Raw genomic sequence first — 56,476 nt, 5'->3', positions numbered from 1 at the left:
CTTCTGCATCTCCAGCCGCGCCTGGGTGGCCACAGCCTTGAGTGCCTCGCCGCGCTTACCGATGATGATGCCCTTCTGTCCCGGCCGCTCGACCCAGATGAGCGCATTGATCAGATACCGGCCCTCGGCCATCTCAAAGCGCTCGATCTCGACTGTGGTGCAATAAGGCAGCTCCTTGCCATAGCGCTGCATCAATTGTTCGCGCACCAGCTCAGCGGCGAAAAAACGCTCCGAGCGGTCGGTGATCTGGTCCTCGGGAAAGGCCGGTTCGCCCTCGGGCAGCGACTCGACGATCAGGCACTCCAGGGTCTCGATCTGATCGCCCTTGGCTGCCGAGACCGGGATGACATGCCGGAAGGCATGACGCTCGCCGAGTTGCTGGAGATAGGGCAGCAGGGCCGACTTGTCTGCGATCCAGTCGACCTTGTTGACAACCGCAATGGCAGGCACGCCAGCGGCGGCGATGGCTTCCAGCGCCTTGGCATCTTCTTCGCTCCAGCGTCCGGCCTCGACGACCAGCAGGGCCAGATCCGTGTCAGCGATAGCCGAGCGCGCCGCGCGGTTGAGATAGCGATTGAGCGCGCTGCCGCCGCGCTCATGGATGCCGGGCGTGTCGACGAACAGAATTTGCCCCTCGGCGCGAGTCTTGATGCCCAGGATCGCGTGCCGGGTGGTCTGTGCCTTGTGCGAGGTGATGGCGAGCTTCTGTCCCAGGATGCGGTTCAACAGGGTCGATTTGCCGACATTGGGGCGGCCGATGATAGCCACAGTGCCGCAACGGCTCGCGACGGATTCGCCGGGATTCGACTCAGCCATGCTGGATTTGCTCCAGCATCAATTCGGCCGCCGCCTGCTCGGCCCGGCGGCGGCTGGTTCCTGTGGCGCGTGTCGTCACATCGGCATCCTGGAGCTGACAGCTCACAATGAAAGTCTGGTCGTGCTGGTCGCCGTCAATCGACAGCACCAGATATTCGGGCAAGGGGCGCTTGTAGGACTGGAGCCACTCCTGCAAGCGCGTCTTGGGATCCTTGCCGGCGCGCTCAGCATCGGTCTGTTCGAGCCGGGCGGCGAAGAGTTCGAGCACTACAATGCGCGCGCGCTCGAATCCGGCATCCAGATAAACCGCCCCGAGTACGGCCTCCAGCGCATCTGCCAGAATCGAGTCACGCGCATATCCGCCGGTGCGCAGTTCTCCGGCACCGAGCCGCAGTGCCTCACCGAGCTTGAGATCACGCGCCAGGCGGGCCAGCGATTCGCGCTTGACCAGCGAGGCGCGCATGCGACTCAGCGTCCCTTCGTCCGCCTTGGGAAAACGCTCCCACAGCGCCTCGGCAATGATGAATCCGATCAGGGCATCGCCGAGAAATTCAAGCCGCTCGTTGTTGGATGAACCGACACTACGATGCGTGAGCGCCTGCGTCAGCAGTTCTTCACGATTGAAACGATGCCCAAGTGCTTGGGCAAGTCGACGTGGATCAGCGTTCACTCGGAGCCGACTTCGATCTGATGATTAAAGGAGACGATCGCATCGACATTGAAGAACAGATGCACGCGCTCCTCATACTCCAGGCCCACCTGGAAGCGTCGATCGTCGACGCGCTCGACACTGAAGTCGCTGCCCTTGATGTTATCGATCGAGTTGACATAGAGACGCTTCTCGATGGCCATCACGATACCGCGCGCGCCGCCATCCTGAGTCGGATTGAGCTGCTGCGCGGATTCCTCCATGATGGAGCGCACGGTCCAGAAATTCAGGTAAAGCGGTCCGACCTTGAGCGCGATCGTGCCAAAAAAGGACGCCAGGCCGATGAGTACGATCAGAAGCAGAAAGCCCGCGCCACGTTGACGCGCACCGCATCCGGTTGTCATGGACATCTGTATGAACCTCACGGGTTATTCGATTCCATCCCACAGCCGCGACCAGGCGATCGGGAAGCCATCGCGTGCGCCATCCCAATGCATCCAGATCGCGAACGCCTTGCCGACCAGGTTCTGCTCCGGCACGAAGCCCCAGCAGCGGCTGTCGTTGCTGTTGTCACGGTTGTCTCCCATGACGAAATACTGCCCCTCGGGCACCTTGACTGGGCCACGCGCCAGCGCCTGGCACCCAAACGGCAGATCGGGTGCCGCCGGGCGCGTGAGGATATGGTGTTCCACATCACCGAGACTTTCCAGCGCCTCGCGTGCATTAGTCATTTCACGCCCAGATCCAACGCCGGTATAGGTGCCAATTGGTAACTGACCCACAGGCTCGCCGTTGATGAAGATCGTCTTGTTGCGATAGCCGATCAGATCGCCCGGCACGCCGACGACGCGCTTGATGTAGTCGGTGCGGGTGTCGAGCGGAAACCTGAAGACCACCACATCGCCGTGCTGCGGTTCGCCAATGTCGAGAACCTTGACGTTGAGGACCGGCAGCCGCAGGCCATAGGCGAATTTATTGACCAGAATGAAGTCGCCCGTCAAAAGGGTCGGCATCATCGAATTCGACGGGATGCGAAACGGCTCGACCAGAAAGGAGCGCAATACCAGCACCGCAAAGATGACCGGAAAGAAGGAGCGCGCATACTCGACCAGCACCGGCTCCTTGGCGATCGGCTGGCCGTCTTCGGTCAGGGCCGCGCGGCGGCGCGGCGCGAACACCAGCGCGTCGAGTAGCCAGATACCGCCGGTTAGAAAGGAGGCCAGGACGAGAAAAGCCGGGAAGTCGAATGTCATGTCGCTGCGTGTCTCTGTGGATCGATGCCTAGTGCGCGGGTCGGATCTCAGTCCTTGCCGCTCTGGAGCACGGCGAGGAAGGCTTCCTGCGGAATGTCGACCTTGCCAACCTGCTTCATGCGCTTTTTGCCTTCCTTCTGCTTCTCAAGCAACTTGCGCTTACGCGTGGCGTCGCCGCCATAGCACTTGGCGGTGACGTTCTTGCGCAGTGCCTTGACCGTGGAGCGGGCGATGATCTTGGAGCCGATCGCGGCCTGAATCGCCACTTCGAACATCTGGCGCGGGATCAGATCCTTCATGCGCTCAGTGATATCGCGCCCGCGATTCTGCGACAAGGAGCGATGCACGATCGAGGACAGCGAGTCGACCTTGTCGCCATTGATGAGCACATCGAGTTTGACCAGATCCGAGGCCTGAAAGCGCTTGAACTCGTACTCAAAGGAGGCAAAGCCACGGCTGCACGACTTGAGCCGGTCGAAGAAGTCGAGCACCACCTCGCTCATCGGCAGTTCATAGGTTATCTGCACCTGCCCGCCCAGATATTGCAGGTTCTTCTGGATGCCGCGTTTCTCGATACAGAGATTGATGACCGCGCCCAGATAGTCCTGGGGCGTGAGGATATGGGCCTCGATGATCGGCTCGCGCACCTCACGAATCTGGGATGGATCAGGCAGATCCGCCGGGTTGTCGATGCGTACTGTCTCGCCGTCACCGCGTAGCACCTCGTAGACCACGGTCGGGGCGGTGGTGATGAGGTCGAGATTGTACTCGCGCTCCAGCCGCTCCTGGATGATCTCCATGTGCAGCATGCCCAGGAAGCCGCAGCGGAAACCGAACCCGAGCGCCTGTGAGACTTCAGGCTCATAGTTCAGGGCCGCGTCGTTGAGCCGCAGCTTGCCGAGTGCCTCGCGCAGATCCTCGTAGTCATCGGAGATCACGGTATAGAGTCCGGCGAAGACACGCGGGCGCATCTCCTTAAAACCGGGCAGCTTCTTGCCCGGACGCTCTGGCCGGGTGATGGTGTCGCCAACCGGCGCGCCGTCGATCTCCTTGATGCCGGCGATCATGTAGCCGACCTCGCCCGCGCGCAGACACTCGCGCTCGGTCTTCTTGGGCGTGAAGACGCCGACGTTGTCGATCTGCTGGGTGCGTCCGGTCGACATGATCAGCACCTTGTCGCGGCGGCGCATCTCACCGTTCATCACCCGCACCAAGGACACCACGCCGACATAGGGGTCGAACCAGGAATCGATGATGAGCGCCTGAAGCGGCGCCGCGACATCGCCCGTGGGCGGCGGGATGCGCTCGACCAGCGCTTCGAGCAGATCCGGGATGCCGACGCCAGTCTTGGCGCTGACACGCAGCGCGTCATGGGCCTCCAGACCGATGATTTCCTCGATTTCCTTGATGACGCGGTCAGGTTCGGCCGAGGGCAGGTCGATCTTGTTCAGGACCGGCAGCACCTCCAGACCCTGCTCGATGGCGGTGTAGCAGTTGGCCACACTCTGGGCCTCGACGCCTTGGGCCGCGTCGACCACCAGCAGCGCCCCCTCGCAAGCCGCGAGCGAGCGCGAGACCTCGTAGGAAAAGTCAACGTGCCCTGGGGTATCGATGAAGTTGAGCTGATAGGTCTGGCCGTCGCGCGCTTGATAGTTGAGCGTGACGCTCTGGGCCTTGATCGTGATACCGCGCTCGCGTTCGATATCCATCGAGTCCAGCACCTGACTGGACATTTCGCGCTCGGTCAGGGCGCCGCTGATCTGGATGAAACGATCGGCGATCGTCGACTTTCCGTGGTCGATGTGCGCGATGATCGAGAAATTGCGGATATGACTGAGTTCGGTCATCAAAAACCTAACGGGATGATCCAGAGGGAAATACGGGTGAGACCACGCGGGCGCGTGGGACATCGAGTCCGGCACGGCATGGAAAACAGCGCGCCATGATACCAGAGTGCAGCGTACTGGCGTATCCGATCACGCGCCGCCGCCCACACTGGCCGGCGGCACGTCTCTGACATCAGGATTTGGGCAGCTTGAGCGCGTAGAACATCCGGGTGTCGCCACGCTGCACCAGCACGGCCGTTGCGTGCCCCGGATCAATGGCGGTGAGGATTCGCTCGAAATCAGCGAGATTACCAATTGGCTGATTGTCGAGCATCAGGATCACGTCGCCGGCACTCAGCCCGGCGGACGCGGCTGGACCTGGATCGATCGACTCGATCAGCACCCCACCCTGCTCGACCTCCAGTTGCTGGCGCAGCTCGGGTGTGAGATCGCGCACGACCAGACCCAGACGATTGGCCGCAGGCTTGTCAGTCTGTCCTGGATCGCCGGCGATTTGATCCTCCTCGGGCAGTTCCTGGATCTGAATCCTCAGCTCGACCCGCTCGCCACGGCGCAACACGACCAGGCCGGCGCTCTCGCCCACGGGCGTTGCGCCGACCAGCGGCGGCAGACTGCTGGACGTCGGCACATCGCGTCCGTTGAAGGACAGGATCACGTCACCCGGTTGCAGACCCGCTGCCGCCGCCGGACTGTCGGGCAGTACCTGCGCCACCAGCGCCCCACGCGGCTGCGGCATCCCGAAGGATTCAGCCAGCTCGCGCGTCACATCCTGGATGAGCACGCCCAGCCAACCCCGGCTGACGCGCCCCTTGGTCTTGAGCTGCTCGACCACGTCCATGGCGACCTCGATCGGAATGGCGAACGACAGCCCCATGAAGCCGCCGGTGCGGCTGTAGATCTGACTGTTGACCCCGACGACCCGACCGTCGAGATCGAACAGCGGACCGCCCGAGTTGCCGGGATTGATGGCGACATCGGTCTGGATGAAGGGCACATAATTCTCGCTCGGCAGACTGCGTCCCTTGGCACTGACGATGCCGGCGGTAGCCGAGGACTCGAAACCGAAGGGTGAGCCGATGGCCAGCACCCATTCCCCGACCTCGAGATCCTTACCCGAACCGATGCGGGCGGCCGGCAGCCCTTCGGCCTCGACCTTGAGCAAGGCAATGTCGCTGCGCTTGTCGGTGCCGACCAGCGTGGCGACGAACTCGCGCCGGTCGCTGGTGCGCACGACGATCTCCTCGGCACTCTCGACCACATGCGAGTTGGTCAATACATAGCCATCAGCCGAGACGAAAAAGCCCGAGCCGAGCGAGCGCGATTGAAAGCTATCGTCCGGGACCGCGCCTTCTTCGCCGAAGAAGTGCCGGAACAAATCCTCCAGTGGACTGCCTTCGGGCAGATTCGGGATTGAATATTGCTGAAGGCGTTGGGTAATGGAGGACGACTGCTTGGTGCTAATGTTGACCACGGCTGGTCCGTTTTCGGCAACCAATCGGGTGAAATCAGGTAGATCCCGCCCGAGTGCCGGGCCGACGACCAGCCCGCAGACCAGGAGGACGGCTAGGGTAAGCGACAGTCTGGATGTAGGGCGCATGGAAACTCCGATCGAATAAAGGTCAATCCTTAGGGCATGTCGGACAGGGTCACGGAGACTCGGGTATTCAGACGCCTCAGGATCACGGGTTGACGTTCGGGCCGTTGGGCCAACGTCACACTGTAGCCGCGCAGCCACCAGAACGCCAGTGCCAACCCGGCCAGTGCGCCTAATACGCTGGCGGCCTGGGGGTGCGCGCCACCGAATCGCTCACCGAGCGAAGCCCCGATGATCAACCCCAGGATTGGCATCAAATAGGCGGCGGCCGCTGTGCGCAGAAACCCCTCCTCGCTGAGTCCGACGACGACCTCATCGCCGACCTGCGCACCGATTGGGTTACGCGCCAGCAACTCAACGGGATGGCGCCCGAAGACCCGCTCCAGGAGCGAGGTTCCGCAAGCATTGTTGACGCTGCACTGGCCGCAGGCACTGCGCCGCTCGGCCGTGATGCGCACCTGATCGCCAACGATGGCGATGACCTGTCCACGTTCTTCGATCATGTTATCAAGAGCCTCACTGAGTCGACGAGGGTGCGCGATGGACGCTGGCGATCGCGGACTCGACCGTGATCAAGGGCACCTCGCCGACAGCGATGATCTGATAATCCGCGACGCGACGTCCAGCTGCGTGGACTGAACCGATGTTGGCGCCGCCTTCGAGTCCGTTTTCGCTAGCCGGCTCGATATAGATCGAGTAAGACGAGAGGCGATCAGTGAAGAGAAAGTGCTCGACGAGACTGTCATCGGCCTGTTCGATCCGGTGCTGCATGACCAACTCGAATCCGGCCGGCATCGGCTCGAAACGCCAGTGACTGCTGGGGGTGGTTGCTGGTGCCGCGCGCACCGAGCGAACGGACTGGACCGCCCGTTTGGTTTCAGGCGCGGCAGGTGCATTGAGCGTGATCGACGTGAACATGAGCTGTTCGAGCGGCTCCAGATGGCGGTCGATCAAATCGGACTTAAGCGGCAGCGCGGTATCGCGGTCGATATGGAAGCGGTAGCCATAGCGCAGATCGTCCTTGGGGATGATGCCGACGACATCCGTCTCGCGACCGGCAATGCGCGCGTGCCCCAGATACTCAACGCTGTAGTGGGCTTGCAGCGCCTCGGGGTCGATACCCTCAGTGTCGAGAAAACGCCCACCACCCTGATGCTCGACCGAGATCGGCTGACCGTCAGTCAGGACGCAGTTGACACGGTCCTTGCCGCGCGCGACCGCCCGGATCGGTCCGCTGAGCGCGATCAGCCGTTCCTCGACTTCGCCGTCCTTGACGCGATGATCGAGACTCAGGGTTTCGAGCTGATTTTGATGGAGATAGACCAGGGTTCCCTCATAGCTCAGCCAGCGCACCGCTTCGGACATACGCTCGAGCCGCTCGGCCGGCGAGACCTGATTCTCGACGGTCGGCTCATGGTGCTCCGCCGTATCAGCACCCTGAACCTGGAGCGGAAGCAGGCAGGCGCATAGACAGAGGGTCAGCCAACACGACGCCGAGCGTCGGTCAACGACCCGATTCATAACCAACGAGCATCGCATAGGGCAATAGTCCCTTGGCCCCGTTTGCCGGAGCCGTTGCTTGATGGGTAACGAGATAACGGTCGAGTTTGCTGGCGAGTTCAGGACGGTCCTGATGCCAGCGTTGCAGCGGAATGCTTGGCGGCTCGACCAAGCGGGCGGCGACCGAGCCGACCGCCGCCGGACCGATGGGGTCGCTCAAAAAGACCGGTGTCGCCAGAACGGCGACCAGCAGCACCGAGGCGGCGAGCGCCAGGCCGGTATAGCGGCGCGTCCAGCGACGCGGAACGCGCCCCAAACGCCGCGGACAGAGGATGGTCGGCTCAGTGGCCAGTGCGCGGCTCACCTGATCGGCCAGGGCGCGCGCGGCTGGATCGATCGCCTCGCCACGCATCGCCTGGCCAATGAGTGTGTAGCGTTCCCAGTGCTCGCGCAGCTCGGGATCAGCCGCCATGGCGTCCAGCAGGGCCGGCACCTGCGCCGGCGCCAGCTCGCCATCCTGTAATTCGGAGAGTCGTTGTCTATGCTCGTCGGTCATCATCGTCACGCCTGAGCTGAGGGTTCTGATTACGCGGCTCGCCAGCGAGCCGACAGGGCCGGGATCACGCCCAGGGACTCCGCCCTGGAGTGTTCAGCCATCGAGGAGCGGCCTGAGTCGCTTGTCGATGGCCTCGCGCGCCCGGAAGATCCGTGATCGGACGGTGCCGATGGGGCAGTTCATAGCCGTCGCGATCTCCTCGTAGCTCAGGCCCTCCAGCTCGCGGAGCACGATGGCTGTGCGTAGATCGTCCGGCAGGTCGTCGAGTGCGTGCTGCACGGTCGTCGCGATCTCGTCGGTCAGCAGATGACGTTCCGGGGTCGCGTGCTCGCGCAGTCGGCCACCCATATCCATCTGCTCGGCCACCTCGGCCTCGATGTCGTCGCCCGGCGGTCGCCGGCCCTGGGCGACCAGGTGGTTCTTGACCGTGTTGACCGCAATCCGGTAGAGCCAGGTGTAGAACGCACTCTCGCCCCGGAAGCCGGGCAGCGCGCGATACGCCTTGATGAAGGCCTCCTGGGTCACGTCCATGACCTCGGCCGAGTCACGCACATAGCGCGAGATCAGGTTAGAGACCTTTTGCTGGTACTTGAGCACCAGCAGGTCGAAGGCACGCTTGTCGCCCGACTGGGCGCGCTCGACCAGCTCATGGTCAGCCTGTCGTTCGCTCATCGCAGCACACCGCCCGACACGCCAGCCATGGACTCCGTTGGCATGGACAATTCACCGAATAGGAAGTTCGTGGCCCCGCACGCGGATGGCCGATATTTTTCAGGATAAAACACGGATACTTGATCCAGATCACCAAATCGACGAGCTTACAGCGAATCACTAATCATCACGAGTCCGCCCCATGTCAGATACCTGTCACCGCCATGATGTCCTGATCCTCGGCAGCGGCGCTGCCGGACTGAGCCTCGCGTTGCGGCTTGGCACGGATCTTTCCGTTGGGGTCGTTTCCAAGCGAGAGCTGAACGAGGGCAGTACGCTCTACGCCCAGGGCGGCATCTCGGCGGTCCTCGATGCCGGCGATTCCATCGAGTCGCACGTCCAGGATACGCTCAAAGCGGGCGCCGGGCTGTGCGATCGCGAGGTGGTACGCCACGTCGTCGAGCGCGGCCCGGACAACATCCGCTGGCTGCTCGACCAAGGGGTCGAGTTCACCCGCGATACCGAGCCTGGCGCCAGCAGTGGCTATCATCTCACACGCGAAGGCGGACACACACATCGGCGCGTGATCCATGCCGCCGATGCCACCGGACGCGCGATCGCCACGACGCTCGAAGGTCAGGTGCGTGAGCGTGCCAATGTGACGCTCTACGAACAGCACATCGCGGTCGATCTCATCACGACCCGGCATCTGCCGGGCGATGACGATCATCGCTGTCTGGGCGCCTATATCCTCGATCTCGGCAACGGGCAAGTCGAGACCTTCCTCGCGCGCTTCGTGGTACTGGCCACGGGCGGGGCCAACAAGGTCTATCTCTACACCAGCAATCCGGACGTCTCGACCGGCGACGGCATCGCCATGGCCTGGCGCGCCGGCTGTCGGGTGGCCAACATGGAGTTCATGCAGTTCCATCCGACCTGTCTCTACCACCCGCAGGCCCGCTCCTTCCTCGTCACCGAGGCGCTGCGTGGCGAGGGCGCACGTCTGTTGCTCCCGGACGGCGAACGCTTCATGCCGCGCTTCGACCCGCGCGCTGAGCTGGCCCCGCGCGACATCGTGGCACGCGCCATCGATCATGAGATGAAGCGTCTCGGCAGCGAATGCGTCTATCTCGACATCTCGCATCGCCCGGCGGATTTCGTCGTCGAGCACTTCCCGACCATTCACGCGCGCTGTCTGGATCTCGGGATCGACATCACCCGCGAGCCGATTCCAGTGGTGCCGGCCGCGCACTATACCTGCGGCGGGGTCATGGTCGATCGCTGGGCGCGCACCGATCTGCCCGGACTCTATGCCAGCGGCGAGACCGCCTACACGGGTCTGCATGGCGCCAACCGCATGGCCAGCAATTCGCTGCTGGAATGTCTGGTCTATTCCGAAGCGGCAGCCGCCGATATCACCCGGCTGATGCCGGAGGTGCCGCCTCCACCCGACGTGCCGAACTGGGACGAGAGCCGCGTCACTGAGCCTGACGAGGAAGTGGTCGTCACCCATAACTGGGAGGAACTGCGCCGCTTCATGTGGGATTATGTCGGCATCGTGCGCACCAACAAGCGACTCAGGCGCGCCAAGCGCCGCGCTGATCTGCTGGCGCAGGAGGTGATCGAGTATTACAGCAACTTTCGAGTCAGTAACGACCTGATCGAGCTGCGCAATCTGCTGGAGGTCGCGGATCTCATCATCCAGTCGGCGCTGCGTCGGCGTGAAAGCCGTGGTTTGCATTACACGCTCGATCATCCGTTCAAGGATGCCAGCCAACGCACGCCGACGATTTTGATTCCTGACACCTATCAGGTAAGGAAACAGGCTTGATACCCAACCAACCCCAGACACCTGCGCTTTTCCGGGACACCCTGACCGGTGTGGTGCTGGCCGGCGGGCGCGCGCGACGCTTGGGCGGTGTGGACAAGGGGCTGATGCAGGTCGGCGGGCAGCCGTTGATCGCCTGGACGCTCGCGGCACTTGCCCCCCAGGTCGGCACATTGTTGGTCAACGCCAACCGTCATCTGGAACAGTATGCCGCGTTCGGCTATCCGGTCGTGGCCGACTCGATGCCGGATTATCAGGGGCCGCTGGCTGGATTCCTGGCCGGGATGCGCGCGGCGCGGACTGACTGGATACTTACCCTGCCCTGCGATGGCCCAAGGCCGCCGTCGGATCTCGCCGCGCGACTCATCAGCGCATTGATCGAGCAGGACGCCGAACTGGCCGTGGCCACGGATGGCCGGCGCCAGCAGTCGATCCATGCGCTGATGCCGGTCGCGCTCGCTGATGATCTCGAACGCTTTCTGGTCCAGGGCGGACGCCGGGTCGAGGACTGGCAGCGGAGCCACCGGCTTGCTCTGGCTGATTTCAGCGACCAACCCGAAGCCTTTGGCAATCTCAACACGCCGGATGCGTTTCAGCGTTTTGCCGAGCAATTTCCCTGATACATCGCCATGGATCGCGCCCGCCCCATGGAACCACTACGCCATTAGCCTCCCGTGCCGCGCAACGCGGCCAGGCGCTCAGCGGTCAGCGCCGACCACTTGTCGAAGGCGTTCTTGGCATAGGCCCAGCTCTGGAAGGAATTGACATAGCCGCTGGCCCAGGTCTGGGCGGCGCCTGTCGCACCGGCGTCCATTTCAGCGGCATATTTGCGCCCGATCTGCGTGTCGCGGCACTCAGCGAGAATGGTGCCCTTGACGCTGTCGACGAGCTGCATCTCGATGCTGGTCTCGCCCAGATAGGGCGTTGAGCCGGCGGGTCGGCCCGTGGCCAGGCCGGAACCGGCCTCAAGCACGAAACCATAGGGAATGAGCGTTCCCGTCACACTTCGCGTCACGCTGGTCGGCACCAGATTGGTCAGAGCGATGCGCAATCCAAGCACGCCTGGCCCGGGTTTCTCGACCACCTTCATCTGAGGCTTGAGTGCCTTGACCATTGAGGCATGGAAATAGTCGGTCAGCGTCTTGAGGTCTGTCGGGTCAATCGTCGTCTGCTGGGCGGGCTTGAGCGAGACGCTCATGCGCGCGATCAGCACCTTGTTATAGCGCTTGATATCGAGATCCGGACGCCGCCAGCACTGGACGCCCTTATCCCAGGGAACCGGCGCCAAGCGTCCATAGTCGGACAAAAAGCCGCTTTGTGTCAGGTGACTCGGGTCGCTGGCCGTTACGTCGATACCACTGCCCAGTGGATTGGAGTTGGTGGCGCAGCCGGCCGCCAAGACGGCGGCGATGAGGGTCAACCCCTTCCAGGAGGCGTTTTGGAGTCGAATCCGTTGCATGCGAGAACCTCGGGTGAACGACAGATCCTCAGCCCCTCTCCCGTGAGGGAAGAGGGGCCAAGATGGACCCGTTACGATTGAACGGTGATTAGAACGTCACCTCGCCGCTGATCACGCGTATGTAGGAGGCGCTTACACCATCACCCACGGCCACCGAATCGAGCACGGACGGATCCTCGACCTGGAGCGTGATCTGCTCCTGTGGACCCTGAATGGTGACACTGGAATCGGCCTTGTCCATCGCCGTGATGACGCCCTTGATGGTCAATGACTCGGTCATCATCCCAGATGGCTTGGTGCCCGGATCGCGCTCGATATTCGAATCAGTCGAAACACCCAGTCCAGTGACATCGGTCCCCTTTTGCAGATCGACCAGCAAGAGCTCGGTCTCGGTGATGGTCAGGGTGTTTCCGATCTTGATCTGATCAAGACGTTGGACCTCCTTGGGGACGTGCAGCACCTCGAAATGTCCGTCCGGGGTCTCAATGGTGAGCATGCGCTTCTCGACATTGACCACTGTCACCGTGCCAGTGAGCGAGGACGAGATCATACCGCCGGCGACCGGCATGGTCTCGGAATGAGCGACAGACGCCAGGCCCATCAGGGACAGGGTCATGACGCAGGCGAGGCGGGTCGAACGTGTCAGTGTTTTCATGCACAGATTCTCCGATGCTGGGTAAGTGGAACGCCGAATGATACCTCACTGGACAGCGCCACGCGCCTCGGACTCCAGGCTGGATTAAGTCCGGGGCTTTTCGTGGTGGCCGCCGAACTGAAAGCGCATGGCCGAGAGGATTTTGTTCTGGAACTCGGCCTCGCCGCGCGAGCTGAAACGGGCGTACAGCGCGGCGGTCAACACCTCGGCCGGAACACCCTGGTCGATCGCCGCCTGGACCGTCCAGCGCCCCTCGCCCGAATCCGAGACGCGGCCCGAGAAATCGCTCAGCTCTGGCGACTCCGACAGCGCCGTTGCCGTGAGATCCAGCAGCCAGGACGCCACCACACTGCCGCGTCGCCAGACTTCGGCGATGTCGGCCAGATCGAAGTCATACTGAAAATGCTCGGGATGGCGCAATGGCGTGGTTTCAGCATCCACGGCGTGCTCAGCTTTGCCGATATTGGCCTGCTTGAGGATGTTGAACCCTTCGGCATACGCGGCCATCAGGCCATATTCGATGCCGTTGTGGACCATTTTGACGAAGTGGCCGGCGCCGTTGGGGCCGCAGTGCAGATAGCCGTCCTCAGCGGTACGGCCACGGCGGTCCTCGCGCCCCGGCGTCGGCGGGATGTCACCACGCCCAGGGGCCAGGGTCTTGAAGATCGGATCCAGGCGAGCGACGATCTCGCGCTCGCCGCCGATCATCATGCAGTAGCCGCGCTCCAGTCCCCGGATACCGCCGCTGGTGCCGACATCCAGATAGTGAATCCCCTTGGCGCTGAGCGCGTTGGCCCGTCGCAGGTCATCGACGTAATAGGAGTTGCCGCCGTCGATCAGGATGTCACCTGGGTCGAGCAATGGCGCCAGATCGGCAATGGACTGATCTACGGCTGCTGCCGGCACCATCAGCCAGAGTGTCCGTGGCGTTTCCAGCTTGGCCACCAGATCGGCAAGCGAATCGGCGCCGATGGCCCCTTCCGCGCTCAGGGTCGTGACGGCCTCTGGTGAGCGGTTATACACCACACAAGTATGGCCGCCGCCCATCAAGCGGCGCACCATGTTGGCGCCCATCCGCCCCAGCCCGATCATTCCGAGTTGCATCAGTGACACTCCTGCCATTTCGTTGATTCAAACGTGGTTCAGACCTGACGCGCCTTCAACCGCGCCAGACGCTCACTGGCCGACTGCGGAGCCGGCCCCTTGCCGCTGGCGGCGGCCAGCGCGGCGGCGATATTGGGATCGTCCTGTTCAGGGCGCGTCGGCGCGAGCAGTTTGGCTTTCAGGCTCGCGGCCTCGGCCTGAGCCAGATCGCGCGCGGCAGCTTCGTTCATCGCCTTGAGCGCCACGTTCAGACTGTTGGTGGTGCCGCTGAGACCGGCGGCGCGACGTGCGACCTCGGCCTGACGCTCGGCCTGCTCGCGCTGCTGCTCGGCACGCTTCATGTCGCGCTCGGCGCGTTCGAGCTGACGGCGCGCGTCCTTGAGCTTGGTGCCGGCATCGGCATAGGTCTGTTCCAGCATCGCCAGGAACTCCTGCGCATCGCGCGCCTCGCTAGCCTCGCGTTCGACATCGGGCGCCATCTGTTCGAGCATGTCGAGCAGGGTATGCAGACTCTTTTCGAGTGTCGCCTGACGGGTCGGCTCGATTTCAGTCGTGAGCTGACCTTGCAGCATCTCGGCGGCGACCATGCGCTGATCGAGCAATGTCTGAATGGCGTCGGCCTCCTGCTTCTCTCGCTCGTAAGCCGCGCGTGCCTGAGCGACCTCCAGGCCCAGATCGTCGAGATGCTCCTCCATGGATCGCAGCTCGGCTTCGGTCGCGCCCTTGGGGTCCCAGCGCACCAGCGCCTCGATACCGCTCTGGACAGCCTGATCGGTTTTGACCCCGGCGAAGTGACGGATGAAATTGAACATGGAAGGTCGCTCCTGATGGATGTTCGAGTATAGAAAGCTCTGTGGTCAGGTCTGGCTCAACCGGCCATGGCGCCCGCATTCAGCAGCGCAACCGCCACCTGCACCCCGACCAGCAGCGCGGCGATCGCTACGTTGCCCGATTCGATGGCTGCACGCAGATCGCGAAACAGCAGCACGAAGACCCCGAAGGTCAGCAACTGGATCAGCACCGCCACGCTGCCCCACAGCAGGATATCGAGCCAGACGCCGCTGGTGGCGAGCGTGGCGGCCAGTGGGATGGCCAGCGCCACCCAGGCGCCGCCGAGCGTCAGCCCGGCCGCCGCGTTGCCCTGCCGGATTAGCGCGCGCTCGTGAAAGGGTGTGATGAGGGCATAGCCGCCCACACCCAACACCAGCAACGCCAGCGTGGTGAGAAAATGCAGCAACAGGATCGGCAGTCCGCTGTTGAGCGTCTGCCACAGGATATCGAGCGTATCGGTCACGGTATGGACTCCAGGAATGTTGCGGGCCAGCGGTTCGTCGCGGTCGCGGCTGTCAGCTCAGGTTCAGGCTGGCGACGGGGATGTCGATCCCGACATGCAGTGACACCCAGGCGCCCTCGCCCTGTTCGTTGGCGGCCACCAGCAGATATTCAGTGATCGGCAGCGGCGGCTGGGCACCGGTCGCACGCGCATAGAGCATGGTCTGTTGTCGGCACGGCTCGAGGCCCATCCCCTCGGCGGCCTCCAGGGTCTCACGGAGCGAGTAGGGTTCGAGGCGCGTCTGACCCGGCGACCAGAGACGTGCATAGCGTTGGCCATCCTGGGTCTGGAATTCCGGCCAGCCGATCAGTCCCTCGTCGCGGTCGAGCCAGACGCCCCACTCGTCCGCGTCAGCCGGCTCGACCGTGTCGAGATGCGAAAAATAGCGACACTCGTCGGGTTGGCCGCGCGCATCCAGATGCACCTGGAAGAAAGCGTCTCCGCCCGAGACATAGAGCCGATACCAGGTCTGGCCCGCCCCCTTGACCTCGCCCAGCGGCTCGACCGAGAGCAGACCGCTGCCGGTTGCGGCCTGCGGGGCCTGGAGCTTGGTCAGCGATTCGGCCAGGATGAACAGCGATGGATCGACCGGCAGGGTCATGCCGACGCGAAACCAGTCGGGACGATACGCCGACCGCGCGCCCGCGCGTCCAGCACCCTTCGCGGCAGGTCGTCGCTTGTCGACCTCACCGAAGAAGCGCCGCCAGAGCACGATGATGAACACGGCGCCGATCAGCAGCAGGAACAGCGCTGTCAGCAAGGCGCCGAATGGAAAGCCCGATGACGCGGTGCTCGTGCTCGCGGATGCGCGCACGGTGGACACGGGCGACCCGGACAAGCGGGGTGTATCCAGATGGCGCCCAAGTGCCGCACCAAGTCCAGCCGCCCCCGCATTCAGAAGTGTATCGCGCGTCGAGGATCGGCGCGGAGCACTCGGGGCTGTGGCGGTCGAGGGCCGATTCCAGACCGTTTCAATGGCTGGTGCATCCGGTTCACGCTGGCGGCGGTAGTCGTCGAGCGCGCGCTTGGAGCCTTGGCGTGAGAGTGCCTGATCGGCGGCACTGGCGCGCGGTGTCGGGCTGGCGGTGGTCGACGAAGATGAGGCGCGCGGACGGCTGTAGCCGCCGCTGACCGATGGGGTGCGTGTGGATGTGCTTGAGCGCGTCGAGGGCGTGCGCTGACTCAGACTCGACGACGGGCGCGAATAGCCGCCGCTGGATGTACCGCGCTTCTTGGCCCAGCCATCGAGCGGCATCAGCAACCCGAGGATCAGCGTCAAAAGAAGCGTCAGACCGAGCGTCGGAGTCAGGCGTGGCATCGTCATCAGGCTCTTGAGCGATCATCGGTTGGTGATCCGGTTGCAGACATTATGAGCGCATCCCGTTAAGCTGACCACAACGACGAATCCCGCCCCATCCATCATCCCTGCTTGATGCCAAGTCCCATGAACGACCCCGACCGACTCATCACCGCCGAGGCTGGCACCGACGATCGCGCCATCGATCGCGCCATCCGTCCGCGCCAGCTCGCTGACTATGTCGGCCAGCCGGCGGTGCGGGAGCAAATGGAGATCTTCATCGACGCGGCGCGCGCGCGGAAGGAGGCGCTCGACCATGTACTGATCTTCGGTCCGCCGGGATTGGGCAAGACCACGCTCTCGCACATCATCGCCCACGAGATGCAGGTCAATCTGCGTCAGACCTCTGGACCAGTGCTGGAGAAACCCGGTGATCTGGCCGCGCTGCTGACCAACCTCGATCCGGGCGACGTGCTGTTCGTCGACGAGATCCATCGCCTGAGTCCGGTGGTCGAGGAGGTGCTCTATCCGGCGATGGAGGACTATCAGCTCGACATCATGATCGGCGAGGGACCGGCGGCGCGTTCGATCAAGCTCGATCTCCCACCCTTCACCCTGGTCGGCGCGACCACGCGCGCCGGTCTGCTGACCTCACCGCTGCGCGACCGCTTCGGCATCGTGCAGCGGCTCGAATACTATTCCGCCGAGGATCTGACCCATATCGTGCGGCGCTCGGCCCAGATCCTCGGCATCGAGACCGAAGCCGACGGCGCGGCCGAGATCGCCCGGCGCTCGCGCGGCACACCGCGTATCGCCAACCGGCTGCTGCGCCGGGTGCGCGACTATGCCCAGGTGCGCGGCGACGGGCGCATCAGCGTTGACATCGCTGATCGGGCACTGTCCATGCTCAAGGTCGATGCGCTCGGTTTCGATCACATGGACCGGCGTCTGCTGGCGGCTGTGATCGAGAAGTTCGACGGCGGCCCGGTCGGGGTCGAGAGCCTGGCGGCGGCCATCGGCGAGGAACGCGGCACCATCGAGGATGTGCTCGAACCCTTCCTGATCCAGCAGGGCTTTCTGATGCGCACCCCGCGCGGACGCATGGCGACCCAGTCGGCCTATCAGCATTTCGGACTCAAGGCCACGCAAGCGCCAGCAATGATGAACGGCGCGGCGGATCTCTTCGACACCCAACCCTGAGCGTCATTGGGATAGTCCGGGACGCTCCCTTCGTTCACTCATCCATCCAACCTTCTGTCTGATCGATCATCGATCAAGGAAACAGCATGTCCGACTTCACCCAGGTCACAGTCACCAAAGCCGCCAACATCTATTTCAACGGTCAGGTGACCAGCCGCACCCTCACTTTCGCCGACGGCCGCCGCAAAACGCTCGGCATCATGCAGCCGGGCGCGTTCGAGTTCGGCACCCAGGCCGCCGAGCTGATGGAGATCCTGAGCGGCGAGCTCGATGTCCAGCTCCCGGGCGAGGACGGCTGGCGCCGGATCCAGGGCGGCGAGTCCTTCAATGTGCCGGCCAATTCCACATTCAGCGTCCGCGTCCTGAGTTTGACCGATTACTGCTGCTCGTTCCTGCCCTGAGCGTCTTCCGATCACACCCGACCCCGCTCGCTGTCGCGGTGCGGGGCGATCCGGGACAGCGGGTCTTGTCTGATTCATGACGTCAGGTTCGCACCGCGCTGTGCCGGAGCCGACAGGTTCAGCTGTCGCCTATCAAGAAATTTCATTCAAAAACAAGCACTCATGCCAATCATTTTACTTGGCATGATGTTCGCTTAACCTCTCGCATCGGTCTCAATCGAGACCCCAAGCTAGACGCCGGCACCTGCGCCGGGCGTACAAGCCAAAACGATGCTGGAGAGACACGCCATGTGGGAATATTCCGAAAAGGTCCAGGAGCATTTCTTCAGCCCCCGCAACGCCGGGGCGGTCAAGGAGGCCAACGCGACCGGCGAGGTCGGCTCGCTGTCCTGCGGCGATGCGCTGCGGCTGACCCTCAAGGTCGACCCGGCGACCGAGACCATCCTCGACGCCGGTTTTCAGACCTTTGGCTGTGGCTCGGCCATTGCCTCCAGCTCGGCCCTGACCGAGATCATCAAGGGCCTGACGCTCGATCAGGCGCTCAAGGTCAGCAATCAGGACATCGCTGACTATCTCGACGGACTCCCGCCCGAAAAAATGCATTGCTCCGTCATGGGTCGCGAGGCGCTGCAAGCGGCCGTGGCCAACTATCGCGGCGAGGTCTGGACGGACGATCACGAGGAAGGCGCGATGGTCTGCAAATGCTTCGCCGTCGACGCTAAGCTGATCGAGAACACCATCCGCGCCAATGGCCTGAACACGGTCGAGGAAGTGGTCAACTACACCAAGGCCGGCGGCGGCTGTTCGGCCTGTCATGAGGGCGTCGAGGAAATTCTCACGCGCGTGCTCAGCGAAGCCGGCAAGAGTTTCGCGCCCACGGCGGGTACCACGCCGCTGCCGGTCCAGGCCGGTCGCCCGCGACTGACCACGGTCGAGCGGATCCGCCGCATCGAAGCCGTACTCGACAGCGTCCGTCCGACCCTGCAACGCGATCATGGCGACGTCGAGCTGGTCGACGTCGATGGCCGTCAGGTCTATGTCAAGATGCGCGGCGCCTGCGCGGGCTGCCAGATGGCGGCTGTGACCCTGGAGGGGATCCAGGAACAGATGATCGAGGCACTGGGCGAATTCGTGCGGGTGATCCCGGCCGAGGCCAGACCGCATACCCAGGAACCCGATCGGGCCTGTGCCTGATCGCGATTCGGACACTTCGGACACATCCATCGGGAGGCCATCCGCATGACCGCCACGGCTCAAGGCATCTATTTCGACAACAACGCCACCACCATGGTCGCGCCCGAGGTGGTGGAGGCCATGCTGCCCTACTTCTCCGAACAGTTCGGCAATCCGTCCTCGATCCACCAGTTCGGCAACCGGGTCGGCCAGGCGATCAAGCAGGCGCGCGTCCAGGTTCAGACGCTGCTCGGTGCCGAGCACGACTCCGAGATCGTCTTCACCTCCTGCGGCACTGAGTCCGATTCGACAGCCATCCTCTCGGCGCTCAAAGTCCAGCCCGAGCGGCGCGAGATCATCACCACCGCTGTCGAGCATCCGGCAGTGCTGGCGCTCTGCGAGCAACTGGAGAAGGACGGCTACACCGTCCATTACCTGCCGGTCGACGGACGTGGACGGCTCGATCTCGACGCCTATGGCCGACTGCTCTCCGAGCGCGTGGCCATCGTCTCGGTGATGTGGGCCAACAACGAGACCGGTACGCTGTTTCCGGTCGAACGCATGGCCGAGATGGCCCGGGCCGCCGGTGTGCTCTTTCATACCGACGCCGTCCAGGCCGTCGGCAAGGTGCCGATCGACCTGAAACACACCGCCATCGACATGCTCTCGCTCTCGGGCCACAAACTGCATGCGCCCAAAGGCATCGGCGTGCTCTATCTGCGACGCAACACCCGCTTTCGTCCACTGCTGCGCGGCGGTCATCAGGAGCGCGGACGGCGCGCCGGAACCGAAAACAGCGCGGCGATCATCGCGCTCGGCCAGGCGTGCGCGATGGCGCTCGACCACATGGAGCACGAGCAGACCGCGGTGCGTGCTCTGCGCGACCGGCTCGAACAGGGTCTGCTCGCCGCTGTGCCCAACTGCTTCGTCACCGGCGATCCGGACGCGCGGCTGCCGAACACGGCCAACATTGCTTTCGAGTACATCGAGGGCGAGGCGATCCTGCTGCTGCTCAACAAGCTCGGCATCGCGGCCTCCAGCGGCTCGGCCTGCACCTCGGGTTCGCTCGAACCCTCGCATGTGATGCGCGCCATGGGCATTCCCTACACGGCGGCGCATGGCACCATCCGCTTCTCGCTGTCGCGCTACAACAGTGCCGAGGAAGTCGAGCGCGTCATCGAAGTCGTGCCGCCGATCGTCGCTCAACTGCGCAAGCTCTCGCCCTACTGGGGCGTGGACGGACCGGTCGAGGAGCCGGAAAAGGCGTTCGCGCCCGCTTACGCCTGACGCGTCGCGACGACAGCACCAAGCCTTCTCTCGGCTCGGGAGGCGCGCTATCCTGCCGTTCTGGAGGCTGGATATGCACAAACCCCTGGCGCTTGTCGTCGACGACGAAGCCGACATCCTCGATCTGATCCGCATCACGCTCGGACGCATGGGCGTGGCGGCTGTCACGGCGCTGACGGTCGCCGAGGCCAAGCGCCAGCTTGAGCGCCATCGCCCCGATCTCTGCTTGACTGATCTGAGCCTGCCGGACGGCAGTGGGCTGGATCTGCTGCACTATCTCAACGCGCATTATCCCGAGCTGCCGGTGGCCATGATCACCGCGCACGGCAACATGGAGTCCGCCGTGGCCGCCATGAAGGCCGGCGCTTTCGATTTCGTGGCCAAACCGGTCGATCTGGCCGCCTTGCGTAATCTGGTCGAATCGGCGCTCAGACTGCGCGGTCGAACCGGTGCGCTCGATGAACAGGGCGCCACGGACATGCCGCTGCTCGGCGACTCGACCGTGATGGAACAGATCCGCGTCCTGATCGCCAAACTCGCCCGCACCCAGGCGCCGGTCTTCATCACCGGCGAGAGCGGCACCGGCAAGGAACTGGCGGCGCGCCTGATCCATGCGCAGGGACCGCGACGCGACGGTCCCTTCGTTCCGGTCAACTGTGGCGCCATCCCGCACGATCTGGTCGAAAGCGAACTGTTCGGACACAAAAAGGGCAGTTTCACCGGCGCCCTGGCCGACAAGGAGGGACTCTTCCAGGCGGCGGCGGGCGGGACGCTGTTTCTCGACGAGCTGGCCGACCTCCCCCTGCCCGCGCAGGTCAAGCTACTGCGTGCCATCCAGGAGAAAAGCGTGCGCCCGATCGGTGCGGCGCGCGAGGTGCCGGTCGATGTCCGGCTCATCAGCGCCAGCCATCGTGATCTGAGTCAGGAAGTCGAGCGCGGGCGTTTTCGGCGCGATCTGTTTTATCGCATCGATGTCATCGAACTCCGCATGCCGGCCTTGCGCGAACGCCCCGAGGATATCCAACCGCTGGCCGTCCATATCCTGCAACAGCTGGCCCAAACAGCGGGCGGGATCGATCCCGCGGCCTGCCCGACGCTCTCCGAAGCGGCCATCGCCGCACTTGTACGCTATCCCTTTCCGGGCAATGTCCGCGAACTCGAAAACATCCTGGAGCGTGCTCTGGCGCTGTGCGAGGGGGCCTGCATCGAGGTTGCGGATCTCTATTTACCTGCGGTTGAGCGCGCCAGGACGCCTGATCCGGGTACGGCGTCTACAGAGCGCCGCGAAACCACTGTCGATCGTGCGCGCTGGAACCAGACTGTCGCCGCCCGCGCGCTCGGCATGACACCGCTGGCACTGCGACAACGCTTGGCGAGATTGGGGATCGAGCAATAAACGAAATGTCTTAGCCAGGGCCTGCTGCATTAGATTTCAAGCCGCTTGATAGCGGCAAAGTGAAAGTTTAGTCTGTTTTTATGTGCAAAACCTTCCAAACCGGCGTCGCGATCCTCGCTGGCCAACAGCTCATCACGCATTGAAACCTATCCCTGATGTCCAGCAAAAATAAACAGCGCACACGACGCGATTCCCCTAAACAGGCCAATCTCTCGGTTGAGGCGTTGGCGACAAGGGCGGAGCACGCGATTCAATCGGGTGATTTTCGCAGCGCCATCGCCGACTACAAAACCCTTCTGAAACAGGAACCGCGTGCAGACTGGCGCGCCGGATTAGCGTCCGCCTATGCCGGCCGCGCACGCGAACTGAGCACCAAGGGGATGCTGAAAGAAGCCCTGGTGATGTGGGAGAACCGCGCGGCGCTTGACCCCGACCTTCCCATGGAGGCTGATCAGTGCACGCTGCTCGCGCGGCTCGGGCGCTTCGATGCCCTGCTGGCGCGACTGGCCGATCCCAAGACGCCCGAGGCGCTGGCCGAACGGCTGCGTGCGCTGCTTGCTGCGCGGATTCTGGGCGATGATCGATCGCTCCTGGAGCGGATTGCCCCCGACGATTCACTGCGACGTCATGCCGAGGCCGCGCGCGAGTCGCTGGAGGCCTATTGCGCCGGCGACGATGAGCGCGCGCGCGAGGCCCTGAGCCGCCTGCCCTTCCGTTCGGCCTATCGCGACTGGTCGACGATCCTCAAGGCGCTGTTGACACTGAACGAGACTCCCGAAGAGGCCCGGCGCCAGCTCGGACGAATCCCCGAGGACTCGCCCTTCAGCGCGATCAAGGCCAGTGCCGAACTGGCCCTGCTGCCCGAGTCGGTCTTTCTGGAACGCTGGCCGACGCTCAGCCGGCACCAGCGAGCGTTCGCCAGTGCGCTACGCGGCTGGTCGCCCGAGCGCCTGACGTTCTGGGAGGGGCTGCAACGCCTGGGCACACCCCCGAAGCCCGAGCTGCTGGTGCGTTTTCTACAGGCTCAGCGCAAGCGACTCGGCGAGGCCTGGACGCGGCAAGCACAGCGGCGAATCCTGGTGCACCAGGGGCACGAGTGCGCAAGCTGGATGCCCGCCATTGGCTCCGAACCCCTCGATAAGCTCGAACTCATGCAGCTGGACGCCTGGGACGCGGAGATCACCGCGCAGCATCCCGAGGAGATTCATGACTGCTGGAACAGTTTCGCGCTCGAACTCAAGATCAATCCTGCGGAGCGCGCTAAGGATCCCGATCACAAGGCGATCATCGCCCTGGCACTGCGCCGTGCCGATCAGCTGTTCGATGCGCTGTCGACCCGTCGCACGCCAGCCGGCGAAATCTCCGAGATCCAGGAGGTCGTCTGTGAAGGTCTGGAACTGAGTCTCGAATCGGATCCGGATCTCGCGACCTATCTGCGCCTGATCGCCTTCTACCGCCATGCCAAGCGCCACAAGGATTCGCGCCGTCTGCTGGAAACCGCGACCAGGCACTGGCCTGAGGATCGTCGGGTGATCCAGGCGACCATGGACGCAGCGCTCGATACCGGTGCCTTCAAGAAAGCCGCCGGACTGGCGCGGCGCCTCCTGGCCATTGATCCGATCAACACCGAGGTGCGCGAGCGTCTGGTCGCGGCGCACCTGGCCCACGCGCGCAAGCAGGTGCTCAAGTCGCGTCTGGATCTGGCGCGCAAGGAGCTGGGCGCCGCCCGCGAATGGGCGCGCGGTGAGTCGGCGCGTGAGCAGGTCGAGCTCATGTCGGCCTTTCTGGACTTCATCGAGGATCCGACAGCCGGCACGCTGTCGCTTGAGCCAATTCTGAATCGACTCGGCTCGGGTCTGTCCGGACGCCTGGCGTTGATCCTGGCCGGCGGCGAACTGGGACTGGAACCACAGCGGATCCTGCGCTCGCTCGCTCTGGACGCTTCGATCAAGCCCGATCGTGCTGAGCTGCTCGCCGCGTTCGAGCGTCTGCGCCGACATCTCGACAGCGGACGGGGTTTCGCCAGCGCCCTGGAGCCGTTTTTGACAAAGGCACTAACCAAAGCTCCCTGGAAGGAACTGTCACGCAGCGAGTTGGAAACGGTCTGCGAGACGCTCAAACGCGCCCGCTTCGACAGGATCCGGGGCGATGTGGCCAAGCTGGCGCTCAAGCGCTGGCGCAAGGCGCCGATCTTCGTGCTCCATGCCTTCGAGTCCAAGCATCCCAATGGCGTCCTGAGTCCGCTGAGCCACGACATATTCGATCTGGAACAGGCGCTGGAAACCGCCAGCGCCGAGGGCGACGATCGAACCGCCACCCGCATCCACGAGGCACTGATACGCGCGCGCCCATTCGGTTTCGGGCCACCCGGCCCTTTCGGCGGCAGCTTTTTTGATTTCGATGACGAGGATAACGAGGAGGATGATTTCTTCGGTGAATTCGGCGATCTGACGCTGCCGCCTGGATTAGACGGCTCACCCGAACAATTCGCTGCGATCTTCCGTCTGATCGGACTCGAAAAAATGCTTGATCTGCTGGATGCGCCGCTTCATGTCCGGCGCGATCTGCGTGAAGCGGCGCGTGAACGTGGCGAAAAAGCCGTCATCCAGGAGTTCATTGAACTGATCGACCAGCTCATCGGCGCTAGCGGCGGTCGCAAAGGGCGATCACGCACCCGTAAGCCGCGCCGATGAGCTGCAACGATCAACCAGGTAGTCCTACGATCCGCAGAAGCAACGGTTATTTCGCTCGGCTTTTGACGAATCAGGGCACAGCCTAACCAAATACTGAACATCGCTATGAGAGATCCCTATCTTCTCCTTGGCCTGAACGATGACGCCGACGATACCGCCGTCGAGCGCGCCTATCGCCAGGCCATCAAGGATTGCCCGCCCGAACGTGATGCCGAGCGCTTCCAAGCACTGCGCGCGGCCTACGAGACATTGCGCACCCAGCGCGCGCGTCTGTCATATCGGCTCTTCAATCACTCCGAGCCAGAACTGATCGATCTGCTCGATCGTGCCGTGCCGTGTGGTACGCCACACCGACCCGATCCAGCCTCATTCGCCGCCCTGCTGCGCGGGGAGGCTTGATGGACGACGTGCTCAAGGAGCAGCTCGTCGCGCGTTTTCGCGACTATCTCGACCGCGCCTCAGCGCCGGATCCTGATTCAGATTCGGACCCGGCGTGGCATCCAGGAGCACACGACCGGCGTGAGCCGGCCGCAGACGAGACCGCGCCCGATCTGTTCACGCTGCTCGCCGAGCTGGCCGCACTCAAGAGCGAGGTCAAACTCGAATCGCGTCAGGTCAAGGGCGCGCTCGATGAGTTTCGTTCGCTATTCGAGACCGTGCGGACGAGTCAGACCCGATTGGACGAGGAAGCGAAACGCCGCCGCGAATCCGAGCGCCAGCTCGAACAGGAGGCGCAACGCGAGCTGCTGCTCGAACTTCTGAATCTGCGCGATCGGCTGGAGGCTGGACATTACCAGGCACGGCGCTTTCGTCCCAGCGGGTTCGGACAGCGCAAGGCTCAAATCTTCGTCGGCTCTATGGCCGAGGGACTGGCGATCAGTCTGCGCCGGCTCGATGAGACGCTCGCCCGACGCGAGGTCCGCGCGTTCGACACACTCGATCATCGCTTTGATCCCCATCGGATGCGCGCCAGTGAACTGGCCGACGATCCGGAGCGGCCAGAAGGCGTCGTGGTCGAGGAATTGCGCAAGGGCTTCCTCATCGGCGACCGCCTGCTGCGCCCGGCTGAGGTCAGGGTCAACCGCCCGAGCCGCGAGCGTGCGCGCACTCCCGACAAGCCCCGGCTCAATCACTGAGTCAGGCTGATTCGGGGCGATCGAGTCAGTGACCCCGCCACCCGATCGCCCGTGACCGAACACACCCTATTTCGCTATCCAATACACCCCAAGGAGTCACTCCCGTGAGCGATATCATCATCGGCATCGACCTCGGCACCACCAACTCAGAGGTGGCCGTGGTCCGCGACGGCCGCACTCAGATCATCGAGGTCGATGGCTCCAGGATCCTGCCCTCGGTGGTGGGTTTGGCCGACGACGGCAGCCTGCTGGTCGGTCAGGCCGCACGCAACCAGTACACGCTTTATCCGGAGCGCACCATCCGCTCGGTCAAGCGGCGCATGGGCGAGGAGGTAACCCTGGCGCTGGGCGACACGCACTATCGTCCACAGGAAATCTCGGCGCTCATCCTCCAGCGCCTCAAGCGCGCCGCCGAGGAGTCTCTGGGGCAGCCGGTCGGCAAGGCCGTCATCACGGTTCCGGCCTATTTCTCCGACGCCCAGCGCCAGGCCACGCGCGACGCCGGCGAGCTGGCCGGGCTGGAGGTGGTGCGCATCATCAACGAGCCGACCGCCGCCGCGCTGGCCTATGAGATCGACCACGAAGAGGCCAAGACCATCCTGGTCTACGATCTCGGCGGCGGTACTTTCGACGTCTCTGTGGTGCGTCTGAGCCGCGAGCTGACCGAGGTGCTGGCCAGCCACGGCAACAACCAGCTCGGCGGCGACGACTTCGACGCCAAGCTCGTCGAGCATGTGGTCGCCCATCTCAAGGAAACCCATGGCGTCGATCCGAGTGAGCAGCGCACGGCCATGGCGCGCATCGTCCGTGCCTGCGAGACCGCCAAGATCACCCTCAGCGATGCCCCCTATGCGCGCATCGAGGAAGAGTATCTGCTCGAACACAAGGGTACTCCGGTCAATCTGTCGCTGGAGATCGACCGGCTCACCTACGAGGATCTGATCGCCGACTACATCGACGAGACCCTGGAAGCGGTCCATATCGCGCTCAAGAGCGCGGATCTGACCGTCTCTGACATCGACGAGGTACTGCTGGTCGGTGGCGCGACCCGGACCCCGGTGATCCAGCGCCGTCTGGAGGAGACGCTGGGAATTCAGCCGCGCGCCGAGGTCGATCCGGATCTCTGTGTTGCCGACGGCGCGGCGATCCAGGCGGCCGTCATCGCCGGTCAACAGGTCTCGGGCGTGCTGGTCGACATTACGCCCTACACCTTTGGCACCAGCGCTATGGGACAGCTCAACGGCGAACCCTACCCCTATACCTATGTGCCCGTGATCCGCAAGAACACCCCGATCCCGGTGACCAAGACCGAGGCCTTCCAGACGCTCTACGACGGACAACAGATCATCGAAGTCAACGTCTATCAGGGCGAGGATCCGGACGCGCTCAACAACACCGAGATCGGTTACTTCCGCATCGAGGGTCTGCGCGACGTACCGGCCGGCAATATCCTGCTCACCACCTTCGAACTCGACGTCAACGGCATCCTGCGCGTGACTTCGCGCGAGAAGGCCACCGGACTCGAACAGCGCATCACCATCGACAACGCCACCGCGCGTTTCGAGGGCACTGAGTTCATAGCCGCGCGTGAACGGATTTCGAGTCTGATCGAAGGCGAGTTTGGTACCGTCAGTGAGGAGGATCGCGAAGGCGTCCAGGCGCGCGCCCTGATCGAGAAGGCCGAGCGGTTGTTGGAAACAGCCAACGCCGAGGATCGCGAAGATCTGGTGGATTTGGTCGAGGGGGTGCGTGACGCACTCGCCAGCGACGACGAGGTCGCACTCGACGAGGCGATCACCGCGCTCACCGATCTGGTCTATTACCTGGAGTCCTGATGGAGCGCTGTCCGAACTGTCGCGCACGGCTCGGTGAGGAGGCTAACTGCCGGCGCTGCGGCCTGGATCTGAGCCGGCTGATCGAGACCGAGCAGGCCGCCGAGCGCCTGCTCATCGCGGGCGTGGGCCACCTGCTCGCGGACGAACGGGAGGCGGCGCGTCAATCGCTCCTACGCTCGCGCGCGCTGCACGATACAGATCTGGTAGGATCATTGCTCGATTTTCTGAAATACAGCGAAAAGCACTTCAACCACGGCTGATCGCTACTCCATCGTCCCTATGCCCGCCGGATTTTCGGGCTTGCCCCGCCGGTCGATCGGGACAGTTCGCCAGTCATGACCGCTGCGTCATGACTGCGTGCAATCGATAGGAAGTTTCACGTTATGACAATCCAATCTCCGCGCCCCAAACGGGGCCGCCTGGCCTCCGGGTTGGGCGTCGTCTGTCTGTCCGCCCTGACTCACGCGCCAACGTCCCTGGCCAGCCAGGATGTCGCTGAACTCGAACGGCGTGTCTCCGAACTGAGCCGCGAATTAGCCGAGGCGCAACGTGCACTGAATACGGCGCGTACCGCCACGGGTTCGACAGTTGATACGACAGCGAACGAGAGCCATCAATCCCCCCCGACCTCCACCTCGCCCACGCCTGACAGCGAATCAGTCGTCGTCGAGATCGAGAGCACCGACGTGCCGGACGACAGCTTCCGGATCGGCCCTGTAACCATCGGCGGCGCGCTCCGCGCGAATGGCGTCCTGGGCAGCTATCACGGCTATGACGACGGCCCGAATCGCGGCGGTAACGGGGGCAATATGGAACTCGATACCTTCCGCATCAATCTGTCGCTGGACTACGAGAACATCATCGGCCGCCTGGAATACCGCTGGTATCCGGCCGGCAGCGGCGAGAGCTACAACTTTCTGCATACCGCCTGGCTGGGCTATCGCTTCGAGGACGACAGCGAAGTCCAGGCCGGCGTCAACCGCGTCCCCTTCGGTCCTGGTCCCTATGGCGTCTCGCAGAGCTGGTTCTTCGATCAGCACTACTATGTCGGGCTTTCAGACGACTTGGACTTTGGCCTCAAATACAGCACCAAGCGCGGTCCCTGGTCCCTGGACTTCGCCTATTATCCCTCAAGCGAGGGCAGCTACTTCGGGCGCAGTCTCGATAGCACCCGCTACAGCTATGACGCGGTACGCTGGGAGAACGCGGTCGATGCCAATGGCAATGTGGTCTCCGGCGCCCACAATGGCTACGACGAGCGCCATCAGTTCAATCTGCGCGCCATCTACAGCCTGACCGACAGCCGCGTTCCGACCGATCTCGGCGTCTCGCTGCAATACGGCCACCTCAAGGGCGAGCGCGCCAAGGACGGCAGCCACTGGGCGGCCTCGGCGCACATGGTCAACAGCTTCGACAATGTCACCCTGGCGACCCAGCTCACGCGCTACGAGTACGACATCGACGCCAACAATCCCTGGGGCACAGACACGCTGATCCCCATGGGCGCTTACGACTTCGCCTGGCCGGTGGCCGCCAAAGCCTGGATCCCGGCCGTCTCGCTGAGTTACCTCAAGGAGACCACGAGCCTGCCCTGGCTCGATTCGGTGCGCCCCTATGTCGAATACAGCCGCATCATCAAAGACGAAAGCGCCTTCAATGACAGTGAACTCTGGGTGATCGGTGCCGCCTGGGCCAGCGGCGGCTGGTACATCTACAGCGATCTGGCCTATTCCAACGGCAACTATTTCGTCGGCAACGAGGCCCGCGACAATGGCGTTGACGACTATGGACGCATCGATGGTGTCGGCGACTTCGGCGTCAATGGCAACAATAAATGGAACTACCGCCTCAACCTCAATCTCGGCTACTACTTCTAAGGAGCGCGCGCTATGAGCGAAAAACCTGAAAATGCTGGTGCGCTTCCAGTAGCTGAGAAACGCGACTGGATCCAGTGGAATCCACCCGTGTTCATCATTTCGGCGGCTCTGGTGCTGATCTTCGTGCTCTTTGCCGCCTTCGCCACCGAGATCGCCGAGCCGCTGTTCAAGGGTATGCAGTCCTGGGTCATCGAGTCGGCCGGTTGGTTCTATGTGCTGTCGGTGGCCGGTTTCCTGGTGTTCGTCGCGGTGCTGGCCTTCACCAGTTTCGGGCGCATCAAGCTCGGACCCGAACACTCGCAGCCTGATTACAGTTATGCCTCCTGGCTGGCGATGCTGTTCTCGGCCGGCATGGGCATCGGACTGATGTTCTTCGGCGTGGCCGAGCCGGTCATGCACTTCGTCACCCCGCCGGTCGGCGATCCGCAGGGCATCGAGGCGGCGCGTCAGGCGATGCGTATCACCTTCTTCCACTGGGGTATCCATGCCTGGGCCATCTATGCCGTGGTGGCGCTATCGCTGGCCTATTTCGCCTTCCGCCATGATCTGCCACTGACCATCCGCTCGGCGCTCTACCCGCTCATCGGCGAACGCATCTATGGCCCCATCGGCCATGCGGTCGATATCTTTGCCGTGGTCAGCACGCTCTTTGGCGTGGCCACCTCGCTCGGTTTCGGCGTCATCCAGATCAATTCGGGCCTGAACTATCTGTTCGACGTCCCCATCGGCATCAGCACCCAGGTGATCCTGATCGCCGTGATCACCTCGATCGCCACCCTGTCGGTGGTGCTGGGGCTGGACGCCGGCATTCGCCGGCTCTCGGAACTCAACATGATCCTGGCCATCGCTCTGCTCGCCTTCGTGCTGGTGGCCGGTCCCACAGTGTTCCTGCTCCAGACCCTGGTGCAGAACACCGGCATGTATCTCTCCAGCCTGTTCGAGATGACGTTCAATCTCTATGCCTACGAGCCCAACGACTGGATCGGCGGCTGGACGCTGTTTTACTGGGGCTGGTGGATCGCCTGGGCGCCCTTTGTTGGGCTGTTCATCGCGCGCGTCTCGCGCGGACGCACCATCCGTGAATTCGTGCTCGGGGTGCTGTTCGTGCCCACGGGCTTCACCTTCATGTGGATGACGTTCTTCGGCGACACGGCCATCCACATGATCCTGATGCAGGGGATCACCGAACTGGCCGATGCGGTGGCGGCCGATACCTCGGTAGCACTGTTCAAGTTCTTTGAGCATCTACCGTTTTCGAACGTCATGGCGCTGTTGGCGACCGTGCTGATCGTGACCTTCTTCGTCACCTCCTCGGACTCCGGCTCGCTGGTGGTCGATATGCTGACCTCGGGCGGAGGCCAAACGGAGTCGCCGGTCTGGCAGCGGATCTTTTGGGCGGCCATCGAGGGCGTGGTCGCCGCCGCACTGCTGATCGCCGGCGGCCTGGCGGCGTTGCAAACGGCCACGATTGCCAGCGCCCTGCCCTTCACCGTCGTCATGATCCTGATGTGCTGGGGTCTGATACGCGCGCTGCGTATCGATGACATCAAGCATCTGAGTCTGCGCGAGGCGCGCGTGATGCCGGCCGGACCCGCCGCGCCGGTGAACTGGCGCCAGCGTTTGAAGGGACTGATCCACCAGCCTACACGCGAGGAGACGGTGCGTTTCATCCAGGAGACGGTGCGCCCGGCCCTGAGCGAGGTGACCGAGGAACTGCGCCAGATGCAGCTCGACGCCAGTCTCGGCGAGGGCGAGGACGGCCGGGTCTGGGTCGAGGTCCGTCACGGCGCGGAGATCGACTTCTACTATTGCGTGCGTCCGCGTACCTATGAGGCACCGAGCTTCGTGCTCCGCGATACCACCGAGGAGCGTGCCGAGGCGCTGGAGTACTGTCGTGCCGAGGTCCATCTCAGTGAGGGCGGGCAGGACTACGACGTCATGGGCTGGAGTGCGTCCGATCTGATCGGCGACGTGCTCGATCACTATGAGCGTCACATGCACTTCCTGCTGACGCTGCGCTGAGTGCGCCGATGGGCATGGGTGGATCTTGCCACCCATGCCCACGACACGAGTTTTAGGACGTGCCTTATGAATTCAAATGGGTTTCGCCCAAACCCCTTTTGTTTTATGGTTATGCTCCCGCGACACCGTCGCGGTGTCTCGCACGTCAAAGACTCGGTTGGCTCGCACCCCGTATGGGCTGAACGCAACGGGTTCGACGAGCCATCGAACAGCGATAAACACATTTAGGAGTGTCACGCATGACCATGAATATTGGCGAAAAAGACCGAATCTATCGCGCCATTGCCGGCGTCATTATCCTGCTCTGGGGCATCTCCAACGCCAACGCGCTCGGCCTGATCGGCTTCGTCGTCCTGGCAACGGCCTATTTCCGCTGGTGTCCGCTCTACGTGCCGATGGACGTCGACACGACCAAGAACTGACAGCTCCGCTCCAGCCAGGCTGGAGACGGCAGGTAGGCGCGGCACGAGGCGTGTCGCGCCTGCGTTGTATCCGCTCCCCTCTCGTCTCGTCGCCCCGAAACGGTTAACCTTCCAAATTCAGTCATCTTCAGATCAGCCATCGCCCAGAGGCGAGCGTCGACATGGTCAAATTTTGGAAGCGTGAATCCGGTGCAGCTCCACAGGAAACGGCGAACACCACCCCCGTCAATCCCAGCGATCCCGCAACACTCGCCGCCCTCGAACAGGCGGCACTCGATCAATTGGCCTCGGTTCTGCGCACCTGGGGCAAATACGCCTTCGACCTCGACGAGATCAAGGCCGCGACACTGGCCGAACAACTCGAACGCTGGAGTATGCATGTGCTCACAGCCGCGTCGCCTGAGGCCACCAGGGACGCCAAGGAGTCTGAGGCGACGGCCAGCACTCGCCGCGATTGGGGCGGTCTGCGCGATTTTGTGACCCGCATCCGGCGCAGCGAACAGTCCTACGTCAGTCGTCAGGTTCTGGGCACCCGCCAGGTCATGGGCGAGTTCGTGCAGACACTGGGGCTGGCGCTGGCCGAGGACCAGGAGGAGCAAACCAAGGTCATGGAAGTGATCAACCAGCTGCGCAGCACGATCGAGAACAATGCCCCGATCGAAGTCTTGAGCCGCGAGGCCATGAATGCCATCGACCTGATCGCCAGCATCGCGCGTGATCGCGCGCAGCGCAACCAGGGGCTGCTCAACGAGCTGACCGGCAAGCTCCAATCACTACGCGGCGAGTTGGATGCCGCGCAACGCGAAATCGATCTGGACGGGCTGACGCGGGTCTACAACCGCAAGGCGTTCGACAAACAGCTCGCACGAGTATTCGAACTCTGCAAGCTCTCGGGCGAGTCGGCCTGTCTGCTCATGATCGACGCGGATCATTTCAAACAGGTCAACGACGAGTACGGACATCCGGCCGGCGATGTGGTGCTCAAGCGGCTGGCCAATTGCTGCTCCAAGGGCTTTCCGCGCAAGAGCGATTTCGTCGCGCGTTATGGCGGCGAAGAATTCGCGGTCATCTTGCAGGACACTCCGCTCAAGACGGCCTGGCAGCTCGCGCAGCGTCTGCTCGACAGCGTGCGTGTCATGCGCATCGATCACGATGGGCAGGAGTTGGGCATCACGATCTCGATTGGATTGGCCGAACTCGGCGCGCTGCCTAGTCCCGAGCACTGGCTCAAGACCAGCGATAGCGCCCTCTACACGGCCAAAAACAGCGGCCGCGACCAGGTCGTCTCGGTTCCAGACCTGAATGAGCAGCGCTGACTGATCCCGAATCCGCCGTGCCCAGCTCAATGCCCGGCTGGCTTGTCGCCATGATCGCGGTGTGAGGCAAAGGAGATGCGATCAAGGATCCCCATGAGCACGGCGGACACGACGAAGGTCAGATGGATGATGACGTACCACATCAGCTTCTCGCTCTCGATCTGGGGGATATTGACGAAGACCTGGAGCAGATGGATCGAGGAGATGGCCACGATCGAGGCCGCGACCTTGAGCTTGAGTGTGCCGGCATCGAGCTTGCCGAGCCAGTCGAGCCGGTCGTCGCCTTCGCGTACATCGATGCGTGAGACAAAGTTTTCATAGCCCGAGAACATCACCATCACCAGCAGGCTGCCCACCAGTGAGAGGTCGATCAGTGCCAGGATGCGCAGCACCATGTCCGACTCGCTCATCTCCAGAATGTGGGCGAAGAGGTGATAGATCTCCTGGAAGAATTTGACGGCGAGCGCGATGAGCACCAGCGAAAGCGCCAGATAGACGGGCGCCAGCAACCAGCGGCTGGCATAGAGCAAACGTTCAATGATGCGTTCGAGCACGCGCGTGACTCCTGAGAACGGGGATCGGTGAGAGAACTGGGATGGGCCGGGCCGACTGGCGCTGAGCACCGGCGGCGCTATTCTAGAGTGATTTTCAGGTGCGTCCAGACCCACAGTCCGTCCGCCTGAACACGACGAAGTACGTTTTGATTGCCTTACGTCATGGCGTGCGACGTCGATCGACATCAGTATGGATCGGCCCATCCTTACCCTTGGAGTCAGTCCCATGCGAGCATTCCTTGGACTCGCCCTCGCCTTGCTGCTGGTTGGTCCTCTCGCGACGCTTAACGCGTCCGATCAAAGTCAGTGGCCCACGCCGCTGGCGAGCAAGCCACCCGACCAGATCTCAGGCCCGCTGAGTGGGGGAACGGGCGATCACACCAAGTACGACGCCCTGAAACAACCCTTCACCTCCGGCCCGGAGGTGACCAAGGCGTGCCTGAGCTGCCATACCGAAACTGGCAAGCACTTCATGAAGAACATCCACTGGACCTGGGAATACCGCAATCCCGACACGGGCCAGATGCTCGGCAAAAAGCACCTCATCAACAACTTCTGCACCAATGCGCGCGGTAACGAAGGCATGTGCGCCCAGTGCCATGCCGGCTACGGCTGGAAGGATGAGAGCTTCGATTTCACCGACGAGACCAATATCGACTGTCTCGTCTGCCATGAAACGACCGGAACCTACTACAAGACGCCCAACAGCGAGGGCAGCCCCGCCTGCTCGATCATGTTCGAAGGCAAGCCGCCCATCGACTACAACCTGGTTGCTCAGAGCGTCAACCTGCCGCAACGCGCCAACTGCGGAACCTGCCATTTTTATGGCGGCGGCGGAGACAACGTCAAACACGGCGATCTGTCCAGTGCCCTGACGAATCCGCCGCGTGAACTCGACGTGCACATGGACGCGCAGGGCCTCAATTTTGCCTGTACCGCCTGCCACGTCACCAAATCGCATGTCTGGGCAGGTAGCCGCTACCGCGTTATCGCCAATGATGAACAGGGAACGGGCAAACCCGGGCAGCGCCGCGACGTCGCAACCTGCGAGTCCTGTCACGGCAACGAGCCGCATCCGGTCGACTCGCTCGCCGCCTTCAAGCGCAACGACCATATTTCAAGCATCGCCTGCCAAACCTGCCACATCCCCGAGTTCGCACGCGGCGGCGTGGCGACCGAGACCGACTGGGACTGGCGCACCGCCGGCAAGACCCGCAACGGCGAAGGCTACCACGAGCACGGCTACACCCAAGGCAACGGCGAGGAACGCTACACCTACAAGTCGATCAAGGGCACCTTTACTTACGGCGAAAATCTGGTACCGCTCTATCGCTGGTTCGACGGACAGATGGACTACACCACCATCGATACCAAGTTCGATATCACCAAGCCCGTGGCCATCAACGATTTCACCGGCTCGCGCGAGGATCCCCGGTCACGGATCTGGCCGTTCAAAAAGATGACCACCTGGATGCCGGCTGACATGGGTAACGGCACCCTGGTCTACAATCATCTCTGGGGCGAGGACGAGGACTCCTACTGGGGCAATTACGACATGGGCCGCTCCATCGCCCATGGCATGAAGCAGTTCAATCTCCCGTATTCAGGCGAATACGGCTTCGTCGAGACCTTCTCTTACTGGCCAATCACCCACATGGTCGCGCCCAAGGAAGAGGCGCTTGCCTGTAGTGACTGTCATGCCGAAAACGGCCGCCTGGACGGGGTGACGGGTATCTATATGCCAGGCCGCGACCACAATGTCTGGGTAGACACCATCGGTATCATCGCGGTCATAGGTACGCTTTTCGTGATTCTGGGCCATGCCCTGATCCGTTTCTTCTCGTCCATGAAGACCAAACAGGGGCAACATTAATGGCCATTCGTCGCGTAAGAATCTTCACGCTGTTCGAGCGTTTCTGGCACTGGAGCCAAATGTTCCTGATCGTAGTGCTGATGATCACCGGATTCGGGTTGCATGGTTTCCATCATCTACTGACTTTCGAGCAAGCGGTGACATTGCACACCCTGGCGGCCTTTTCGCTGCTGCTGCTCTGGGCTTTCAGCATTTTCTGGCTGTTCACGACTCGCAACTGGCGCCACTTCATCCCTACCGTCAAGGGGATGTGGCAGGTGCTGCGCTTCTACAGCTTTGGTATTTTTCAGGGCGAGCATCATCCCTATCGCAAAGCCTACTGGCGCAAGCACAATCCGTTACAGGCCCTGGCCTATCTGATGCTGAAGATCGTCCTCTTCCCGCTCATCTGGGTCTCGGGGTTGATCTATCTCTTCTATTTCCTGTGGAGAGACATTCCGCACGCGACCCAGATCCTCGACAGCGTGGCGCTGATACATACGGGCGCGGCCTTCACCATCCTGGTTTTCGTGATGATCCACATCTACATGCTCACGACCGGGCACTCGTTCAAAGAGCATGTGATGCCCATGATCACCGGATTCGATGACGTCGATCTGTCGCCGGAGGAAGAGGCCTATCTGCTGAAGGACGAGCCGGGGGTCATTCGCTGAGGATGTCGTCGTCGCAGACGCTGGACACGTCTGCGACGATTCTATGATTCTATGCAGGTGGCGGGTGCGGATCTTACTTCGATGACGTGCCTGGAAAACGGAGGCTCGCCATCTTGTCCAGCGCCTTCATCAACGGCTGATACTTCTGCGGCGGCTCGAAGGCGTCGAGGAAGTTCTTCAGATACAGCCCCAGCTCGGTGTCGCCCGACATGCGCAGCCGGCGCTGGAAGAACAGCGTGTCGGCATCCTCGCGCCGCGCAGACAAGAGCAGGAACTCATGCAGACCGCCGGCAATGCTGGCATCGGCCGGGTGCTCGTCGCCATAACCACGAATGCGCCCATTCTCCAGCCCCAGTCGATAGCGCAGACCGATGTCGTCGATCTCGATGGCCATGCGCCGCCCTTCCAGAAAGTCCAGTTCGCCCTCGGCCAGGGCCTCTTTCATGACCTGGTTGAGGATGCCGGCCAGGGCGCGGCTGTGCAGGGTGCCGGGCACCAGGCGCAGTGGAAAGGTCAGTGGATAGAGAAAACGCTGTGTAGCGGACATGGCACTCGTCTCGATCGAATTCGTTGCGAAAATAGCGGGCGATTTTCCTCCCTACACCGGCTCGACACAAGCGCGGGATGGCGTTCAAATAGTCCGCCGCTCCTGGAGGCCACTGATCGGGAGACGCGACACCGAACGCCCGATGCTTCACCCCGGCAGGGCCGCATCGGCGAGACGACTTTTTCCACACTTGGATGCGGCTTGAACATGGCTACGAGTCTATTGGTACTGCTCGACGATATCGCCACCGTCCTGGACGACGTGGCGCTCCTGACCAAGGTCGCGGCGCGCAAGACCGCCAGCGTGCTTGGTGATGACCTGGCGCTCAATGCCGAGCAGGTGCGCGGCGTGCGCGCCGATCGCGAGCTGCCGGTGGTCTGGGCTGTGGCTAAGGGGTCGGCGGTCAACAAGCTGATCCTGGTGCCGCTGGCGCTGGCCATCAGTGCCCTTGCACCCTGGGCGATCCTGCCGCTACTGATGATCGGCGGACTCTATCTGTGCTATGAGGGCGTGGAGAAGATCGCGCACACATTCAGTCATGACGGCGAGGCGGCTGAGGCCCATCACGCTGAGCTGACCGCCGCGCTCGAAGATCCGAACGTCGATCTGGCGGCACTGGAGCGCAACAAGATCCGGGGCGCCATCCGCACCGATTTCGTGCTCTCAGCGGAGATCATCGTCATCACGCTCGGCACGGTCGAGCAGGCGAGCTTCCTGGCCCAGATCCTGGTCCTGACCGGGATCGCCATCGTCATGACCATCGGCGTCTATGGACTGGTCGCCGGCATCGTCAGGCTCGACGATGTCGGACTCGCTCTCAGCCGCCGCCCCGGCACGGATTGGCCGGACACCGCGCTGCGCGTCCTCGGCGGCGCGCTACTGCGCGCGGCGCCCTGGCTGATGAAGGCACTGGCCATCGCCGGGACCATCGCCATGTTTCTGGTCGGTGGCGGCATCATTGCCCACGGCGTTCCATTCATCCATCACTGGATCGAGCACGGCGCTGCGTCGCTGGCGGCGATCGCTGTCATCGGTCCCGTACTCGGCGCCATCACCCCGCTGGCGCTCAATGCCCTGATCGGTCTGGCGGCGGGCGCCGCCATGTTGGCAACCTGGACCCGGCTCAGCGACCGCTTTGCCAAATCTCGGGAAAGCGCGTCGTCTTCGGATTATCATTGAGCCTCCGGTTTCCTACACAACGAAGCAGTAGCGCCCCATCCGCCAAGCGGGGCCGCGGAGGACTCAATGCAGAACGACCGTATCATCGCCTTCGTCATGGCCGGTGGCCAAGGCTCCCGACTCCAGCCGCTGACCACCGGGCGCTCCAAGCCCTCGGTGCCCTTCGGCTCACGCTACCGGATCGTCGACTTCGTGCTCAGCAATCTGGTCAACTCGCAGATCCAGACCATCTATCTGCTCGTGCAGTACAAATCGCAATCGCTCATCGAGCATGTTCGCAAAGCCTGGACCATCTCGCCGCTGGTCCAGAATCAGTTCGTCACCGTGGTCCCACCGCAGATGATGTCGGGCGAACACTGGTTCCAGGGCACGGCGGATGCCGTCAACCAGAACATCAATCTGATCGAGGAGCATCGTCCGGGCCTGGTCGCGGTCTTTGGCGCCGACCACATCTATCGCATGGACATTCGCCAGATGGTCGACTTCCATCGCGAACGTCAGGCCGATGTGAGCATCGCCGCCCTGCCCGTGCCGCTGCACGAAGCCTCCAGCTTCGGCGTGATCGCCGCCGACGAGACCGGGCGCATCCAGGCGTTCGAGGAAAAACCGGCCAACCCGACGCCCATGCCGTCGAATGCCGACATGGCCTTCGCCTCGATGGGCAACTACATCTTCAGCACCGAGGTGCTGCTTCAGGCGCTGCACGAGACCCAGCAAGCCGGCGAGACCGATTTCGGCCAGCACGTCCTGCCGCGTCTGCTGCGCACCCACAATCTCTTCGCCTACGACTTCGCGACCAACCGCATCCCCGGTGTCCAGCCTTACGAGACGCCGGTCTACTGGCGCGACGTGGGCAATCTCGATGCCTATTTCGACGCCCATCTCGACGTACTGGGTGCTGAGCCGGCCTTCGATGTCTTCAATCCGGAATGGCCGATCTATTCGAGCAGCTATCAGGGCCCTGTGGCGCGCGTGCTCGGCGGCCAGATCGAGAACACCCTGCTCGGCGCCGCGACCATAGTCCACAAGGGCGCACGAATCCAGAACTCGATCATCCGGCGCGAAGCCGTGATCGAGGAGGACGTGGTGCTGGAGGACTGCATCATCATGGACTATGTGCGCGTCAGCCGTGGCGCGCGCTTGCGCCGGGTGATCGTCGACCGCCACAACGTCATCGAACGGGGCGACACGATCGGCTTCGACCGCGCGCGTGATGCCGAGCGCTTCCAGGTCAGTCCGGGCGGCATCACCGTCGTCCCCCAGGGACAGATCGGCTATTTCGCGCGCGATATCCGTGGCTCGGGTCGGCGCGGCTATTCGGAATAGACTGTCCGGTTCCAGGTTTCCAACCCAGCGTCTGACGTGCCTTGAGCGCCGTGGCGCTGGAGTTCAGCCGCCCCGAATCTCGACCGGAGTGCCGTTGGGCGTCTGCTCGAAGAGTTCGAGCAGATCCAGGTTATGCAGGCGGATGCAGCCATGCGAGCGCGGCACGCCCATGGGTTCGGAATCTGGGCAGCCGTGGATATAGATGAAGCGTCGGAGCGTGTCGACCCGGCCGCCGCGATTGCGCCCCGACTCACAGCCGGTGAGCCAGAGAATGCGGGTCAGAATCCAGTCGCGCCCCGGATGGGTGGCCGCCAGCGCGGCATCATGGATCTCGCCGGTCGGGCGCCGACCACGGAAGACGGTCCCGACCGGACAGCCGGCGCCGATGCGCAGACGCACGCGATGCAGTCCGCGCGGCGTGCAACCGCTACCAAAGTCCTCGCCGGCGCCGTTCGCTCCAGTCGAGATCAGATACTGCCGCTCGGGCCGTGCGCCGACAAAGAGCGTCAGACGCTGGGTGTCGATGTCGATCAACAGACGCCGGCTCGTCAGGCTAGCCATTTGAGTAGTCTCTGATAGAGCACCAAGGGGTCGATGGGCTTGGCGATGTGGTCGTTCATACCGGCGTCGTAACAGCGCTGGATGTCGTCCTCGAGGTCGCTGGCCGTCATGGAAAGAATCGGCACCTGCGCATAGCCCGGCAGTTGGCGAATCGCCGCTGACGCCTCCAGCCCATCCATTTCGGGCATCCGGTTGTCCATCAGGATCAGATCGTAGCGATGCACACGGGCCATCTCGAACGCACGATGGCCATTATCGGCGACATCGACCCGGAATCCCGCGCCCTCGACCAGCAGTGACAGCGTGACTTCCTGGCTAATCGGCTCGTCCTCGACGAGCAGCAGACGCCGTCCAGGATGACGCTGGCGCAATGTCCGTTCCAAGGCATCGAGACGCGCACTGACATCCGGCTCCACAGCAAGGGAGCGCGCCGCATAGCTCAGCACGATGTCGACCAACTGCGCGTGATCGATCGGCTTGGTCAGGGTATCGGTCATGCCCGACTGGAGACATTTCTCTAGCTCGTCTTTTAGTGCATGTGCGGTCTGACCGATGATCGGCAGCTCGGGCGCCAGCGCGCGCAAGTGCTGCGTGGCTTGCAGCCCATCCATTTCGGGCATCTGCACATCCATCAGCACCAGATCGAAGCCATGGGGCGCGCGCTCGACCGCCTCCAGTGCTTCGCGTCCATTGCTAACCAACGTGAGCCTTGCGCCCTCGCTCGTCAGCATGTCGTCGATGACCAGCTGATTGATCTCGTTGTCTTCGGCAACCAGCAGGTGCAGCCCGGCGAGCTTTTTTGGCGCCTCGGGTGTCAGTGTCTGGCGCTCAGGAAAAGCCTGTTCGTCGGGGGCCTCGACAGGCGTGCAGGGCAGCCTGATCTCGAATCGAGTCCCCTCGCCGAGGGTGCTCTCGACCTGGATGGTGCCGCCCATGAGCGCGGCCAGACCGCGACTGATCGACAGCCCCAGACCGGTTCCGCCATATTTGCGCGTCGTGCTGGAGTCGGCCTGTTCGAACGGCGTGAACAGCCGCGCGACCTGCTCGGGCGCCATACCGATCCCGGTGTCCGTGACGGCATAGATCAGGGCCTCGTTGCACCGTAAGACTTCAAGCGTGATCGTTCCCTGCTCGGTGAATTTGATGGCATTGGACAAGAAATTGATCAGGATCTGGGTCAAACGGGTCGGGTCGCCCAGGCAGGCCGCTGGAAGGGTCTCATCGATCAGCGGTTTCAGCGTCAGCCCCTTGTCGGCGGCCCGCTCGGCGATCAGGCCAAGCGACTCCATGGCCAGATGCCGTGGCGAGAAGGGCACCGCCTCCACTTCCAGCTTGCCGGCCTCGATCTTGGAGAAATCGAGGATGTCATTGATGACGCCGAGCAGCAGTCGCCCTGAATCGAGGATGCGGGCGAAGTAGCCCTGAGACTTGGCGCGTCCGAAGCTCTCGCGATAGCCCATCTGGGCCAGTCCGAGCACGCCGTTGAGCGGTGTGCGGATTTCGTGGCTCATGTTGGCCAGGAACAGACTTTTGGCCTGGTTGGCGGCGTCCGCCGCTTCCTTGGCCATGGCCAGTTCAGCCGTGCGCTGGGTGACCCTGTCCTCGAGATGACGCTGGTAGCGCGCCAGCTCGGCGGACAGATCGCGGAGGCGTTGTTCACTGCCGTGGATGATCAACTCGCCCTGACGGAGGCGGACGAAAAAGACCGCGATGAGGACCAGACCCAGGAGTGTGAGGACGATCGAGACGAAGGCGCTGGTGCGCCAGAAACGGAATTGCTCCTCAATGGAGCGGCCGACCAGGACATAGAAGGGAAAGTCGCTGATCTTGTAGTAGGCGAAGATACGGTCGACACCGTCCGTCTTGCCGACGTAGCGAACCACGCCCTGCTGGTCGCCGGCCAGGATGCGCCGATAGGGTGGAGTCCGGAGCGCCGGCGTATTGAGCTTGGACTTCACAACCGGCCAACGCACCACCAGTCGACTGTCGTCACTGCGCCGGATGCTGATCATGCCCTGCTCGCCAACGCGGATATTGGCAAAGATCTGCTCAAGATAGGGCAAATCGATGATCGCGATGATCAAGGCGCGCAGGCTCCCTGAATCATCCATGACGGCACGATAGGCGACGATGATGCGTTGCTCAGTGAGCTTGCTGATGAGTGTTTCCGAGAAGCGCAATTCAGCGCTGGGTGCCGCGAGGCTGGACTGGAAATAGTCACGGCCGGCGATGTTCAGTGCCTCGTCTGGCTGATAGCTCGCCAAACGCAGTTGGCCGCGATCATCGAAGATTAAATAGCCGGCTCCCTCGGGGAAGTTCCGCGCCAAGGCCGTCAACTCGCCCTGAATTCGGCTGACGCGATCGGCAGGAAACTCGCCATTCAGCTGCAAAAGATCGTCGCGGAAGCGTTCAGCGATTAGCGCGGTCGTGGCGTCAATGCGACGCAGCATCGAATCGATCTTGCTGGCAATGACATGTGCTTCGTTCGCGCAGGAGTCATTGATGGATTGCGCGGTCTGCTGGCGCGTGTAGACGAGAAAATAGGCCAGCAGGCTGCCGACCAGAATGACCAGAATCAGAAAATAGGCAACATAGGTATAGCTGCCGCCCGTGGTGTCCATCGCGGCACGGGGGACCGATTCGCCGGCGACGGATGGCGGTTCACTCATACCATGAGGTGGGCATTCTTCCTTAACGCGATGCATCAGCTCTCTGACGGTCAAAAAACCCAGGCAATCAGCAGGGTTAGGATGAGAAAAAAGGAGAAGAACGCGCTGAGCATAAATTGCAGCTCGCCGAGCAGCCCGTCACCGGCCACGAGCGCGAAGAAGGCGATGAGCGCGACGGTCAGCCCGAAGCCCCAGGGAACCGACTCCCTGAGCCCCAGTCCTTCGTTCAGCGTGCCGACGATGGGCGTGGTCGCCGGCAGCAGGAACACCGCCAGGAGCGCCAGCACCAGCACGGCGATCAGGACGACCACCGCCAGCAGCTTGAGATCTCCGCGATTGGCCGCGCCCATGACGATCAAACTCCGGACGCCGGTTGCGCCTTGATGAACTCACGGATCTGGCCTGGATCGGGCAGGCCGCGTACCACCAGCTCAGGCGTATCGCCGGCGGTATAGATGGTGATGTCGCCGGCATTCATGATGCGCTGAAAGAGCGTCTGCGTGACCCGGACCGTGCGTACCGAAGCCATGTTGATCTCGGTGTACTGCTTGCTGAGCAGGCCGTGGGTCCAGAGGATCTCGTCGGCTGTGATTTCGAGATGATCGGTGCGGGCCGTGACCCACCAGGTCAGGAGCTGAAGCGTGGCAAAGGCGAAGACGCCGATGCCGATCATCTGGAGCGTCTGGCCATCGACGCGCACCTGAGACTTAAACTCCGGCGGAATGACCTGATCGCCGACCACCGCGACCAGGATTCCCCCCAGCATCAGCAGCATGGTCAGCAGTGTCCCGAACGGGCGGGTACGCAACAGCGAGGGATGAGCATCGTAGAGGACTTCGGGCATCGGACACTCCTGTAGTTCCAAACCGCGTCTGGTGACGAGCGCGAAGCGATACTAGCAGCAAGACTCTAGGTTAGAAAGTGATCCGCGCCCGTCCGTCGGGTTGCTTGCATCCATGGTGTTTGCAGATTTGCTGCACTTCGAGTGCTCAGTGAGACTTTATCCTGGAACACGTCGGAGTTAAACGGCTCCAAGTCCTGGCGGATCCGCTGATCCGCATCCAACCCGCGTATGAGGAATCATGACATGAACGCTCGACTGACCCGCACCAATACCGCACTCGCACTCATTCTGGGCGCCTCGCTCATCGGTGCGACGGCCGCCGCTCAGGCCTGTCCTAAGATGGGCGGGCACGGTGGATCAGGCATGGACGTCGACTCCAAGGTCGAATACATGACCAAGCAACTCGATCTGACCCCGGAACAACAGCAACAGGTCAGCGCCATCCTGGAGAAGACGCGCCAGGAACAAATGCGTCTGCGCCAGGAGAACCGCGCTCAGATCGATGCCCTACTGACCGAGGAACAGAAGGCCAAACGCACCGAGCGCCAGCTCAAGGCCGTGAACCGTCAGGTCGAGCGCCTGACCGACTGGCTCGATCTCAGCAGCGAGCAAGCCGATCAGATCAAGGCGCTCTTCACCGAGCAACGCCAGAATCGCGCGCTGACCCGCGCCCAGGTCCATGAACAGATGTCGGGTATCCTGAACGCCGAGCAGCTTGCTGAATTCGACCAGGGACACGGACGCGGCCCTGGTGGTGATCGGCGCGGCGGCAGCAATTGCCCCGTATACGACTGATCAGCGCCTCAAGCCGCCGGCTCACGCCGGCGGTGCACGCGATTGCGTCTGAGCCGAAACAGCGTCCAGGCCGGACCCGAGATGGCATAGGTCAGCGCCATCAGAAACAGTACCAGTGGCGGATAAAGATAGACGACGGCAAAGCCGAGCATCACCACCACCGCCAGCAAAAAGGGCACGCGCCCCTGCAGATTGAATTGCTTGAAACTCAGATAGCGAAAGTTACTCACCATCAGGAGTCCAGCGCCAGCCGTCACGAAGGCGGCCAGCCAGGACACATCCTGCCCCTCAATGCCGAGATCGTGCGCGGTCCAGATGCCCATGGCGATGATGGCCGCCGCCGGTGGACTGGCCAGCCCCTGGAAATAGCGCTTGTCAGACGTCCCGACCTGGGTGTTGAAGCGTGCCAGCCGTAGCGCGGCGGCGGCGGTGAAGATGAAGGCCGCCAGCCAGCCGACCTTGCCCAGTTCGCCCAACGCCCAGTGATAGGCGACCAGCGCCGGAGCCACACCGAAGGCCACCATGTCGGAGAGACTGTCGTACTCGGCGCCGAACGCGCTCTGGGTGTTGGTTAGGCGCGCGATACGCCCGTCGAAGCCGTCGAGGATCTGCGCCGACAGAATGGCAATGGCGGCGGCCTCGAAGCGCCCCTGCGTGGCCGAGAGCACGGCATAGAATCCGGCGAAGAGCGCGGCGGTCGTAAATAGATTGGGCAGCAGATAAATACCGCGCCGGGTTTTGCGTGGAGCCTGATTTTCGTCCATAGTATGGGTGTCGGTTAGCGAAGAAATCGTAGGAGACATGATAGCAAGCGTTGTCTTCCAACCCCCTTCGAAATACGGTCAATCCTGTCAACTACCCCGGCCTGAAGGCCGGAGCTTGAAAGAGCTGGGTTGACCAGGGAAAGCGGTGAAAACCCGCTGCGTTTGCAACAGGTCGCACAGACCGACTCCGAGGTGCTTCCTCAGCCTCGGACTCTCGAAGACCCGGATCATGCAGGCGAAAGGTAAAGCGTCGAAGGTTCGGGTCGCCGCCGTGAGGCGGGAGCCGGTTGCAGACATTCCCGAGGGGAGCGAGCCGCGAGGCTCCGTCACCAGGCCCGTAAGGGCGATTTTTGGAACCGATTGATGGCTGTATTCGTACTCGACAAACAGAAGAAGCCACTGATGCCGTGCACGGAGAAACGCGCGCGGCTGTTACTGGAGCGCGGACGCGCGGTGGTCGTGCGTCTGGCCCCGTTCACCATTCGGCTGAAAGATCGGATCGGCGGGGCGGTTCAACCGCTGCGCCTGAAGCTCGATCCGGGCAGTCGCGTCACGGGGCTGGCCATCGTTCGCGAATCCGAGATCTGTGATCCGGACACGGGCGCGGTCGAGCGCCTGGAGCATGGACTGTGGTTTGGGGAACTGGCGCATCGCGGCCAGGCGATCCGGGAGGCGCTGGAGACACGGCGTCAGTACCGGCGCGCGCGGCGCGCTCGCAAGACCCGCTACCGGGCCCCACGCTTTTTGAATCGCACCCGCCGCGCGGGTTGGTTGCCACCGTCGTTACAGCATCGGCTCGACACCACCGTCACCTGGGTGCAGCGGCTGCGCCGGATCGCCCCGATCAGCGCCCTCAGTCAGGAGCTGGTGCGCTTCGATACTCAGGCGCTCCAGAACCCGGAGATCAGCGGGGTCGAATATCAACAGGGCGAACTGGCCGGTTACGAGGTCCGTGAATACCTGCTGGAGAAGTGGAACCGGCGCTGTGCCTATTGTGGTGCGCGCGCTGTCGCGCTGGAAATCGAGCACATCGTTCCACGCGCGCGGGGCGGCTCGGATCGGGTCTCGAACCTGACGCTCGCCTGCCGGCCCTGCAATGTCAGCAAGGGACATCAGTCGATCGAAACGTTCCTCAAGGGCCGTCCGGCGCTCCTGCACCAGATCCAGGTCCAAGCGCCGCTCAAGGACGCCGCCGCCGTCAATGCCACGCGCTGGGCGTTGTTCAACGCGCTCAACGCCACGGGCCTACCGGTCGAGACCGGCTCGGGTGGGCGCACCAAGTTCAATCGCACGCGCCTGAACCTCCCCAAAACCCATGCCCTCGATGCCGCCTGTGTCGGCACCGTCGATCAGGTGCGCGACTGGAACCGCCCGGTTCTGAGCATCCGTGCCACCGGACGCGGGGCCTACAGCCGCACGCGCACGTTCAAAAACGGTTTTCCGCGTGGCTATCTCAGGTGCCAAAAGCGCGTCCAGGGCTTCCAGACCGGCGATTGGGTGCGCGCCGAGGTACCCAAGGGCAAGAAAGCTGGCGTGCATGTCGGGCGCGTCGCGGTGCGCCAAACGGGATCGTTCAACATCCAGGCCCAGGCCGGAACCGTTCAGGGGATTTCCTACCGCCATTGCCGCCTCCTTCAACGCGCCGACGGCTATGGTTATTCATTCCAACTTAAACCAGAAATGGAGGCAGCGAGACGGGCAGCCTAACCGCGCTTGGCGCGGTGCGCTATCCCTCCCCGCCCTGAAGGACGGGGTTTCTCGCGCAAGACTGATGACATTGCCGCCTGCCAGACCGCCACTGCCCAGCGACGACAAACGCTGGAAGCTCGTCAACGCCACCATGCGCCGTAACGGCTATGCCGGGCACGCCCTGATCGAGACCCTGCACAGCGTCCAGGATGCCTTCGGCTATCTCGATGAGACCTCGCTGCGCTTTGTCGCCGCCTCGCTCGATCTGCCCCTGAGCAAGGTCTTCGGCGTGGCGACCTTCTACCATATCTTCATGCTCAAGCCGAAGGGCCGGCATACCTGCGTGGTCTGCACCGGCACCGCCTGTTACATCAAGGGCGCGGGCGGCTTGATCGAGGGAGTCCAGGAGCACTATGGAATCGATCCGGGCGAGACCACGGCCGACGACCGGCTCTCGCTGCTGACCGCGCGCTGTGTCGGTGCGTGCGGACTGGCTCCGGCCGTGGTCGTCGACGGCGAGGTGCTGGGCAAACAGGCCGCCGATACCCTGGTCCCCACGCTGGAGGAGCTCGCCTGACATGCATCTCGAAGACCTGGCCGAACAGGCCGCCCATTATCGCAACGAGGAAGCGCACATCGAGCGCGAGGTGCGTGTCTGTGTTGCCGCCAGTTGCCAATCTTCCGGCGCGCTGCCGGTACTCGACGCACTCAAGTCCGCCTGCGATAGCCGGGGCGCTGGCTCGTGCAAGGTCAAGGGTGTCGGCTGCATGGGGCTGTGCTCGGCCGGGCCCCTGGTGGCCGTGGCCGATAAGGAGTGTGACCTGAGCGAGTCGTTGCTCTATCGCGACGTGACACCCGAGGACGCGCCCGAGATCATGGCCAGCGTCTGCGGCGCGCCGGTCGAGCGTCTGCTGTGCCCGACCGATCAGCCCTTCTTCAGCCGCCAGCAGCGGATCGTGCTCGAGAACTCAGGCTTGATCGATCCCGACAGTCTGCGCGGCTATATCGCCGTCGGCGGCTATGCGGCACTCATCCAGGCGCTCACGGAGATGACGCCCGCCGATGTGCTGCGCGAGGTCACGGCCAGCGGACTACGCGGGCGCGGCGGCGGCGGCTATCCGACCGGGCTGAAGTGGTCGACCATTGCCAAGATGCCGCCCGGTCAAAAATACGTCATCTGCAACGCCGACGAGGGCGACCCTGGCGCGTTCATGGATCGCGCGGTGCTGGAGTCCGATCCGCATCGCATCCTCGAAGGCATGGCGATCGCCGCCTATGCCGTGGGCGCGAGCAAGGGCTATGTCTATGTGCGCGCCGAATATCCGCTCGCCGTCGAGCGGCTGGAACTGGCGATCCGCAAGGCCAAGCGTGCGGGTTTTCTCGGGGCCAAGGTCGCCGACACCCAGTTCGCCTTCGAAGTCGAGATCCGGCTGGGTGCCGGGGCCTTCGTCTGCGGTGAGGAAACGGCGCTCATGGCCTCGATCGAGGGGTTGCGCGGCCAGCCGCGTCCGCGTCCGCCCTACCCGGCCGAGTCCGGTCTCTGGGGCTGTCCGACGCTCATCAATAATGTCGAGACCTTCGCCAATATCGCGCCCATCATCCGCGAGGGCGGCGACTGGTTCGCCTCGATCGGCACTGAGGGATCGAAGGGCACCAAGGTCTTCGCGCTCGCCGGCAAGATCCAGAACACCGGACTGATCGAAGTCCCCATGGGCACGCCACTGCGCGACATCATCGAGGTCATCGGCGGCGGCATCCCGGACGGGCGCGCGTTCAAAGCGGTGCAGACCGGTGGTCCGTCCGGTGGCTGTATCCCCGAGGCGCATCTCGACATCCCGGTCGATTACGACAGTCTCAAGACGCTCGGCACCATGATGGGCTCGGGCGGCATGATCGTGATGGACGAGACCTCGTGCATGGTCGATGTGGCACGCTTCTTCATGGAGTTCTGCATGAGCGAATCGTGCGGTAAGTGCATCCCCTGCCGTGCGGGGACCTGGCAGATGCACGGATTGCTCGACACGCTCACCAAGGGCCAGGGTACGCGCGCGGATCTGGCGCGGCTGGAGGATCTGTGCGAGGTGGTGCGTGCGACCAGTCTCTGCGGACTCGGCCAGACCGCGCCCAATCCGGTGCTGAGCACGCTCAGATATTTCCGTGACGAGTACGAAGCCAAGCTGCTGGGAGATCGCGCCCCATGATCGCGCCCGAACAGGATCGCTATGCCTGGACGCTGGAGAGCGCGAATCGGCTACGGTCGGGCCGGCTCGCCGGACTGGATCTGGAACGCATCGCTGAGGAGCTCGAAGAAATGGGACGCAGCGAAAAGCATGCGCTGTCCAGTCATCTCAAGGTGCTGATGCTGCATCTGCTCAAGTGGCGTCATCAGCCGAGTTTTCGCGGTGTGAGCTGGCAGTTATCGATCACCAACGCGCGCGACGAGATCCAGGAACTGCTGGAGGACAGTCCAAGTCTGAGACACCAGCTCGCGGACTTGATGACGCGCCGTTATCCGGTGGCCCGTCAGCGCGCGATCCTGGAAACGGGCCTGCCGGAGACGACTTTTCCGAGGCAATGCCCGTTCACGGTCGAGCAGTTGCTGGATGCTGATTACTGGGCTTGATGCGACCGCCGCCTGAGACGGCCCCAATGTTCGAGCCACGCCTAGACGCTTCCCGAGGAGTCGACCTATGCCCCGACCCACACCTCAGCCGAACGTGCGCGTCGTCACGCTTCGCATTGACGACCGCGATCTCTCGGCGCGCGAGGACGAAACCCTGATCGAGGTCTGCCGCGAGAATCGGATTCCGATCCCCAGCCTCTGTCATCTCGACGGACTCTCGGTCTGGGGCGGCTGCCGGCTGTGCATGGTCGAGATCGCCGGTCAGGGCCGGCTGGTCGCCGCCTGCTCGACGCGCGTCGCTGAGGGGATGGTGGTCCAGACCGACACCGAACGGCTCAGACACTATCGACGCACCATCGTCGAGTTGCTGTTCGCTGAACGCAACCATGTCTGCTCGGTGTGCGTCTCCAATGGTCACTGCGAATTGCAGTCGCTCGCCCAGCGCTGCGGCGTTGACCATGTACACCTGCCCTACCGTCAGGTGCCCTACCCGGTCGACAGCTCGCATGAGATGTTCCGGCTCGACCACAACCGCTGCATCCTCTGCACCCGCTGCGTGCGGGTCTGTGACGAGATCGAGGGCGCCCATACCTGGGATGTCATGGGGCGCGGCAGCGATTGTCGCGTCATCACCGATCTGGCCCGCCCCTGGGGCGAGAGCGAGACCTGCACCAGCTGCGGCAAGTGCGTGCAGGTCTGCCCGACCGGTGCACTGGTCAAACAGGGCACCTCGGCGGGCGAGATGGTCAAGGATCAACACTTCCTGCCGATCCTGGCACGGCGGAGGCACGCCCAATGAGCACTGAACCCAAGATCACGGTCGCCACCGCCTGGCTCGACGGCTGTTCGGGCTGTCACATGTCCTTCCTGGATCTCGACGAGCGCCTGATCGAACTCGTCGCACAGGTCGAGATCGTCTATAGCCCGCTGGTCGATGCCAAGGAATTGCCCGAACAGGTCGATGTCGGCATTCTGGAAGGCTCGATCAGCTCTGAGGATGATCTGGAAAAGGCGCGACTGTTTCGCGAGCGTTGCAAACTGCTCATCAGCTTGGGCGACTGCGCCGTCACCGGCAACGTTCCGGCGATGCGCAATCACTTCAAGCTCGCTGATGTGTTTGATCGCGCCTATCGCGAGAACGTCACGCTTCAGCCGCAGATTCCGACTCGCAATGTTCCGGCTCTGCTGACGCCGGTCAAGCCTGTTCACGGTGAGGTCAAGGTCGATGTCTTCGTGCCTGGCTGTCCGCCGAGCGCGGATGCCATCTGGGCGGTCTTGAGCGAGCTGATTGCGGGACGAGTGCCGGACCCCAACGCCGTCACGCGCTTCGGCGCCTGACTCCTCATTTACGGTTTGAAATCGAATCCCATGGAACTTTCAGCCATCTTGACTCCAGCCCCAGAGGGCGGCTATGTCGCCTTCAATCCCGAAACCGGCACGACCACGCAAGGGGAAACCGTCGAGGAAGCCCTGGACAATCTTCGTGAGGCCACCGAACTCTATCTGGAAGAATGTCCCCTGCAACTGACGGCGCGTCCATTGCTGACAACGTTCGAGGTCGCCGAATGTGCCTAAATTGCCGCTTGTTTCGGGAGCCGAGGCCGTGCGTGCGCTGGAGCGTTTGGGTTTCATCGTGATGCGCCAACGCGGCAGCCATCTCGTGCTTCGCCGGGGTGAAGCCGTCTGTGTCGTGCCCAATCATCGCGAGATCAAACAGGGAACGCTCGTGGGGATTCTCAAGCAAGCCGGACTCGCGCCCGAGGAATTCATCTCGGCCTTACGGGCCTGATCGGATCGATCACACTCAAGTTCAGGGGGATGCCATGAGCCGCACCATCACCATCGAGCCGGTCACTCGCATCGAGGGCCATGCCCGTATCACGCTCCAGCTCGCCGAGGACGGCCAGTTGGAGGACGCTCGTTTCCATCTCACCCAATTTCGCGGCTTCGAGAAGTTCTGCGAGGGGCGGCCCTATCGCGAGATGCCGGCCTTGACCGCACGCACCTGCGGCATCTGTCCGGTCAGCCATATCATCGCCTCCAACAAGGCGTGCGACAATCTGCTCGCGGTCGACATTCCGCCGACCGCCGACAAGCTGCGGCGGATCATGAATCTGGCCCAGCTCGTCCAGTCGCACGCGCTGTCGTTCTTCCATCTGTCCTCGCCGGATCTGCTGCTCGGCTGGGATTCGGACCCGGCCACGCGCAACATTTTCGGTGTCATGCGTCAGAACCCCGAGCTGGCGCGCGACGGCATCCGCTTGCGTCAGATCGGGCAGACCATCATCGAGACCCTGGGCGGCAAGAAGATCCATCCGACCTGGGTGGTGCCGGGCGGGGTGTCCGAGCCGCTGAGCGTCGAGAAGCGCGAATCCATGCTCAAGCTCCTGCCCGAGGGGCTGGAGATCGCCAAGCGTACCTATGCCTTCTACAAGACGCTGGTGCCGAAGTTCAAGGATGAGGCCGGGCATTTCGGTACTCAGCCGACGCTGTTTCTGAGCCTGGTCACGCCGCAGGGCCATCTGGAGCACTATGACGGCGTATTGCGCGTTAAGGATGCGCAGGGGCGGATTCTGGAGGATCAGGTGCCGCCGGAGGAATACGGCCGTTTGATCGGCGAAGCGGTCGAAGACTTCAGCTACATGAAGTTCCCCTACTACAAGCCTCAAGGCTATCCGCAGGGGGTCTATCGGGTCGGTCCCCTGGCACGGCTCAACAACGTCCAGGCGTGCGGTACGCCCTATGCCGACGTGGCGCTGGCCGAGTTCCACATGCTCCAGGAGTCCGGCCCGATTGTTAGCAGTTTCCACTATCACTATGCGCGTCTGGTCGAAATCCTCTACGGTCTGGAGATGATGGAGCGGCTGCTCAAGGATCCGACCATTCTGGACACGCGGGTGCGCGCCCGTGCGCGTAGCAACCGCTCCGAAGGCATCGGTGTCTCCGAAGCACCGCGCGGCACGCTCATGCATCACTATCGTATCGATGACGATGGACTCATCACCTGGCTGAATCTCGTCATCGCCACGGGTCACAACAATCTGGCCATGAATCAGTCGATCCGCGAGGTCGCCGCAGCCTATGTCGACGGCAACGCGATTGAGGAAGGGATGCTCAATCGGGTCGAGGCGGTGATTCGCTGCTATGACCCCTGTCTGTCCTGTGCCTCGCACGCCTTCGGCCAGATGCCGCTGGCGATCGAGCTGCGGGATGCGGCGGGCCGGGTGGTCGACCGACTGACACGCTGAGCCGGATTCTTGGACAAGACACTCATCATCGGCTACGGCAGCCCGATCCGGGGCGATGACGCCATCGGTCCGCTGGCCGTCGAGCGGCTGGTCGAGCGCGGTTTGCCGGTCGGTGTGGAGGCCATCGCGCGCCATGTCCTGACGGCTGAACTGGTCACTGAGCTGGCGGGACGTGAGCGGGCGATCTTTCTCGATGCGGCGGCCGGTGGCGAGCCGGGGATGGTGCAGGTGCATCGTCTCGAACCCGATGTGGATGCACACTCGACGATGGCGCATTTTCTCGACCCGTCGGAATTGCTGGCCTGGTGTCGGCAGTTGTATGGGCAGGCGCCGGAAGCCTATTTGATCACCGCGACGGGGGCCTGCTTCGATTATGCCCATTGCCAACTGAGTCCGGTCGCCGAGGCGGCGCTCGAACGGTTGCTGGAGCAGGTCGAGCGGGTTTGGGTGGGTTGATTGCTTCGTCAGGGCGTTGGGTATGGCCCAAGGAACCGCTCGCCATTGAAGTGAATCAGGTGGGACGGGGCATCAGCCACCCACACTTCGGTTTCCCAGGCGATTTCGCCTAGATAGCGGCCCATGATGGTCCGGTTCGGAAAGGCGGTCACATAGACCAGCCCTGCGGTCGATCCAGCAAACAGCTTCGCCAGCTCGGCATGACGCTTGCCGTCAACCGGGCCGTGGCTGGTAACGGACTCGACCAGCAGCAGCCAATTTTTCGCGGTGTAGTGCAGCACGACGTCGGGCATCTTGCCGTGTGAATCCACATCGACGCCCAGGCCGGCCAGCAAGGGCGCGTCGAAATAGCCCCACTTATCGCCCGTGTCGCCGGCATAGACCAGCACGCTACCCGGCGCGAAGCGCGGGGCGAAGTCCTCAATGATGGCCCGGATCAGCTCGCTATGCGCGCCGGGGCTGAGAGTGATTTCCCTGCCCGGCGCAATCTCGACCGGGATACGGTTCTGCTCGCGTTCCTTGGCATAGCGGGCAACCAGCGTTTCCCGCTCGGTCAGATACGCGGTCAGGCTGTCATGCCATGCCGGCGTGCCGAAGGTACGCAACAGAACGAGCGCGGCCGGCTCGATCTGATAGACGGTCTTTGGGCTGTTCACCGAGCGCTCGGGCTTATCCGGGTTGTACAGGGCGATACCGGCGTCGCAGAATTGATGCATGGTCTGCCGGCGAAACGTCTCGCGGGTGTTCGGTGCATACTCCTTGCCGTAGTGCGCGCGCACCCAATCCATGATGGGCGTAATGCCTACAAGCGGGTTTTCCGCGTCGGCCCACGCCTTACCCGGTGTGAGGTTCAGCAGCGCCAGCAAGGATAGCGCTGAGCGCTCATTTTGCTGTGCCCTCGGCAAGCCCAGGGAAATGATGATCTGGTGCGCCGCCTCAATGTAGTCGTTCTTGTCGTTCATTCGATCAGGCTTCCCAGCGTGGCGTCGATCTGTTCTTGCGTGAGCGTTCCTTGCTGCATGGCCCACTCGCCAAGTTTGATCAGGGTCTCACGGCTAGGGTACTTCATCAGCTTGAGGTCGGTCGCATTGACCTGAGTATGGCCGTTGAAGCGCCTGAAATTCTCATCGACCGCCGTCGTGTTCAGGAACACGGCCAACCCGTGGGCCAGCGCCTCGGGCAATCCGCGCTTGTTCTCGTGAAACAGGTTCAGGTGGTTTTCGAAGCCCAGCACGGGTGCGTCACCGAAGGCGCTCGGCTCGACGACGCTCGCCACGATCCGGCGCTTTTCTTCCTTGGACGAGAAGCGGCGAACGACACAGTAGAAGCCGCTCGGGTATAGCCATTTTTCGGTTTCGGCGTTGCGCATGATGGCGTTGGGCTTCTTCATGCCCTCGATGGGCCATGTGGTGCCGGTGCGGCTGAAATGAGCGGGATACAGCAAGGGAACGGTGCCCGCCCCCGGCATGTTTCGCAAGTGCTCTTTCAGCCTGAAATCGACCACTGGCCCGGTCGATACCTTGATGCCCAGGTCGGCCAGCGTGAAGCGGATCGCCTCGGATAGTTCGATGGCGTTCTTCTCCGGGGACGTTGGGACGTGAATGAACCGCTCCGGGTCATCCGGAAACACGATGCGCTCGAATGGGTGTTCATGGGTCACTAGGTCAGCGAAGGTATCATCGGTCGATGTCGAAACTGTCACCGGCCCTTGCGGACCGTCCCGCTCCAAGCGAATGATGATGTTCTCTTGCAGAACATCGTCGTCCTTGAATGCCTTGCTGCGTGACTCGAACAGGTGCATGTGCCGAATGGCGGCATGTTCGAGAATGAAATCACGGAACGGGCGATAATACGGCCCGTTGCAGAAACTGCGCGGGATGATAGCCACGATCTGACCACCCGGCGCAGCTTGGGCCACAGCCAGTGCCACGAAAGCACTATACAAGTTCACCGTCTCGATACCGACGCGACGAAGGGCCAATCGGTGGGCTGATCGACTATTTATTTTCTTATAGGGCGGATTGAGGATTGCGTGCGTGTAGTATTTTACAGGCGGCGAAAAGAGACTGCCTGTCAATGACTCGACTGAGGCATGAATGAAGTCTTCTTGCCGGATGTTACTAATAAAATCGCCTTCGCGAGCATATTTTCCCAGGGTATGCACCAAGTGCTGGATCAAGGAAGGGTCGAATTCAAAGGCATCTAAAGCAACTCGTCTAAAACAAAATCCGCCGCTTTTCCATCTATTCAAAAAAGCCGCAGACAGCGTGCCTATCCCTGCGCCGGCATCCAACAGGTAGCAGGAGCCTTCCCCTTTTGGGAAAAGACTCGCCATAAATGCAGCCATTCTTTCAGACGTAAAAAACTGACCTAACGCCGATTTTCTTGCAGCCTCAGTGTTCTTCGAAAAAAATAACCTTTTCTGTTCAACCGCTGAAAGCAATGTAGCCTCTCCTTCTTTGCCCCCTAACGCTTTAGCTAGCCGGCCCAATGCCGCGTTGGTAATACCTTGAATTTGCGCGCCAAGCTAGGCGCGCGGTATTGGTTCAGCGCTAAGCCAATTGTCAGCGTTTTTTGCATGAGAAGACACAGTATCTCGGGTTTTCCCATGCATTCCCGTATAAAGCTTGGATATCGCTCTCCGGAAAAACCTCGTCAAAACCGTCAATGGCGAATCCAGTCGCTACGAGTGAGTTAATGTATGTAGACAATGGGCGATGATGATATGGTACGCCGGAAATTGAATTGCCAGGATCCTTGGTGATTGCGAAGGATATTTCTGCTGAAGCAGCAGTCATGTATGAATATTCTCCATCAAATATTTTCTTGTAGTCGTTAAAGAAACAAGGGTGGGGTATAGTCAGAATAAGATGCCCATCCGGCTTCAAATGCCGCGCAATAGAACCAAGAAAACCAGGCAAATCGTCCACGACGTGCGCAACGAGATGTGAAACAGCTGCGTCAAAGTTGGCGGAAGGTGATAAGTCAAATGATTGGCAGTTCAACAGTTCTACCGTGGTGTTGGCTAGAACCTCCTGCGCAACGGCAAACATTCCCGGAGAGGGTTCGACTGCTGTAACAGCAAATCCGCTTTCGCTCATTACTTTTGACAGGTGGCCTGTCCCGGCCCCAATTTCTATTATTGATCGAGGGTTAAGTTCGCCTAAGCGATGGATCAATATCGGAGCAAAAACGCGATTAAACGTTATATCAAGACCCGACTCGATCTGCTTGCGGCGAAGATCCGCTGAGTTCGACCATCTATGTGGCATTGGCAAGAGCCTTTGATTTCCGGATCATGTCGCGTGCCATAGCGATTAAGTACTTTCATTAAAAAAATTAAACAGATGAAAACGCAATTTTATATTCAGATCCATAACCATCAATAATTTCAC

Annotated in this window: 57 protein-coding genes (1 of these 57 cut by a window edge); 31 read left to right on the top strand and 26 right to left on the bottom strand. The window is 62.5% G+C overall.

The annotated features are described in order from the left end of the window. From era to rpoE, 10 genes are all read right to left on the bottom strand, one after another. Positions 1–816, bottom strand: the 5' portion of a protein-coding gene (gene era / locus GJ668_RS11630) for a GTPase Era (protein WP_155450316.1). The gene continues 99 nt to the left of window position 1, outside the view; the window shows 816 of its 915 coding nt (coding positions 1–816); its start codon is at positions 814–816; its stop codon lies off the left edge, out of view. Further along, entirely contained in the window at positions 809–1,486 is a 678-nt protein-coding gene (gene rnc / locus GJ668_RS11625) for a ribonuclease III (RefSeq protein WP_186343057.1), read from the bottom strand. The genes era and rnc overlap by 8 nt, the downstream gene beginning before the upstream one ends. After that, positions 1,483–1,875 carry a DUF4845 domain-containing protein gene (locus GJ668_RS11620; RefSeq protein WP_155450315.1) on the bottom strand — a complete coding sequence of 131 codons (393 nt, stop codon included), beginning with the start codon at positions 1,873–1,875 and terminating at the stop codon, positions 1,483–1,485. The genes rnc and GJ668_RS11620 overlap by 4 nt, the downstream gene beginning before the upstream one ends. Positions 1,876–1,893: 18 nt before the next feature. Continuing rightward, complete coding sequence (gene lepB, locus GJ668_RS11615; RefSeq protein ID WP_155450314.1) at positions 1,894–2,718, bottom strand: signal peptidase I; 825 nt, start codon at positions 2,716–2,718, stop codon at positions 1,894–1,896. 47 nt (positions 2,719–2,765) lie between these two features. Then, positions 2,766–4,565 carry a translation elongation factor 4 gene (lepA, locus tag GJ668_RS11610; protein ID WP_155450313.1) on the bottom strand — a complete coding sequence of 600 codons (1,800 nt, stop codon included), beginning with the start codon at positions 4,563–4,565 and terminating at the stop codon, positions 2,766–2,768. Between the two features lie 172 nt (positions 4,566–4,737). Then, positions 4,738–6,162: a DegQ family serine endoprotease gene (locus GJ668_RS11605; RefSeq protein WP_155450312.1), complete on the bottom strand. Its 1,425-nt coding sequence runs from the start codon at positions 6,160–6,162 to the stop codon at positions 4,738–4,740. 29 nt (positions 6,163–6,191) lie between these two features. After that, positions 6,192–6,662, bottom strand: coding sequence for a SoxR reducing system RseC family protein (locus GJ668_RS11600; RefSeq protein ID WP_155450311.1), 471 nt, complete (start codon positions 6,660–6,662; stop codon positions 6,192–6,194). Between the two features lie 13 nt (positions 6,663–6,675). Beyond that, positions 6,676–7,680, bottom strand: a complete 1,005-nt coding sequence (locus GJ668_RS11595) for a MucB/RseB C-terminal domain-containing protein (protein ID WP_155450310.1) — start codon at positions 7,678–7,680, stop codon at positions 6,676–6,678. Next, entirely contained in the window at positions 7,664–8,218 is a 555-nt protein-coding gene (locus GJ668_RS11590) for a sigma-E factor negative regulatory protein (protein ID WP_155450309.1), read from the bottom strand. The genes GJ668_RS11595 and GJ668_RS11590 overlap by 17 nt, the downstream gene beginning before the upstream one ends. Before the next feature lie 90 nt (positions 8,219–8,308). Next, entirely contained in the window at positions 8,309–8,887 is a 579-nt protein-coding gene (rpoE, locus tag GJ668_RS11585) for an RNA polymerase sigma factor RpoE (protein WP_155450308.1), read from the bottom strand. Positions 8,888–9,068: 181 nt separating this feature from the next. Between rpoE and nadB the strand changes: the two genes are divergently transcribed. Together nadB and mobA are read left to right on the top strand one after the other, a co-directional pair. After that, positions 9,069–10,697 carry an L-aspartate oxidase gene (gene nadB, locus GJ668_RS11580; protein ID WP_155450307.1) on the top strand — a complete coding sequence of 543 codons (1,629 nt, stop codon included), beginning with the start codon at positions 9,069–9,071 and terminating at the stop codon, positions 10,695–10,697. Further along, positions 10,694–11,314 carry a molybdenum cofactor guanylyltransferase MobA gene (mobA, locus tag GJ668_RS11575; RefSeq protein WP_246194811.1) on the top strand — a complete coding sequence of 207 codons (621 nt, stop codon included), beginning with the start codon at positions 10,694–10,696 and terminating at the stop codon, positions 11,312–11,314. The genes nadB and mobA overlap by 4 nt, the downstream gene beginning before the upstream one ends. Before the next feature lie 44 nt (positions 11,315–11,358). Here the strand turns inward: mobA and GJ668_RS11570 are convergent, their stop codons facing one another. The 6 genes from GJ668_RS11570 to GJ668_RS11545 all read right to left on the bottom strand — a co-directional run bounded on the left by GJ668_RS11570 (position 11,359) and on the right by GJ668_RS11545 (position 16,563). Continuing rightward, entirely contained in the window at positions 11,359–12,153 is a 795-nt protein-coding gene (locus GJ668_RS11570) for a DUF3313 domain-containing protein (protein ID WP_155450306.1), read from the bottom strand. An 88-nt stretch (positions 12,154–12,241) separates the two neighbouring features. After that, on the bottom strand, positions 12,242–12,808 hold the full coding sequence (locus GJ668_RS11565; RefSeq protein WP_155450305.1) for a hypothetical protein: 567 nt from the start codon (positions 12,806–12,808) through the stop codon (positions 12,242–12,244). 84 nt (positions 12,809–12,892) lie between these two features. Next, on the bottom strand, positions 12,893–13,912 hold the full coding sequence (gnd, locus tag GJ668_RS11560) for a phosphogluconate dehydrogenase (NAD(+)-dependent, decarboxylating) (RefSeq protein ID WP_155450304.1): 1,020 nt from the start codon (positions 13,910–13,912) through the stop codon (positions 12,893–12,895). 38 nt (positions 13,913–13,950) lie between these two features. Next, positions 13,951–14,724 carry a hypothetical protein gene (locus GJ668_RS11555; RefSeq protein ID WP_155450303.1) on the bottom strand — a complete coding sequence of 258 codons (774 nt, stop codon included), beginning with the start codon at positions 14,722–14,724 and terminating at the stop codon, positions 13,951–13,953. 56 nt (positions 14,725–14,780) lie between these two features. After that, positions 14,781–15,206 carry a DUF350 domain-containing protein gene (locus GJ668_RS11550; RefSeq protein WP_186343056.1) on the bottom strand — a complete coding sequence of 142 codons (426 nt, stop codon included), beginning with the start codon at positions 15,204–15,206 and terminating at the stop codon, positions 14,781–14,783. Between the two features lie 52 nt (positions 15,207–15,258). Then, the gene (locus GJ668_RS11545; protein WP_186343055.1) at positions 15,259–16,563 is read right to left on the bottom strand and encodes a DUF2491 family protein; all 1,305 of its coding nucleotides are present in this window, start codon (positions 16,561–16,563) and stop codon (positions 15,259–15,261) included. A 126-nt stretch (positions 16,564–16,689) separates the two neighbouring features. On the opposite strand from GJ668_RS11545, the gene ruvB reads away from it, so the two are divergent. The 14 genes from ruvB to GJ668_RS11475 all read left to right on the top strand — a co-directional run bounded on the left by ruvB (position 16,690) and on the right by GJ668_RS11475 (position 33,300). After that, positions 16,690–17,742 carry a Holliday junction branch migration DNA helicase RuvB gene (ruvB, locus tag GJ668_RS11540; RefSeq protein ID WP_155450301.1) on the top strand — a complete coding sequence of 351 codons (1,053 nt, stop codon included), beginning with the start codon at positions 16,690–16,692 and terminating at the stop codon, positions 17,740–17,742. An 86-nt stretch (positions 17,743–17,828) separates the two neighbouring features. After that, positions 17,829–18,143 carry a pyrimidine/purine nucleoside phosphorylase gene (gene ppnP, locus GJ668_RS11535; protein WP_155450300.1) on the top strand — a complete coding sequence of 105 codons (315 nt, stop codon included), beginning with the start codon at positions 17,829–17,831 and terminating at the stop codon, positions 18,141–18,143. 288 nt (positions 18,144–18,431) lie between these two features. After that, the gene (gene nifU / locus GJ668_RS11530; RefSeq protein ID WP_155450299.1) at positions 18,432–19,337 is read left to right on the top strand and encodes a Fe-S cluster assembly protein NifU; all 906 of its coding nucleotides are present in this window, start codon (positions 18,432–18,434) and stop codon (positions 19,335–19,337) included. Positions 19,338–19,382: 45 nt separating this feature from the next. Then, positions 19,383–20,603 (top strand): cysteine desulfurase NifS, encoded by a 1,221-nt coding sequence (nifS, locus tag GJ668_RS11525; RefSeq protein ID WP_155450298.1) that lies wholly within the window; start codon positions 19,383–19,385, stop codon positions 20,601–20,603. Positions 20,604–20,676: 73 nt separating this feature from the next. Then, a complete protein-coding gene (locus GJ668_RS11520) occupies positions 20,677–21,999 on the top strand; it encodes a sigma-54-dependent transcriptional regulator (RefSeq protein WP_155450297.1) in 1,323 nt (440 codons plus the stop codon). A gap of 155 nt (positions 22,000–22,154) precedes the next feature. Next, complete coding sequence (locus GJ668_RS11515; protein WP_155450296.1) at positions 22,155–24,692, top strand: hypothetical protein; 2,538 nt, start codon at positions 22,155–22,157, stop codon at positions 24,690–24,692. A 105-nt stretch (positions 24,693–24,797) separates the two neighbouring features. Next, entirely contained in the window at positions 24,798–25,091 is a 294-nt protein-coding gene (locus GJ668_RS11510) for a DnaJ domain-containing protein (protein WP_155450295.1), read from the top strand. Continuing rightward, positions 25,091–25,828, top strand: coding sequence for a nucleotide exchange factor GrpE (locus tag GJ668_RS11505; RefSeq protein WP_155450294.1), 738 nt, complete (start codon positions 25,091–25,093; stop codon positions 25,826–25,828). The genes GJ668_RS11510 and GJ668_RS11505 overlap by 1 nt, the downstream gene beginning before the upstream one ends. Before the next feature lie 104 nt (positions 25,829–25,932). Then, positions 25,933–27,663: an Hsp70 family protein gene (locus tag GJ668_RS11500; RefSeq protein ID WP_186343054.1), complete on the top strand. Its 1,731-nt coding sequence runs from the start codon at positions 25,933–25,935 to the stop codon at positions 27,661–27,663. Continuing rightward, the gene (locus tag GJ668_RS11495; RefSeq protein WP_155450293.1) at positions 27,663–27,923 is read left to right on the top strand and encodes a hypothetical protein; all 261 of its coding nucleotides are present in this window, start codon (positions 27,663–27,665) and stop codon (positions 27,921–27,923) included. The genes GJ668_RS11500 and GJ668_RS11495 overlap by 1 nt, the downstream gene beginning before the upstream one ends. Positions 27,924–28,046: 123 nt before the next feature. Next, positions 28,047–29,540 carry a hypothetical protein gene (locus GJ668_RS11490; protein WP_155450292.1) on the top strand — a complete coding sequence of 498 codons (1,494 nt, stop codon included), beginning with the start codon at positions 28,047–28,049 and terminating at the stop codon, positions 29,538–29,540. Between the two features lie 12 nt (positions 29,541–29,552). Beyond that, positions 29,553–31,562: a BCCT family transporter gene (locus GJ668_RS11485; protein WP_155450291.1), complete on the top strand. Its 2,010-nt coding sequence runs from the start codon at positions 29,553–29,555 to the stop codon at positions 31,560–31,562. Between the two features lie 239 nt (positions 31,563–31,801). Beyond that, a complete protein-coding gene (locus tag GJ668_RS11480; protein WP_155450290.1) occupies positions 31,802–31,984 on the top strand; it encodes a YgaP family membrane protein in 183 nt (60 codons plus the stop codon). Positions 31,985–32,145: 161 nt separating this feature from the next. Then, a complete protein-coding gene (locus tag GJ668_RS11475; RefSeq protein WP_155450289.1) occupies positions 32,146–33,300 on the top strand; it encodes a GGDEF domain-containing protein in 1,155 nt (384 codons plus the stop codon). A 26-nt stretch (positions 33,301–33,326) separates the two neighbouring features. Here the strand turns inward: GJ668_RS11475 and GJ668_RS11470 are convergent, their stop codons facing one another. After that, positions 33,327–33,854, bottom strand: a complete 528-nt coding sequence (locus tag GJ668_RS11470; protein ID WP_186343053.1) for a TIGR00645 family protein — start codon at positions 33,852–33,854, stop codon at positions 33,327–33,329. 226 nt (positions 33,855–34,080) lie between these two features. Here GJ668_RS11470 and GJ668_RS11465 point away from each other — a divergent pair, with 226 nt between their 5' ends. Both GJ668_RS11465 and GJ668_RS11460 read left to right on the top strand, forming a co-directional pair. Further along, on the top strand, positions 34,081–35,727 hold the full coding sequence (locus GJ668_RS11465) for a tetrathionate reductase family octaheme c-type cytochrome (protein ID WP_155450288.1): 1,647 nt from the start codon (positions 34,081–34,083) through the stop codon (positions 35,725–35,727). Next, complete coding sequence (locus tag GJ668_RS11460) at positions 35,727–36,380, top strand: cytochrome b/b6 domain-containing protein (protein ID WP_155450287.1); 654 nt, start codon at positions 35,727–35,729, stop codon at positions 36,378–36,380. The genes GJ668_RS11465 and GJ668_RS11460 overlap by 1 nt, the downstream gene beginning before the upstream one ends. 73 nt (positions 36,381–36,453) lie before the next feature. Here GJ668_RS11460 and ubiT read toward each other — a convergent pair whose 3' ends face one another. Beyond that, a complete protein-coding gene (gene ubiT / locus GJ668_RS11455; RefSeq protein ID WP_155450286.1) occupies positions 36,454–36,927 on the bottom strand; it encodes a ubiquinone anaerobic biosynthesis accessory factor UbiT in 474 nt (157 codons plus the stop codon). 207 nt (positions 36,928–37,134) lie between these two features. Here ubiT and GJ668_RS11450 point away from each other — a divergent pair, with 207 nt between their 5' ends. Continuing rightward, positions 37,135–38,106: a DUF808 domain-containing protein gene (locus GJ668_RS11450; RefSeq protein WP_155450285.1), complete on the top strand. Its 972-nt coding sequence runs from the start codon at positions 37,135–37,137 to the stop codon at positions 38,104–38,106. A gap of 66 nt (positions 38,107–38,172) precedes the next feature. Further along, positions 38,173–39,432 (top strand): glucose-1-phosphate adenylyltransferase, encoded by a 1,260-nt coding sequence (locus tag GJ668_RS11445; RefSeq protein WP_155450284.1) that lies wholly within the window; start codon positions 38,173–38,175, stop codon positions 39,430–39,432. A gap of 63 nt (positions 39,433–39,495) precedes the next feature. Here the strand turns inward: GJ668_RS11445 and GJ668_RS11440 are convergent, their stop codons facing one another. From GJ668_RS11440 to GJ668_RS11425, 4 genes are read right to left on the bottom strand one after another with little or no spacing between them, the layout of a single operon-like run. Next, the gene (locus GJ668_RS11440; RefSeq protein ID WP_186343052.1) at positions 39,496–39,993 is read right to left on the bottom strand and encodes a L,D-transpeptidase; all 498 of its coding nucleotides are present in this window, start codon (positions 39,991–39,993) and stop codon (positions 39,496–39,498) included. Then, the gene (locus GJ668_RS11435) at positions 39,981–42,662 is read right to left on the bottom strand and encodes a hybrid sensor histidine kinase/response regulator (RefSeq protein WP_186343051.1); all 2,682 of its coding nucleotides are present in this window, start codon (positions 42,660–42,662) and stop codon (positions 39,981–39,983) included. The genes GJ668_RS11440 and GJ668_RS11435 overlap by 13 nt, the downstream gene beginning before the upstream one ends. A gap of 50 nt (positions 42,663–42,712) precedes the next feature. Beyond that, positions 42,713–43,012, bottom strand: a complete 300-nt coding sequence (locus GJ668_RS11430; protein ID WP_155450282.1) for a hypothetical protein — start codon at positions 43,010–43,012, stop codon at positions 42,713–42,715. A 5-nt stretch (positions 43,013–43,017) separates the two neighbouring features. Beyond that, a complete protein-coding gene (locus tag GJ668_RS11425) occupies positions 43,018–43,506 on the bottom strand; it encodes a PH domain-containing protein (RefSeq protein WP_155450281.1) in 489 nt (162 codons plus the stop codon). A 243-nt stretch (positions 43,507–43,749) separates the two neighbouring features. On the opposite strand from GJ668_RS11425, the gene GJ668_RS11420 reads away from it, so the two are divergent. Then, positions 43,750–44,301, top strand: coding sequence for a Spy/CpxP family protein refolding chaperone (locus GJ668_RS11420; protein WP_186343050.1), 552 nt, complete (start codon positions 43,750–43,752; stop codon positions 44,299–44,301). 8 nt (positions 44,302–44,309) lie between these two features. Here GJ668_RS11420 and pssA read toward each other — a convergent pair whose 3' ends face one another. Beyond that, positions 44,310–45,065, bottom strand: a complete 756-nt coding sequence (pssA, locus tag GJ668_RS11415; protein ID WP_155450279.1) for a CDP-diacylglycerol--serine O-phosphatidyltransferase — start codon at positions 45,063–45,065, stop codon at positions 44,310–44,312. A 363-nt stretch (positions 45,066–45,428) separates the two neighbouring features. Here pssA and iscB point away from each other — a divergent pair, with 363 nt between their 5' ends. From iscB to GJ668_RS11365, 10 genes are all read left to right on the top strand, one after another. Beyond that, complete coding sequence (iscB, locus tag GJ668_RS11410; protein ID WP_155450278.1) at positions 45,429–46,772, top strand: RNA-guided endonuclease IscB; 1,344 nt, start codon at positions 45,429–45,431, stop codon at positions 46,770–46,772. A gap of 64 nt (positions 46,773–46,836) precedes the next feature. Beyond that, the gene (hoxE, locus tag GJ668_RS11405) at positions 46,837–47,331 is read left to right on the top strand and encodes a bidirectional hydrogenase complex protein HoxE (protein WP_155450277.1); all 495 of its coding nucleotides are present in this window, start codon (positions 46,837–46,839) and stop codon (positions 47,329–47,331) included. A 1-nt stretch (position 47,332) separates the two neighbouring features. Then, a complete protein-coding gene (locus GJ668_RS11400) occupies positions 47,333–48,955 on the top strand; it encodes a NuoF family protein (protein ID WP_155450276.1) in 1,623 nt (540 codons plus the stop codon). Next, positions 48,952–49,377, top strand: coding sequence for a DUF29 domain-containing protein (locus GJ668_RS11395; protein ID WP_155450275.1), 426 nt, complete (start codon positions 48,952–48,954; stop codon positions 49,375–49,377). The genes GJ668_RS11400 and GJ668_RS11395 overlap by 4 nt, the downstream gene beginning before the upstream one ends. A 67-nt stretch (positions 49,378–49,444) precedes the next feature. Further along, entirely contained in the window at positions 49,445–50,176 is a 732-nt protein-coding gene (hoxU, locus tag GJ668_RS11390) for a bidirectional hydrogenase complex protein HoxU (protein ID WP_155450274.1), read from the top strand. Then, on the top strand, positions 50,173–50,715 hold the full coding sequence (locus GJ668_RS11385; RefSeq protein ID WP_155450273.1) for an NADH-quinone oxidoreductase subunit B family protein: 543 nt from the start codon (positions 50,173–50,175) through the stop codon (positions 50,713–50,715). The genes hoxU and GJ668_RS11385 overlap by 4 nt, the downstream gene beginning before the upstream one ends. A 30-nt stretch (positions 50,716–50,745) precedes the next feature. Further along, the gene (locus tag GJ668_RS11380; protein ID WP_155450272.1) at positions 50,746–50,952 is read left to right on the top strand and encodes a type II toxin-antitoxin system HicB family antitoxin; all 207 of its coding nucleotides are present in this window, start codon (positions 50,746–50,748) and stop codon (positions 50,950–50,952) included. Continuing rightward, positions 50,945–51,166: a type II toxin-antitoxin system HicA family toxin gene (locus GJ668_RS11375; protein WP_186343049.1), complete on the top strand. Its 222-nt coding sequence runs from the start codon at positions 50,945–50,947 to the stop codon at positions 51,164–51,166. The genes GJ668_RS11380 and GJ668_RS11375 overlap by 8 nt, the downstream gene beginning before the upstream one ends. A gap of 34 nt (positions 51,167–51,200) precedes the next feature. Next, positions 51,201–52,625 carry a Ni/Fe hydrogenase subunit alpha gene (locus GJ668_RS11370; RefSeq protein ID WP_155450271.1) on the top strand — a complete coding sequence of 475 codons (1,425 nt, stop codon included), beginning with the start codon at positions 51,201–51,203 and terminating at the stop codon, positions 52,623–52,625. 9 nt (positions 52,626–52,634) lie between these two features. After that, complete coding sequence (locus tag GJ668_RS11365) at positions 52,635–53,081, top strand: hydrogenase maturation protease (RefSeq protein ID WP_155450270.1); 447 nt, start codon at positions 52,635–52,637, stop codon at positions 53,079–53,081. Between the two features lie 8 nt (positions 53,082–53,089). On the opposite strand, the gene GJ668_RS11360 is transcribed toward GJ668_RS11365, so the two are convergent. From GJ668_RS11360 to GJ668_RS11350, 3 genes are all read right to left on the bottom strand, one after another. Beyond that, positions 53,090–54,043, bottom strand: a complete 954-nt coding sequence (locus GJ668_RS11360; RefSeq protein WP_155450269.1) for a BsuBI/PstI family type II restriction endonuclease — start codon at positions 54,041–54,043, stop codon at positions 53,090–53,092. Then, positions 54,040–55,524 carry an Eco57I restriction-modification methylase domain-containing protein gene (locus GJ668_RS11355; protein ID WP_246194809.1) on the bottom strand — a complete coding sequence of 495 codons (1,485 nt, stop codon included), beginning with the start codon at positions 55,522–55,524 and terminating at the stop codon, positions 54,040–54,042. The genes GJ668_RS11360 and GJ668_RS11355 overlap by 4 nt, the downstream gene beginning before the upstream one ends. A gap of 121 nt (positions 55,525–55,645) precedes the next feature. Continuing rightward, positions 55,646–56,353, bottom strand: a complete 708-nt coding sequence (locus GJ668_RS11350; RefSeq protein ID WP_155450320.1) for a class I SAM-dependent methyltransferase — start codon at positions 56,351–56,353, stop codon at positions 55,646–55,648. Between the last annotated feature and the right edge of the window lie 123 nt (positions 56,354–56,476).

The organism is Allochromatium palmeri, assembly GCF_009720725.1.
GTDB lineage: Bacteria > Pseudomonadota > Gammaproteobacteria > Chromatiales > Chromatiaceae > Thermochromatium > Thermochromatium palmeri.
Note: the sequence above shows the minus strand (reverse complement) of the source record. Positions and strands in the feature narration are given on the sequence as shown.

Bases quoted from the DNA above. Each gene is read 5' to 3' on its own strand.
- GJ668_RS11620 (WP_155450315.1), bottom strand. From the start codon at position 1,875: ATGTCCATGACAACCGGATGCGGTGCGCGTCAACGTGGCGCGGGCTTT.
- lepB (WP_155450314.1), bottom strand. From the start codon at position 2,718: ATGACATTCGACTTCCCGGCTTTTCTCGTCCTGGCCTCCTTTCTAACC.
- lepA (WP_155450313.1), bottom strand. From the start codon at position 4,565: ATGACCGAACTCAGTCATATCCGCAATTTCTCGATCATCGCGCACATC.
- GJ668_RS11605 (WP_155450312.1), bottom strand. From the start codon at position 6,162: ATGCGCCCTACATCCAGACTGTCGCTTACCCTAGCCGTCCTCCTGGTC.
- GJ668_RS11600 (WP_155450311.1), bottom strand. From the start codon at position 6,662: ATGATCGAAGAACGTGGACAGGTCATCGCCATCGTTGGCGATCAGGTG.
- GJ668_RS11595 (WP_155450310.1), bottom strand. From the start codon at position 7,680: ATGAATCGGGTCGTTGACCGACGCTCGGCGTCGTGTTGGCTGACCCTC.
- GJ668_RS11590 (WP_155450309.1), bottom strand. From the start codon at position 8,218: ATGATGACCGACGAGCATAGACAACGACTCTCCGAATTACAGGATGGC.
- rpoE (WP_155450308.1), bottom strand. From the start codon at position 8,887: ATGAGCGAACGACAGGCTGACCATGAGCTGGTCGAGCGCGCCCAGTCG.
- nadB (WP_155450307.1), top strand. From the start codon at position 9,069: ATGTCAGATACCTGTCACCGCCATGATGTCCTGATCCTCGGCAGCGGC.
- GJ668_RS11570 (WP_155450306.1), bottom strand. From the start codon at position 12,153: ATGCAACGGATTCGACTCCAAAACGCCTCCTGGAAGGGGTTGACCCTC.
- GJ668_RS11565 (WP_155450305.1), bottom strand. From the start codon at position 12,808: ATGAAAACACTGACACGTTCGACCCGCCTCGCCTGCGTCATGACCCTG.
- gnd (WP_155450304.1), bottom strand. From the start codon at position 13,912: ATGCAACTCGGAATGATCGGGCTGGGGCGGATGGGCGCCAACATGGTG.
- GJ668_RS11555 (WP_155450303.1), bottom strand. From the start codon at position 14,724: ATGTTCAATTTCATCCGTCACTTCGCCGGGGTCAAAACCGATCAGGCT.
- GJ668_RS11545 (WP_186343055.1), bottom strand. From the start codon at position 16,563: ATGCCACGCCTGACTCCGACGCTCGGTCTGACGCTTCTTTTGACGCTG.
- ruvB (WP_155450301.1), top strand. From the start codon at position 16,690: ATGAACGACCCCGACCGACTCATCACCGCCGAGGCTGGCACCGACGAT.
- ppnP (WP_155450300.1), top strand. From the start codon at position 17,829: ATGTCCGACTTCACCCAGGTCACAGTCACCAAAGCCGCCAACATCTAT.
- nifU (WP_155450299.1), top strand. From the start codon at position 18,432: ATGTGGGAATATTCCGAAAAGGTCCAGGAGCATTTCTTCAGCCCCCGC.
- nifS (WP_155450298.1), top strand. From the start codon at position 19,383: ATGACCGCCACGGCTCAAGGCATCTATTTCGACAACAACGCCACCACC.
- GJ668_RS11520 (WP_155450297.1), top strand. From the start codon at position 20,677: ATGCACAAACCCCTGGCGCTTGTCGTCGACGACGAAGCCGACATCCTC.
- GJ668_RS11515 (WP_155450296.1), top strand. From the start codon at position 22,155: ATGTCCAGCAAAAATAAACAGCGCACACGACGCGATTCCCCTAAACAG.
- GJ668_RS11510 (WP_155450295.1), top strand. From the start codon at position 24,798: ATGAGAGATCCCTATCTTCTCCTTGGCCTGAACGATGACGCCGACGAT.
- GJ668_RS11505 (WP_155450294.1), top strand. From the start codon at position 25,091: ATGGACGACGTGCTCAAGGAGCAGCTCGTCGCGCGTTTTCGCGACTAT.
- GJ668_RS11495 (WP_155450293.1), top strand. From the start codon at position 27,663: ATGGAGCGCTGTCCGAACTGTCGCGCACGGCTCGGTGAGGAGGCTAAC.
- GJ668_RS11490 (WP_155450292.1), top strand. From the start codon at position 28,047: ATGACAATCCAATCTCCGCGCCCCAAACGGGGCCGCCTGGCCTCCGGG.
- GJ668_RS11485 (WP_155450291.1), top strand. From the start codon at position 29,553: ATGAGCGAAAAACCTGAAAATGCTGGTGCGCTTCCAGTAGCTGAGAAA.
- GJ668_RS11480 (WP_155450290.1), top strand. From the start codon at position 31,802: ATGACCATGAATATTGGCGAAAAAGACCGAATCTATCGCGCCATTGCC.
- GJ668_RS11475 (WP_155450289.1), top strand. From the start codon at position 32,146: ATGGTCAAATTTTGGAAGCGTGAATCCGGTGCAGCTCCACAGGAAACG.
- GJ668_RS11465 (WP_155450288.1), top strand. From the start codon at position 34,081: ATGCGAGCATTCCTTGGACTCGCCCTCGCCTTGCTGCTGGTTGGTCCT.
- GJ668_RS11460 (WP_155450287.1), top strand. From the start codon at position 35,727: ATGGCCATTCGTCGCGTAAGAATCTTCACGCTGTTCGAGCGTTTCTGG.
- ubiT (WP_155450286.1), bottom strand. From the start codon at position 36,927: ATGTCCGCTACACAGCGTTTTCTCTATCCACTGACCTTTCCACTGCGC.
- GJ668_RS11450 (WP_155450285.1), top strand. From the start codon at position 37,135: ATGGCTACGAGTCTATTGGTACTGCTCGACGATATCGCCACCGTCCTG.
- GJ668_RS11445 (WP_155450284.1), top strand. From the start codon at position 38,173: ATGCAGAACGACCGTATCATCGCCTTCGTCATGGCCGGTGGCCAAGGC.
- GJ668_RS11440 (WP_186343052.1), bottom strand. From the start codon at position 39,993: ATGGCTAGCCTGACGAGCCGGCGTCTGTTGATCGACATCGACACCCAG.
- GJ668_RS11435 (WP_186343051.1), bottom strand. From the start codon at position 42,662: ATGAGTGAACCGCCATCCGTCGCCGGCGAATCGGTCCCCCGTGCCGCG.
- GJ668_RS11430 (WP_155450282.1), bottom strand. From the start codon at position 43,012: ATGGGCGCGGCCAATCGCGGAGATCTCAAGCTGCTGGCGGTGGTCGTC.
- GJ668_RS11425 (WP_155450281.1), bottom strand. From the start codon at position 43,506: ATGCCCGAAGTCCTCTACGATGCTCATCCCTCGCTGTTGCGTACCCGC.
- GJ668_RS11420 (WP_186343050.1), top strand. From the start codon at position 43,750: ATGAACGCTCGACTGACCCGCACCAATACCGCACTCGCACTCATTCTG.
- pssA (WP_155450279.1), bottom strand. From the start codon at position 45,065: ATGGACGAAAATCAGGCTCCACGCAAAACCCGGCGCGGTATTTATCTG.
- iscB (WP_155450278.1), top strand. From the start codon at position 45,429: ATGGCTGTATTCGTACTCGACAAACAGAAGAAGCCACTGATGCCGTGC.
- hoxE (WP_155450277.1), top strand. From the start codon at position 46,837: ATGACATTGCCGCCTGCCAGACCGCCACTGCCCAGCGACGACAAACGC.
- GJ668_RS11400 (WP_155450276.1), top strand. From the start codon at position 47,333: ATGCATCTCGAAGACCTGGCCGAACAGGCCGCCCATTATCGCAACGAG.
- GJ668_RS11395 (WP_155450275.1), top strand. From the start codon at position 48,952: ATGATCGCGCCCGAACAGGATCGCTATGCCTGGACGCTGGAGAGCGCG.
- hoxU (WP_155450274.1), top strand. From the start codon at position 49,445: ATGCCCCGACCCACACCTCAGCCGAACGTGCGCGTCGTCACGCTTCGC.
- GJ668_RS11385 (WP_155450273.1), top strand. From the start codon at position 50,173: ATGAGCACTGAACCCAAGATCACGGTCGCCACCGCCTGGCTCGACGGC.
- GJ668_RS11380 (WP_155450272.1), top strand. From the start codon at position 50,746: ATGGAACTTTCAGCCATCTTGACTCCAGCCCCAGAGGGCGGCTATGTC.
- GJ668_RS11370 (WP_155450271.1), top strand. From the start codon at position 51,201: ATGAGCCGCACCATCACCATCGAGCCGGTCACTCGCATCGAGGGCCAT.
- GJ668_RS11360 (WP_155450269.1), bottom strand. From the start codon at position 54,043: ATGAACGACAAGAACGACTACATTGAGGCGGCGCACCAGATCATCATT.
- GJ668_RS11350 (WP_155450320.1), bottom strand. From the start codon at position 56,353: ATGCCACATAGATGGTCGAACTCAGCGGATCTTCGCCGCAAGCAGATC.